Below are 54,385 nucleotides of genomic sequence, written 5' to 3' on the forward strand. Positions count from 1 at the left end.
AACGGGCGGGGGTGGCCGGCAGCCCTGCGGAGCCGGGCCGGTATCATCGATCGATGTAGGAGCGGGTTCACCCGCGAATACGGTGGTACCGGCGACGCACAGTGCCTGGCAGAAACTGGCCCGCAGGCCCGCCCCTTTCGCGGGTAAACCCGCTTCTACAATGGCCTTACAACGGGTATTTCTGCAGGTTGGCCATCATCTGCTGCAGTGCCTGCAAGCTGTCCTGCGGGTGCACTGCCCCTTCGAAATCACCAATGTGCCCCCACTGCTGCGCGACCTGCTCGGGGGTGAAGCCTTCGCGCGGGTCGAAACCCACCCCCAGGCTACGCTCCCAGCGCACCTTGCCGATCCAGCCCCCGCCCACCTCGAACAGCTCGCCGCTGCCCTGGCACTGCTCGCTGCCCAGGTACACCACCAAGGGGCTGACCAACTCCGGCTTGAGCCGTTCGAACACCTGCGGGGGAATCAGCCCTTCGGTCATGCGCGTACCGCCGGTTGGGGCAATGGCGTTGACCAGGATGCCGTGCTTGCGCCCTTCGATGGCCAAGGTACGGGTAAGCCCGTACAGGCCCAGTTTGGCCATGCCGTAATTGGCCTGGCCAAAATTACCGTAGATGCCAGAGGTGGATGCCGTGAATATCACCCGCCCCCAGTTCTGCTCACGCAGGTGTGGCCAGGCCGCGCGGGTAACTTTGTAGGCGCCTTCGACATGCACTTGGTAAACCTGCTCCCAGTCGCTGTCGTCCATCTTGTGGAAGGTCTTGTCACGCAGGATGCCGGCGTTGTTCACCACGACATCGACGCGCCCATAGCTATCCAGCGCCTGCTCGACAATGCGGGCCCCCTGGGTGACCGAGTCATGGTTGGCAACCGCGCTGCCCCCGGCGGCGCGAATCTCCTGCACCACCCGATCAGCAGCGCTGGCGCTGGCGCCCTCCCCGTGGGTGGAAACGCCGAGGTCGTTGACCACCACCTTGGCCCCGCGCGCGGCGAACAGCAGCGCGTGGGCACGGCCCAGGCCGCCACCGGCGCCGGTAACGATCACCACACGATCTTGCAGAAGAACAGGCTCGCTCATGCCAAGGGCTCCAGGCAGGTTCAGGTGAGCCGAGTGTCTGCCGCCGGCGGCAAGCAGACAATCAAGCTCACGCAGGCTGAATGCCTGGTAATAACGCCGGGCCATGAGGCCCGCTCAGGACCACGCCACTTTCGCCTTGCAAAAGCTCAGCGGTTGCTCACGAAAGGCCAGGTAATGCCGCAGCACCTGCACCGGCGCCTCGGTGTGCGGGTAGTGGCCTATACCCTGCAGTTGCACGGTGTCTGGCTGTGGCACCAGTTGCCGGTAACGCTCAAGCATGTGCGCGCCGGACAATGGGTCGACCATGCCGTTGATCAGCCGCAGGGGCACACCTGGGCACTGCATGGCCGTAACCCAGCGCTCACGGTGCAGGCGGCGCTCCAGCAGGTAGCCCACCAGTTTATGCAGCACGCGCGTACCGCGGTTGGCGGCGATCAGGCTCCAGAAATCGTCCAGGGCACTCTCGCTCGGGTGGGTGCAGGGGCCATAGACCTGGGTCATGTTGCGCACCAGGTCGTCACGCCCGAAGGAGCGGCCCACCAGCCAGCCGAAGCGGCTCAGTAGCAACTTCTGGATCAGCAGCAGGTGGCAGCTTTCGGCGAACAGGCCACTGTTGAGAAATACGCAGCTGGCTACCTCGGCGCGCTGCTCATGGTGCCGCGCCAGCAGTTCCTGAGCGACGCTGCCGCCATAGTCGTGAGCCAGCAGATGCACCGGTTGGTCCACCTGCAGGTGGGCGAGCAGCGCCTGCTGCAGGTCGGCTTGTTCGATCAGGCTGTAGGCGTGGTCGACCGGTTTGGCCGAATCGCCAAAGCCGAGCATGTCGCAGGCAATCACCCGAAAGCGCTGCGTCAAAGGCCCCCACAGGTAATGCCAGTCCCAACTGGCGGTGGGGAAGCCGTGTAAAAGAAGCAGGGGCTCTCCTTGCCCTGCGGTCCAGTAGCGGATGCTCTGGCCCCGGAATGTGAAGCTCTGACCCCGGGTACGCCAGACGCACAATGGAATTTCGGCCAAAGGCATCAGAGGTAACCCGGTTAAGTGATGTGGACTGGATAGGGCAAGGCTGCGGTCATTGCATGTCACCTCGGCACTTTCATGTGCTCTCTATGTCGAGGGTGAGTCTAGCCAGCCCTACCAGGGGTGGAACTTGCGTTGCCAGCCAGCTTGATGACTGAGCGAGTCAGTGGCATGAACGGTCAGAGCAACATGGCCAGCAGCGGTGCCGCGAACAGGTTCAGCAGCCCGGTCAGGACCATGACCAGGCCGGCCACCGAGCCTTCCTCGCGGCCCACTTCCTGGGCCCGGCTGACGCCGGCGCCGTGCGCGCCCACGCCGAACAATGCCCCCCGGGCCAACGGCGTGCGCAGCGGCAACCAACGCAGCAGCACGCCACCGAACATGGCACCAAGCACCCCGGTGAACATCACGAACACTGCCGTCAGCTCGGGCACACCGCCCAGGTCATGGGCCAACGGCATGGCAAAGGGCGTGGTGATGGAACGCGGCACCAGCGACAGGCTGGTCGCACTGTCCAGCGCCAGCAGGTGCGCCAACCCCCATGAACTGGCGATGGACGCACTGCTGCCCGCCAGCATGCCGACCAGCAACGCCGGCCAATGCCGAGCGAGCATGGCCCGCTGCTGCCAGATCGGCACCGCAAAGGCCACGGTCACCGGACCGAGCACGCCCATCAGCCAGTGGGTATTGCGCGCGTATTCGGCATAGGCGGTGTGCAGCGGCACAGCCACCGCCAGCAGCAACACCGGCACCAGAATCAGCGGCGACAGCAGGTAGCGCTTGCTGCGCCGGTACAGCCAGCGGCTGCCCAGGTAAGCCAGCAACGTCAGCGCCAGCCAGAACAACGGCATGGGTTCAAGGCTCATGGCGCATGCTCCAGCGGCACACAAGTTCGACGGTCAGGGCCGTCACCACCATCACCATCAGCGTGCTCACGGCGATCACCAGCAGGATGCGCCAGCCCTCGTCCCGGATCAGCGCGCCATAGTCCAGCAGGCTCATCAGTGCAGGAATGAAGAACAGCAGCATTTCGGCCATCAACCAACCGGCGCCCAATTGCAGCATGGCCGGCTTCAGTACCCCCGCGGCGAACAACAGCAGTAGCAGCGCCAGGCCCATGACCCCGCCGGGGATGGGCCAGCCCAGCCAAGTGGCCAGCTGGCCACCGAGTGCAAACAGGGCACACAGGGTCGCCAGCTCGGCAAGCAGGCGCAGCATTTTTTTCATTAACGCGGGTTTCATGGCGGTGTTCCTCGACAGGCCCTCATTTTAAGTTTTGGCTGCCTAGGCCAGAAGCGAATTGTTAGACTGGCTACCATTCCATAATGGAATTGGCACATGGAATTCAAACAGCTGCGCAGCTTTATCGAAGTGGTGCACCGGGGCGGCTTTACCCAAGCCGCACAGACCCTGCACATCAGTCAGTCGGCCGTCAGCAAGCAAGTGGCGCAGCTTGAGCAAGATGTGGGCCAGCCGCTGCTGGAACGCCAGGCATCCCACCTGCACCTGACCGCCGCCGGGCGCATCGTGCTTGAGCGCGGCGAGGCCCTGCTGCGCCAACGCCAGGCGCTGCTCAACGAATTGGACGATCTGAGCCAGATGGAGCGTGGCGAACTGCGCCTGGGCTTGCCGATGCTGGGCAGTGATGCGCTGTTCGCCGGTTTGTTCGCCGAATACCGGCGACGCCACCCGAACATCGCCATCCAGTTGGTTGAGGGTGGCAGCCGTAGCATCGAGCAGGCCGTCAGAAGTGGCGAGCTGGAGCTCGGTGGCAGCCTTACGCCCAGCGACGACGGGTTCGAATACCAGCCGTTCTGCAATGAGCCGCTGGATGCCCTGCTACCGGCGGAGCATGCGTTGGCAGGCCTGGGCGGGGTGCACCTGAAGCAATTGGCCGCAACGCCGTTCCTGCTCTACCAGCGCAGTTTCGTGCTCAATGACCGTTTGGTGAAAGCCTGCCAGCAGCAGGGCTTCACCCCGACGGAAGGCGGGCGCAGTGGCCAGGCGGATTTCCTGGCAGCGTTGGTCGCGGCAGGCCAGGGCGTTGTGCTGCTGCCCCGGGTGGTGGCAAAAGCCCTGGAACGCCCTGGTGTGGTGCGTATGCCCCTGCGCTCACCGGGGGACCTGCGCTGGGACATTGCCTTCATCTGGCGGCGTGGCGCGTATTTGTCGCGGGCCGCGCAAGCGTGGTTGGCGCTGCTGCGCGAATGGCCGGTACCCGACAGCGAGGCATGAATCGGGGCCTGGCTGGCAGGTCTGCCCGGGCACTCACCTGCAGCAGGCCCATACTTGCTGAACCTGACCGTCAGCCTTTCAAGGTATTAGCCAACTCGGCCAACCACGGCTCGGCATCCGTTTCCGGGGTCACCGTCTCGCTGGCATCCAGCTGCAGCATCGGCTGCACCTCGCGCACGCCTAGCTCGGCAAACAGCTCGCGCAGCTGTTCGCCGCCCCCGCAATAGGTATCGCCATAGCTGGAATCGCCCAGCGCAATCACTGCACCCGGCAGGCCATGGAAGGCCGCTGGCAGGCTGTCACGCAGGCTGCTGTACAAGGGCATGAGGTTGTCCGGCAGCTCACCCATACCGGTAGTCGATGTCACGGCCAACAGGGCCTGCGGGGCAAAACCTTCAAGGTCCTGCAAAGTGGCACGTGCGGCGTGCCAGGCTTGGTAACCAGCGGCCTTGAGCTTCGATTCTGCATGACGGGCGACTTCTTCGGCGGTGCCATAGACCGATCCGGAAATAATGGCGACTTTCATCGGGGAGAGGATTCCGAAACTGAGTGAAAACGTAGGATACTAGCATTCAGCGCTGGCAAAAGGCCGCCTCTGCCAAAGCCGCCTGCTACAGCACGTCCGATTTTTCTGCCTGCCGTATGGCCTGAACATGATCAACGCAAAACTGCTGCAATCGATGGTCGATGCATCCCATGACGGGATCGTGGTTGCCGAACAGGAAGGCGACGACACCATCCTCATCTATGTCAACGCCGCGTTCGAACGCCTGACCGGCTATAACCGGGACGAAATACTCTACCAGGATTGCCGCTTCCTGCAGGCTGACGACCGTGACCAACTCGCGCGTGCACGCATTCGCAAAGCCTTGGCCGAAGGCCGCCCTTGCCGGGAAGTGATGCGCAACTACCGCAAGGATGGCACTGCCTTCTGGAACGAACTGTCGATCACGGCGGTAAGGAACGACGCCGAGCGACGTACCTACTTCATCGGCATTCAGAAAGACGTTACCCGCCAGGTGGAAATGGAACGGGAGCTGGCCGAACTGCGCGCTCGTCTGAAAGCCGACGAACGCACCTGAACCAAGCCCCCCGGGCACGGTCAACTACGTTGAAGAAATCGCCACCACCGAGTTCGATCATGCAAGCCGACGCCCTTCTTACCCAGGACGAGCTGGATTTCATTCAGAACATGCAGCATTCGCCCACCCTGAACCTGGCCGACTCCATGTCGAGCCTGCAGGTCAATGGCGACCGCCGCATCCAGAGCTTGCTCACCCGCCTGGTGGCCCATGAACAAGTGACCTTGCAGGCGCAATTCAACAACCAGCAAATCAGCTTTCCGCTGCAACTGGTGGAAGACGAATTCCACGCCTTGCACCTGCAGGTGGGTTCGCCGGAAATCTACGAGGATGGCCCCATGCTGCGGCCATGGCGCCTGTCGCTGGAACAGCCCAGCGCCCTGCTCGATGGCCATGGCGCGCCTAGCGGGCTGTGGGTACGGGAAATTTCCTTCAAAGGCGTGCTGGTGGAGCTGCGTGGCCTGCCAAGCGCGCCGGCGCGTTTCGACCTGCGCTTCGCCCCCGGCAACCTCCAGCCGATCGAACTGCAGGGTGTGCTGGGCCGGCGTATTGGCCCAGACCTGGCAGCGTACGACCTTGGCCAAAGCCCAGCGGAAGAAATCGAGCGCCTGCGCGGCTACATCCTGCAGGCCCATTGCCGCGCCCACCCCGAACTGCACACTCAGGTGTCCAGCTGACCTGCCAGGCACTGGCGCAGACGCTGACGCATTACCGCGCCTTGTGCCCCCAGGCAGACCAGGGGGCTGCCCGCCAGGCCGCCGCTGGCCTGGTCGGTTGTCTCTCCCGCCAGCAATAACGTGCAGCCCAGCACCGACGCCAGCCGCTTCAGATAGCGGCTGACTTCTGCAGTGAGCGGCTGGTGGGAAAACAGCACGAGGGCGTCTGGTTTCATCCGTTCACAGACCAGCGCCAGCTCTTGCAGCGGCTGCCCACACACCAAAGGCGTCACGCCTATGTCGTCACTGCCCAGCAGCAGGCTGGTGACCAGCAGTTCAAGCTCATGGCACTGCCCCGGCAAGGGCACCAGCAGTACGCTGTGGCGACGCGGCGCAGGCGCCAGCTGCAAACGCGCGAACACCCGCCCGCGCAAAAACTGGTCAAAAAACAGCCACTCGCTGGTCTGGCCGTAGCCGCCATGGCGCACGGCCAGGTCGTGCCACACCGGCATGAAAACATCAGTGAAAACCTGATCGAGCGTGCTGGCGGCAAACACCTCCTCATAAAGGCGGCCCAGCCCGGCCAAGTCAAAGCGTTGCACTGCCAGGCGCACCTGCTGCTGCCAGCCTAGCGAACTGTCCACTGCGCGCGTGGCCTGCCCGGCAAGCGCCTGGCTGCGGGCAAGGATGCTGCCCACTTTGCTGACCGCCACCCCGCGCTCCAGCCAGCCGAGGATACTGCGGATATCGTCGATGTCGCCTTGGGAATACAGGCGGTGGCCGCTGTCGGTGCGGATGGGCTGGATCAGACCGTAACGGCGCTCCCAGGCGCGCAGGGTCACCGCATTGACGCCAGTCAGGCGGGAGACTTCACGGATCGGAAACAGCACTTGCTGCTCGAAACTCGCATCGACCCCCGGCTTGCGTCCCAATTCGCTCATCTGCACGGCATCCTGTGTGCTGCAATAGAGGGCTTAGTCTACTACGACAGCGCCGGGCACAGGATGCGACCATTTGCCGGCTGACAGTTGCCACACAGCACAACTGCGCGATAATCCGCGCCCGATTCTTGCATGTTCGCCTGCGTCGCCCACCACCCCGGGCTACGCAGCCAAGGGGCCGGCTACCCGCCAGCCCCGTTGCCAGGAGATACACAATGTCTACCCCACCCGTTACCCTGATGGTGTCGCGCCGCGCCGCGCATGGCCGCTACCAGGACCTGTTGGCCTGGCTGCATGAGGGCGAACAGCTGGCCACTGACTTCCCCGGCTACCTGGGCTCGGGCATTCTCGCCCCACCCCACGATGGCGACGAATTCCAGATCATTTTTCGCTTCAGCGATGAGCCCACCCTGCATGCCTGGGAACATTCCGCCTCGCGGCGGGCCTGGTTGCAGCGCGGCAATGGCCTGTTCGAGCGCCCCAAAGAGGCGCGCGTCAGTGGCATTGACGACTGGTTTGGCGCCAGTACGGTGCAGAAACCGCCGCGCTGGAAACAGGCCGTGGCCATCTGGCTGGCGTTTTTTCCGGTCTCGCTGGCGTTCAACATGGCGTTCGGCCATTGGCTGGCCGCACTCGACCTGGTACCGCGGGTGATGCTCAGCACCCTGGCCCTCACGCCGCTGATGGTGTACCTGTTCATCCCGTTGTCCACCCGCCTGCTGGCCGGTTGGCTACAGCCCTCTTCGGCCACCGCGGGCGCCCTGCGCAGCCGCTGAGGCCAGGCCGTACAACAGGCAAACAGTTCGGGTATGCTGGGCGGCAACCACAGGACAGACAAGTTGACCGCCCCCAACATGAACAGCCCAATTCTCGTTACCGGAGCCAGCCAGCGCGTCGGGCTGGCCCTGGCCCTTGAACTGGCACAGGCCGGCCATACGGTGGTCAGTGCCAGCCGTACCGTACAGCCACAGGCGGCCCACCCGAATATCGTGCAGTTCCAGGCAGACCTGTGCCGGGCCGACGACCGCCAGGCGCTGATCGACTACCTGGCCGGGCAGTACGACGGCCTGCGCGCCATCATCCATAACGCGTCGTTGTGGCTGGACGATGGCCTGGACAACCTGGAAACCATGTTCCGCCTGCATGTAGAGGCGCCCTACCACCTCAACCTGGCCTTGGGCGAGATGCTGGCCAAGCTGGACAAAGCCGACATCATTCACATCTGCGACGAAACCTCCTCGCGTGGCAGCAAGGGCCACATTGGCTATGCCGCCACCAAGGCTGCGCTGCAGAACATGGTGCTGTCGTTCGCTGAAAAATATGCGCCCAAGGTGCATGTGAACGGTATCCTTCCCGGGCTGCTGATCCTCAAGGAAGGGGGTGACGAAGCCTACCGCCAGCACACCTTGAAAAAGGCCCTGCTGGAATTCGAACCCGGCGCCGGGCCACTGATCGAGACGGTCAAGTACCTGCTCGCCAGCCAGTACAGCACCGGCAGCCAGGTGGTCATCAATGGTGGCCGCCACCTGAAGAACCGCATGACGTGAGAGCCCCCATGACCCCACAGCAACAGCTTGAACTCGAAGCCGCCGCGTTCCGGCGCCTGGTCGACCATTTGCAGAAACGCACCGACGTGCAGAACATCGACCTGATGAACCTGTCCGGCTTCTGCCGCAACTGCCTGTCCAAGTGGTACAAGGCTGCGGCTGACGAGCGTGAGCTCGACCTGAGCCTGGATGACGCCCGCGAAGCGGTGTACGGCATGCCTTATGCCCAGTGGAAAGCCCAATACCAGAAAGAAGCCAGCGCCGAGCAGCAAGCGGCGTTCGAAAAAGGAAAACCTCGTGACTGATCTAGATACCCTGCGCGCCAGCCTGGCCAGCGGCCAACATGCCTTTGCCGACACCCTGGCGTTCATTGCCGAGCACTACAGCTACCAGCCGCAGGCGTTCAACAATGGTGGTGTCGAGAATGCCGCCGGGCAGAACGAAGGTTCGTGCAAAACCTTGGGCCTGGCAGTGCTCGAGGGGCTGAGCGATCAGGAAGCGCTGCTGGCTTTCGGCGAGCACTATCGGGATGTGCTGGCCACGCCTGAGGGCAGTGACCATGGCAATATTCGTGCGTTGATCAAGCACGGCCTGGCGGGTGTGACGTTTGCTGCACCGCCACTGTCGCGCAAGGCTTGAAACTGCCGGGGCTGCTTTGCAGCCCATCGCCGGCGAGCCAGCTCCGACAACGGCCTTGAGGGCACCGCTGTCGAAATGGGAGCTGGCGTGCCAGCGATGAGGCCAGCACGCCGTGAGCTTACAGTTCGACGCAGTCGAACTTCACATCGGTAGCTACGTCTTCGTCGTAGTTGACGTCAGCGCGCTCAAAGCCGAACACGTTGAGGAACTGCTTCTTGTAACCGGCGTAGTCGGTCAGCTGGAACAGGTTCTCGGTGGTCACCTGCGGCCACATGGCCTTGCAGGCATCCTGCACGTCGTCGCGCAGTTCCCAGTCGTCCAGGCGCAGGCGGGCCTTCTCGTCCACTTCGGCCGGGGCGCCATCGGCACGGTACATGCGGTCGCGGAACATGCGGTCCAGTTGGTCCTGGGTACCCTCGTGCACACCCTTTTCCTGCATGATCTTGAAGACCATCGACAGGTACAGCGGCATCACCGGAATGGCCGAGCTGGCCTGGGTAACCACCGACTTGAGCACCGCCACGTTGGCGCCGCCCTTCACTTCAGCGGCCAGCTTCTTGTCCAGGCGCAGCGCGGTTTCATCCAGGTCCTGCTTGGCCTGGCCCAGGGCGCCGTGCCAGTAGATTGGCCAGGTGATCTCGGTGCCGATGTAGCTGAAGGCAACGGTACGGGCACCCTCGGCCAGTACGTCGGCGCCCGCCAGGGCGTCGATCCACAGTTGCCAGTCCTGGCCACCCATGACGGTAACGGTGTCGGCGATTTCCTGCTCGGTGGCCGGCTCGATGCTGGCCTCGATGATGGTGTCCTTGTTGGTGTCGATGGCAGTCGACTTGTACGGCTGGCCGATCGGCTTGAGTGCCGAGCGGATCACTTCACCGGTCTGCGGCAGCTTGCGCACCGGCGAGGCCAGCGAGTAGATGACCAGGTCGACCTTGCCACCCATTTCGTTCTTGATCAGCTCGATGACCTTGGCGCGGGCTTCGTCGGAGAAGGCGTCACCATTGATCGACTTGCTGAACAGGCCCTCGGCCTTGGCAAACTTGTCGAACGCCGCAGCGTTGTACCAGCCAGCGGTGCCGGCCTTGGTTTCGGTGCCTGGCTTTTCGAAGAATACGCCCAGGGTGTCGGCCTTGAAACCGAACGCTGCAGTAATGCGTGCTGCCAGGCCATAGCCACTGGAAGCACCAATGACCAGGACCTTCTTCGGACCATCCTCGCGCACGCCCAGCTTGCGGGTGGCTTCGATCTGGTCACGGACGTTGAGCTCGCAGCCCTTCGGGTGAGTCGTGGTGCAGATGAAACCGCGAACCTTAGGATGAATGATGGCCAATGTCTGTACCTCGTCAGGTTTATGCCGGGGAAGCGCCTCATGGGCGTTTCCTGTTGATCAGAGGGTGAGACTACCCCCGCAGGTTATCCGACACATATTACGGGGTGATCCGGGCGATGCAAAACCGGGGTGGCCCGCCGCGCGGCCACTCATTTGCTTTTCACATCAATCTCAAAGAAAAACAAACTTAACAAATAAGCCCAGGGCACCGATGCTTGAAGCCCTACGCCCACCGCACGGAGAACAACAACATGAACGACGTGGTCATCGTCGCTGCAACCCGTACCGCCATCGGCAGCTTCCAGGGTGCCCTGGCCAACGTGCCTGCGGTCGACCTCGGCGCCGCCGTGATCAAGCGCCTGCTGGAGCAGACCGGGCTGGCCCCGGCACAGGTCGACGAAGTCATCCTTGGCCAGGTGCTGACCGCCGGCGCCGGGCAGAACCCGGCACGCCAGGCCGCGATCAAGGCCGGCCTGCCCTTCAGCGTACCGGCGCTGACCCTGAACAAGGTCTGCGGCTCGGGCCTGAAAGCCCTGCACCTGGCGGCCCAGGCCATCCGCTGCGGTGACGCCGAGGTGGTGATTGCCGGTGGCCAGGAGAACATGAGCCTGGCCCCCTATGTGATGCCCTCGGCCCGCACCGGCCAGCGCATGGGCCATGGCCAGCTGATCGACAGCATGATCACCGATGGCCTGTGGGATGCCTTCAACGACTACCACATGGGCATCACTGCCGAAAATCTGGTGGACGAGTACGGCCTCAGCCGTGAACAGCAGGATGCCTTTGCCGCCGAGTCGCAACGCAAGGCACTCGCTGCCATCGAGGCCGGCCGCTTCGATGCGGAGATCACCCCTGTCGTGCTGCCGCAGAAGAAGGGCGAGCCGAAAGTGTTCGCCCGTGATGAGCAGCCGCGCGCGGACACCACTGCCGAATCGCTGGGCAAGCTGCGCGCGGCCTTCAAGAAAGACGGTAGCGTCACCGCTGGCAATGCCTCCAGCCTGAACGACGGCGCTGCCGCGGTGCTGCTGATGAGCGCCACCAAAGCCGAGGCCCTGGGCCTGCCGGTGCTGGCGAAGATCGCCGCTTATGCCAGTGCCGGGGTAGACCCGGCGATCATGGGCATCGGCCCGGTTGCGGCGACGCGGCGCTGCCTGGACAAGGCCGGCTGGCAGCTGAGCGAACTGGACCTCATTGAAGCCAACGAAGCCTTTGCTGCACAGGCACTGGCCGTGGGCAAGGCGCTGGAGTGGGATGCGGCCCGGGTCAATGTGAACGGCGGGGCGATTGCCCTGGGCCACCCGATTGGAGCGTCCGGCTGCCGGGTGTTGGTGACCTTGTTGCACGAGATGATCAAGCGCGATGCCCACAAAGGCCTGGCGACCTTGTGCATTGGCGGTGGCCAGGGCGTTGCACTGGCTATCGAACGTTGAGCGGCGTTTGAGTTAAGCAGGCCCGGCCTTTTCGCGGGCTCGCCCGCTCCCACAGGTACAGCGCAGGTTTCAAAACATGCGCTGTACCTGTGGGAGCGGGCGAGCCCGCGAAAAAGGCCGGCACAAGCAGCAGATGATCAAGCCGCGACTCGGTACTGCTCCAGCGAAGCGGCCAGCGCAGCCACTTCGCGGCACTTCTGCACAGCCACCTCTACCGTGCCATGCGCCAGCGAACAGGCCGGCGCCAGCCAAAGCCGCGCCCCCAGGCGTTCATGGGCGTCTTGCAACAGCCGCAGGGCATTGTCCGACTCGCAAGGCGCGCCATCGCGGCCATCAACCAGGCCCAGCGACAGCACTTTATAGGCCGGCAGGCGGTCAAGGATGGCTTGGTACTGTGCGGGTGCCTGCACCAGATCGATGTGCAGGCCATCGACTGGCAGGTTGGCGGCCAGGCCAAGGTTGCCATCCAGGCCACCGGCGTAGGTGGCAATCAACTTCCTCAGCGGTGCGCGCTGCAGGATGTTGTAGACGCGCTCGAAAGCGTTTTTCCAGTCCTGTGGCAGGTCTTGGGCGAGGATCGGTTCGTCGATCTGGACCCATTCGACGCCCAGCGCAGCCAAGCGGTTGAGGACCTGATCATACAGGGGCAGCAGGCGATCGAGCAGTTCCAGCTTGTCGAAGTCGGCGTTGCGGGCTTGGCCCTGCCACAGGTAGGTCAACGGGCCAATCACGACAGGCTTGATGGCATGGCCCAGCGCGTTGGCATGCTCCACCTCTTCGAACAAGGGTTCCCAATTGAGGGCAAACGGCTGGTCATCGGTGCCCGGCAGGTGGCCATATTGGCTGGTTTCGCCGACGGGCAGCAGTTCGATACCGGCGTCTTTCTGCACTTGCCAGTGGCGGGCCCGCAGTTCGCGGTCGCCGCCAATGTGTGGAAAGCCCAGGTTGTGTGCCAGTGCCATGTGTCGCCCCTCAGCATGCTCCAATTAATGAGGGGATTTTCCAGCGGATCGTAGGGTTGATACAAACTCATAAAATTTGAGATGAACCCAAGAAATTCTCATGATGCCGTGTGCGCAGAGGTCGCCCAGTGTCTTGTTCAGAGCACCAGCCTGCGCATGCGGACATGACCTCCTGCGCCTTCTGCCGCACAATGCCACCCTGACCATACCAGGTGCCCGGCCTCATGAGCCTGCTGAAAACCGCGCTGCGTGAACACCATTTCGTCTGTGTCATGGAGTTTGTGCCCAAAGCCTCTGCAGAACGCTTCGCCGCCATGCAAGCGATCATGGACCGTGCGCAGCTGTGCGGCTGGCCAATGACCGTGGCCATCGGCGACCGCGTCGGCAGCCCGCTGGACATGTCGCCGCTGGACGCCCTGGCCTCGTTCGACCGCCCGGTGCCGGCCCTGCCGCACTTCTCCGGCAAGGACCGCGAACGCCACCACTTGCTCGCGCAATTGCAGCGCATGGCGGCGGCCGGCCTCGACCAGTTGCTGCTGCTGACCGGTGACCGTTTGCCCGGGCATGAACCCGGCCAGCGCCCGGTGCGCTACCTGGAGTCGGTGGCCGCGCTGCAGATTGCCCGCCAGGCCTGCCCGCACTGGTTGCTGGGCGCGGCGCTGAACCCGTTCAAGTACCACGAGGAAGAAGGCGGCGCGCAGTACTTCAAGGCCGAGAAAAAACTGGCTGCGGGGGCCGATTTCCTCACCTTGCAACTGGGCTTCGACGCAGCCAAACACCAGGAAGCCATGCACTGGATGCGTCGCCAGGCCGCGCCCAAACCCATGCTGGCCTGCCTCATGAGCCTCACCCATGGCCGCGCAGCGATGCTCGACCACGTCGCCGGCGTGACCGTTACCCCCTCCATGCGCGAAATGCTCGAAGCGGAAATGGCGCAGTCCAAGGCTTTTGCCCAGGCGCGCAGCGTTGACCGCCTTGCCTTGCAGATCATCGGTACGAAGCTGATGGGGTACGCCGGCGTGCACCTGTCGGGCATCCACGACCTGAAGCAGCTGCTTGCCCTTGAAGCGCGACTGGCGTACTGGCAAACGCAAGTCCACACCCTGGAGCAATGGGCGCCCGCCTGGCAAGCCAGTTGGCAGATGCCGGGGCTGCCGGCAGTCACCTTCCATCCACCCCAGGCCAACTGGCGCCAGGGCGAATCAAGGGTCGCTGCCTCGTTCAAGGAAAAAGCCCGCTACCACCTGATGCATGGCATGCATGGGCTGCTGTTCAGCCGCCGCAACAGCCTGAGCAAGGCGTTTGGCTGGGCGGTGCGCCAGCCGCTGTGGACGACCCGCCTTGGCGCACAGGTGCTGCACACCCTGGAGCGCAGTGTTAAGCGCCCGCTGGTTGGCTGTGATACCTGCGGCCGCTGCCGCCTGGAAGACACCTTGTACACCTGCCCGGAAACCTGCCCCAAGGGCCTGGCCAACGGCCCCTGTGGGGGCACCGCGCTCAACCGCTGCGAGTTCGGCGACCGCGAGTGCATCCACAGCATCAAGTACCGCACTGCCAAGGCCGTGGGGCAAACCGCCGTGCTGAGCGAGCGGCTGATCCCCTGCATCGAGGTGCAAACGCGCCACCGCAGCTCGTGGCCGCAGTGGTTCGCGCCACCCTCGCCACGCCGGGTCAGCCCTCAGCCAGCGCCTCGAACCCAGCCCGAATCGTAGCCTCGGGCAGGTCATCGGCAATGAAGACCATCACGCTTTCGCGGGTTTCGCCTTCGGCCCACTCGGCGTCCCAGTCGAAGCCATACAGCTTGAGCACGCCCTGGAACACCAGCTTGCGGTCCTCGCCGGCAATGTTCAGCACGCCCTTGTAACGCAGCAGCTGTTTGCCATGGGTTTCCAGCAGGTCGTTCATGAAGCCGCTGAGGCGGTCGATATCCAGCGCGGCTTCGGTACGCAACACCAGGGTGCCGATGCGGTCGGGGGTGGCCGGCTTGAGCACCGGGCGCAGCGAGGGTTTCAGGTTTGCGCCCAGGTCGGGGTTGAGGTTGAAACCGCGCACATCCAGCAGCTCTGCCAGGTCGATGCGGCCGTGCTCGACCACACGGATCGCCGCCCGCCCGTTGATACGGGCCAGGCGATCGCGCAGGGCCTGGACCGCAGCCGGCTCGACGAGGTCGGTCTTGCTCAGCAACAGGCGATCGGCAAAGCCGACCTGGGCTTGGGCGATGGTCTGGGTCAGATGCAACTCGGCATGCTTGGCATCGACCAGGGTGATGATGCCGTCGAGGATGTAGCGCTCGCGCAGTTCCTCGTCGATGAAGAAGGTTTGCGCCACCGGCGCCGGGTCGGCCAGGCCGGTGCATTCTATCACCAGGCGGTCGAAGGCGATTTCGCCGGCATCCAGGCGCTCGAGCAGCAGGTACAAGGCGCGGGTCAGGTCGCCGTGGATGCTGCAGCACACACAGCCGTTGGCCAGGGTCATCACCTGCACCGGCTGGTCGCCCAGTAACTGGCTGTCGATGCCGGCTTCGCTGAACTCGTTTTCGATCACCGCCAGCTTCAGGCCGTGCTCGGCCTTGAGCATGTGTTTGAGCAAGGTGGTTTTACCGGCACCGAGGAAGCCGGTGAGGATGGTTACGGGAATGGGCGTCTGCACGCAGAACATCTCCTGTGCGGAAATAACACAGGCCCCATCGCCGGCAAGCCAGCTCCCACAGGTACCGCGCAAACCTTGACGCCTGGGCAGTACCTGAAAGAGCGCCCTAAAGGCACTGCACAAACCTTGAGGCCTGTGAAGTGCCCGTGGGAGCTGGCTTGCCAGCGATGAGGCCGGAACAGCTTAACGCTTGAGACTCAACAGCACTTTGGCCCGGACTTGCCGCCATAACGTGCTTCCTGACGTTCGCGGAAGAACTGCTCATACGTCATGACCGGCTTGTCCGGGTGTGTCTTGTGCATGTGCTCGACATAGTTGTCGTAGTCGGGCATGCCGACCATCAGGCGGGCGGCCTGCCCCAGGTACTTACCCAGTCGACCCAGGTCGTTGAACATGACAGTAGTCCTCTCAAGCGTCAGGCAGGGCCTGGAACGGGGTTTCCTTGTCGCTGCGCTCTTTGCGGCCGAGGGCGGCGTAACCGACCTTGATGGCAAAGAACAGCACACTGAACACCACCAGCAGGAACAGAATGGTCAGGCCGGCGTTGGTGTAGGCGTTGAAGATCACGTGTTGCATCTGCCCGATGTCCTTGGCCGGGGCCAGAACCTGGCCGGCGTCCAAGGCGGTGCTGTATTTCTTGGCCAGGGCCAGGAAACCTACCGCCGGGTTCGGGTCGAACAGCTTGATCAGGCCCGCCGCCGTGGTGCAGATCAGCAGCCAGGCTGCCGGCAGCAGGGTGACCCAGATGTAGCGCTCGCGCTTCATCTTGATCAGGACCACGGTGCCCAGCATCAGGGCGATACCCGCCAGCATCTGGTTGGAGATACCGAACAGCGGCCACAGGGTGTTGATGCCGCCCAGCGGGTCGATCACGCCCTGGTACAGCAGGTAACCCCACAACGCTACACAACCACCGGTGGCCAGCAGGTTGGCACCCCACGACTCGGTGCGTTTCAGGGCTGGCACGAAGCTGCCCAGCAGGTCTTGCAGCATGAAGCGCCCGGCACGGGTACCGGCGTCGACTGCGGTGAGGATGAACAACGCCTCGAACAGGATCGCGAAGTGGTACCAGAACGCCATGGTGTTTTCACCCGGCAGCACCTGGTGCAGGATTTGCGCGATACCTACCGCCAGCGTGGGTGCACCCCCGGCACGGGCCAGGATGGTGTGCTCGCCAATGTCGCGGGCCACCGCCTCCAGTTGCTCGGGCGTAATCAGGAAGCCCCAGCTGCTCACGGTCTGCGCGACCGACGCCACGTCGGCACCGACCACGGCTGCCGGGCTGTTCATGGCGAAGTACACGCCAGGTTCGATCACCGACGCAGCCACCATGGCCATGATGGCCACGAACGACTCCATCAGCATGCCGCCATAGCCGATGTAGCGGGCGTTGGTTTCGTTATCCAGCAGCTTGGGCGTAGTGCCCGAGGAGATCAGCGCGTGGAAGCCAGACACCGCACCACAGGCAATGGTGATGAACAGGAACGGGAACAGGGTGCCCTTCCATACCGGGCCGGTTCCATCGGTGAACTGGGTCAGCGCCGGCATTTTCAGCTCGGGCATGGTCACCAGGATGCCGATGGCCAGGGCGATGATGGTACCGATCTTGAGGAAGGTCGACAGGTAGTCGCGCGGCGCCAGCACCAGCCACACCGGCAGCACCGCCGCCACGAAACCGTAACCGACCAGCATCCAGGTGATCTGCACACCGGTGAAGGTGAACGCCGGGCCCCATACCGGGTCAACCGCAATCTGGCCCCCCAGCCAGATCGAGGCCAACAGCAGTACCACGCCGATGATCGAGATTTCACCAATGTGGCCCGGGCGGATGTAGCGCATGTAAATGCCCATGAACATCGCGATCGGGATGGTCGCCATTACCGTGAACATGCCCCATGGGCTTTCGGCCAGGGCCTTGACCACGATCAGCGCCAGCACCGCCAGGATGATGATCATGATCAGGAAGCAGCCGAACAGGGCGATGGTGCCCGGAATGCGGCCCATTTCCTCGCGCACCATGTCGCCCAGCGAGCGGCCGTTGCGGCGGGTGGACAGGAACAGGACCATGAAGTCCTGCACTGCACCGGCCAGCACCACGCCGGCAATCAGCCACAGCGTGCCGGGCAGGTAGCCCATTTGCGCGGCGAGCACCGGGCCCACCAGTGGGCCAGCGCCGGCGATGGCGGCGAAGTGATGGCCGAACAGAATGTGTTTGTTGGTCGGAACGTAGTCCAGGCCGTCGTTGTTGAGCACCGCCGGGGTGGCACGGCGCGGGTCGAGTTGCATCACTTTGGTGGCGATGAACAGGCTGTAGTAGCGATAGGCGACCAGGTAGATGGCCACTGCCGCGACCACGATCCACAAGGCATTGATCGCCTCACCGCGACGCAGGGCAACAACACCCAGCGCGCAGGCCCCTATGACTGCCAGCGCCAGCCACGGTATGTGGCGTAGCAGGCTATTATTGTTGTTCATGGTTAGCTTCCAGCTGTTGGATTGGAAAGACCGCCCACCGAGTCTAGGGCGAGTCAGGCGGCATTGCCACACTTGCTTTGGTCTAGAGCCTCTGCGGCCAGATTGCAGTACCTGATGCACAAACCCTTCATCACCTGATCAGGATGCCACCCGAGGGCCTTACCCATGAGCGATCACGACGAACGTAGGCGTTTCCAGCGAATCTGCTTCGACGCCCCTACCAAACTTCACCAAGGCTCCCGATGCTGGTCTTCCAAGCTGCTGGACATTTCGCTCAAGGGGCTGCTGGTGGAACGCCCGCAGCAATGGGATGCCGACCTGAGCCAGAACTTCGACGCAATCATTACGCTGGACGAGCAAACGCAGGTGACCATGCAGGTCGAACTACGCCACGAAGAGCAGACCCAGCTAGGTTTCATTTGCCTATACATCGATGTCGAATCGATGACCCATCTGCACCGTCTTGTGGAATTGAACCTGGGCGACGGCACCATAATGATGCGTGAGCTGCGGGAATTGATCGAAGAATGAAATCTCTTAGCTAGCTAAGGGCCTTCCCACTTTGTGTTTCCTGTCTACTCAGACAGCTTTAGGCCTGGGTAGCAGGACTTTGTACACACCCCTCTAGTACAGCTTTAAACAAGTTGGTACGGCTCATGCATTGGGTTTTAGCACACCCTGATGCGGCACTTGTGCGCGCTCCGATCAAAATATTGTATACAATTCTTGTGGCAATCGATCATGGGAAGTGTCTACAGTAGCGCCACAACAATAAACAGAGAGCCTGCTCCATGACTACGTCCCCTAGCACGTCTCCCGCTCAACGCCCCGAGGACGAAAACCTCGGGCTGGGCGCTAACCTGGCCTATGGTCTGCAACACGTGTTGACCATGTACGGGGGGATCGTCGCGGTGCCCCTGATCCTGGGGCAGGCCGCTGGCCTGAACGGTGGCGAAATCGGCATGCTGATCGCCGCCTCGCTGTTTGCCGGTGGCCTGGCCACCCTGCTGCAGACATTGGGTCTGCCGTTTTTCGGCTGCCAGCTACCGCTGGTGCAGGGCGTGTCGTTCGCGGGCGTGGCGACCATGGGCGCCATTCTCAGCAGCGAAGGTGGCGGTGGCTTGCCGGGGGTGCTCGGCGCGGTCATGGCGGCATCGCTGATCGGCTTTCTGATTACCCCGGTGTTCTCACGCATTACCAAGTTCTTCCCGCCCCTGGTGACCGGTATCGTCATCACCACCATCGGCCTGACCCTGATGCCGGTCGCCGCGCGCTGGGTAATGGGCGGCAACAGCGCTTCGCCCGAGTTCGGCAGCGTGGCCAATATCGGCCTGGCGGCGCTGACCTTTGCCATTGTGCTGCTGCTGAGCAAACTGGGTAGCGCGAGCATTTCGCGGCTGTCGATCCTGCTGGCCATGGTGGTCGGCACATTGATCGCCTGGGCGCTGGGCATGGCCGACTTCAGCAAGGTCACCGAAGGCCCGATGTTCGCCTTCCCCACGCCGTTCCATTTCGGCATGCCCGAGTTTCACATCGCCGCCATCCTGTCGATGTGCATCGTCATCATGGTGACCCTGGTGGAAACCTCGGCCGACATCCTTGCCGTGGGTGAGATCATCGACACCAAGGTCGACTCCAAGCGCCTGGGCAACGGCCTGCGTGCCGACATGGCGTCGAGCATTCTGGCGCCGATCTTCGGCTCGTTCACGCAAAGCGCATTCGCCCAGAACGTGGGCCTGGTGGCCGTTACCGGCGTCAAGAGCCGTTATGTGGTGGCTACCGGTGGCCTGATCCTGGTGGTCCTCGGCCTGCTGCCGATCATGGGCCGGGTCATTGCCGCTGTCCCTACCCCGGTACTGGGCGGTGCAGGGATCGTGCTGTTCGGCACCGTGGCAGCCAGTGGTATCCGCACTTTGTCCAAGGTCAGCTACAAGAACAACGTGAACCTGATCATCGTCGCGGCCTCGCTGGGCTTCGGCATGATCCCGATCGCCGCGCCGACCTTCTACCACCAATTCCCGAACTGGTTCGAGACCATTTTCCACTCGGGCATCAGCTCGGCGGCGATCATGGCCATCCTGCTGAACCTGATCTTCAACCACTTCACCACCGGCAACTCGGAAAACCAGTCGGTGTTCGCTGCGGCCTACGAGCGCACCATCCAGTATTCGGACATTTCTGCACTGCGCGATGGCGACTACTTCAAGGATGGCAAGTTGTTCGATGCCGAGGGTAACGAGGTACCGATGCTGGAGCTGGACGAGCATGGCAACGAAACGGTCAGACGCCCTGCGGCGGTGGCCGAGCATTGAGGGTTGCCTGAGCGGTGAGGTGGGGGGCCGATGCGCATCATCGGCCCCCTTTTTCGTTTGCCTGGGCTGACCCTATCGCCGGCAAGCCAGCTCCCACAGGGCTCGCATCAGGGCTCACAGCTGCTTGCCACAAGATGGGCAGAACCTGTGGGAGCTGGCTTGCCGGCGATAGGGCCAGAACAGGCTACAAATTATTCGAACAATGCATCCAGGGCCTGCTCCAGCCGGGTCACGGCAATGACCTGCAGCCCCGCTGGCGGCTCCTTCGGTGCATTGCCCTTGGGCACGATCGCCCGCTTGAAGCCGTGCTTGGCCGCTTCCTTCAAGCGCTCCTGCCCGCTTGGTACCGGGCGTACCTCGCCCGACAAGCCGATCTCGCCGAACACCAGCAGGCCATGGGCCAGTGGCCGATTGCGCAGGCTGGACATCACCGCCGCCAGCAGCGCCAGGTCCGAAGCGGTTTCCAGCACCTTGACCCCGCCCACCACATTGAGGAACACGTCCTGGTCGTGGGTGGGTATACCGCCGTGGCGGTGCAGTACCGCCAGCAGCATGGCCAGGCGGTTCTGGTCCAGGCCCAGGGTGACCCGGCGCGGGTTGGCCAGGTGGCTGTCGTCCACCAGCGCCTGCACCTCGACCAGCATGGGCCGGGTGCCTTCCCAGGTGGCCATCACCACGCTGCCCGGCACTTCTTCCTGGGTACGGTTGAGGAAGATCGCCGACGGGTTGGATACCTCCTTCAAGCCACGGTCGGTCATGCCGAACACGCCCAGCTCGTTGACGGCGCCAAAGCGGTTCTTCACCGCCCGCAGCAAGCGCAGGCGGCCGTCGGACTCGCCCTCGAAATACAACACGGTATCGACCATGTGCTCCAGCACCCGCGGGCCGGCCAGCGAGCCCTCCTTGGTGACGTGGCCGACCAGGAAGATGGCCGTGCCGCTTTGCTTGGCATAACGCACCAGCAACGCCGTGCTTTCACGCACCTGGGCAACACCACCAGGGGCTGACTGCAACTGCTCGGTGAAGATGGTCTGGATGGAGTCGATCACCATTACCCGCGGCTTTTCGACACGTGCTGTGGCAATGATCGTCTCGATGCAGGTTTCGGTCATGACCTTGAGCTTGTCCTGGGGCAGGCCCAGGCGGCGCGAGCGCATGGCCACCTGTTGCTGCGACTCCTCGCCAGTGACATACAGTGCCGGCATGCCCACGGCGATATTGCACAGGGTCTGCAACAGAATGGTCGACTTGCCGATGCCGGGGTCGCCACCAATCAGCACCACCGAGCCATCTACCAGGCCGCCACCCAACACACGGTCGAGCTCGGTGCTGCTGGTGGTAAAACGGGGGATCTCCTCGACGCTGACTTCTGCCAGGGTCTTTATCTGTGCCTGCTGCCCGGTCCAACCGGCGCGGCCACTGCTGGGCGCAGCGGCACCGCCGCTTTCGATCATGGTTTCGACCAGGGTGTTCCAGGCCCCGCACTCACCACACTGGCCGGCCCATTTGGGGAAGGTCGCGCCGCACTCGGTGCAGCCATACATGCGCTTGGCCTTGGCCATGGGTTGGGGTCTCCTGGAAAAATCGCCATGATAGCCGAGCCGCACGTGCCTCGAGCGCTTCGGGATGCGACAAAACTATTCGTTCTAACCGCAGTCAGTTGCCCTGAACACAACGCATGAAGCGTTCAAGTGGCTTACACTGCGTTTACCTCACCTTTTGTTACAAGGATCTAAACATGGGCATGCTCAATGAGTTCAAGGCCTTCGCGGTCAAAGGCAACGTCGTCGACATGGCGGTTGGTATCATCATCGGCGCAGCCTTCGGCAAGATCGTCTCGTCCTTCGTCGGCGACGTGATCATGCCTCCGCTGGGCCTGTTGATTGGTGGTGTGGATTTCAGCGATCTGGCCATTACCCTGAAAGCCGCTCAAGGTGATGTACCGGCGGTGGTGCTGGCCTATGGCAAGTTCATCCAGACCGTGATCGACTTCCTGATCGTGGCCTTCGCCATTTTCATGGGCGTGAAGGCCATCAACCGGCTCAAGCGTGAAGAGGCCGTGGCACCGACTGCCCCGCCCGTGCCTACCCCCCAGGAAACGCTGCTGACCGAGATTCGCGATTTGCTCAAGACGCAGAACCAGAACCGCCTGCCTTGAGTTTGCCGGGCAGTCCAAGTTGGATGTAGGAGCGGTTTTACCCGCGAATGCGGTGGCGGCTGCAATGGTGAATGGCCAGAAAATCTTGGTCACGGGCCGGGCCTCTTCGCGGGTGAACCCGCTCCTGCAACGGGCCGTGTCGATCCGCTGCTGGGGGCACATCACCGGCAGCGCCGGTGCCCAGGCCCAGCGCCTTACCAGTAATTCTCAACCGCCACCTGGCCAGGCCGCTTGCTCAGGCTCAGTTGCAGGTCGCGCGCCTTGAGCACCTTGCGTGTCTCGTCGATCATCTGCGGGTTGCCGCACAGCATCACCCGCGAATGCTCGGGGGACAGTGCCAACCCCGCCGCCCGCTCCAACTCACCGTTCTCGATCAGCGTGGTAATGCGCTGGTTCAGCGCACCTGGGTGCTGCTCGCGGGTGACCACCGGAATGAACTGCAACTTGCCGGCGAATTCGGCCAGATAATCGCGCTGTTCCAGGCCGGCAATTTCGACCACATAAGCCAGCTCCCTGGCCTCGCGCACCGAATACACCAGCTTGATGCTGTCGAACCGCTCCCAGGCCTCGAAGTCCTGCAGGATCGACATGAACGGCGCAATGCCGGTACCAGTAGCCAGCAGCCACAGGTCGCGGCCGCCGACGAACCGGTCGAGGGTGAGGAAGCCAAACGCCTGGCGGTCTATCAGCAAGGTATCGCCTGCCCCCAGGCGGCTCAGCTCACTGGTGAACTCACCGCCCGGCACCACGATGGAGAAGAAATCCAGGTGCTCGTCATGGGGCGCACTGACCATGGAATAGGCGCGCCATACCACGCTGCCATCGGCCTTGGTCACGCCCAGGCGGGCGAACTGGCCGGAACGGAATCTGAACCCGGCATCGCGCGTAACCCGCAGGCTGAAGAGGTTCGGCGTCAGCGGCTGAACATCGAGCAGGGTCTGGCGGGTGAACTTGTCGGCGCTAGCGGTCATATCGGGCTCCAGGGTTGGCGTATGCACAGTGTCGCCTAAAGTGCTCGGGATAAAAACCACCGCTTTGTAGGGCCTCACGCCAGATGACGGTCTGAAAGTCGCAGAGAATGCTATTGGCTATAGCAAAAAAACCCAACACGACAGTAGGTCTTTTCCTACACTAGTCCTGATTCTCAAACGGATTGGATCCTAGGCCGCCCCAGGAGTTTTTCAGATGCTTCAATGGAAACCTGAACATCTTGACGCGTTCGTCAGCGAGCGCAGCCCAAAGAAGCTGTTCAACATCGCAGTGCATCTGGCGCAGGACCTGGCGATGCAGTACCTGGGACTGAAAATCCGCATTCAGATCGCGACGCAGACGCCCAGGATCTACCTGTACAGCAATTATCCCGATGAATGGATCAGACGTTATCAGCACGACGACTTCTACAAGCAGGACTGCGCCGCCCACCTCAGCCACCAGTCGACCATGCCGGTGCTGTGGACTGACGACCTCTATCGTGAGGCCCCACACTTTCGCGAAGCGGCCTGCGAGCACGGCCTGCGTCACGGCTGGACGCAGTCGCTGCACGACCTGCAACACAACGAGAGCCAGATCAGCGTAGCCCGCCCGGCGGGCAGCATCGACATCAACGAACTCTACGACAAGGCAGGCAGTGTGCAGTGGCTGTGCCACACGCTGCATGCCGTGCTCGGCGAACACCACCTGAACGCGTTGTGCCCGCCACAACCGAAGATGAGCGCGCGTGAGCTGGAAGTGCTGAAATGGTCCGCCGCTGGCAAGACCGCTGCCGACGTTGCCTGCATTCTGTCGTTGTCGCAAAGCACGGTGAATTTTCATATTCGCAGCGTGATCACCAAGACCAACGCCGCCAACAAGGCTGGCGCCATTGCCATTGCCGCGCTGCGCGGCTGGATCTGACCTTCAAATCTGCGACCGGGGGCAAAGCCCTGTAGAATCCCCCGGCAAAGCCCGGGGCGAACCGCAACGGGCAGTTTCATACCCGAGCCAGACGCCATGCCCCTGTTGACCACCCCTTACGCCGAACTCGACCTGATCCGCCAGCCCGAACAGGCCAACGACCCTTTGCAGGCTTTCGATGCCGCCGACGAATACCTGCTCGCGCAGTTGCACGCGCAGGCACCTGACGCCAACTGCCGGGTGCTGGTGCTCAACGACAGCTTCGGCGCCCTGGCCGCCAGCCTGGCTGGCAAGGTGCAGGTGACCAGCAGCGGCGACTCCCACCTGGCGCACATGGCCCTGGAAAAGAACTTGGCGCGCAATGGCCTGCCGTTCGACAGCGTGCCGTTCGTGCCTGCCAGCGAGCACTGGCAGGGCCCGTTCGACCGGGTGCTGCTGCGCGTGCCTAAAACCCTGGCCCTGCTCGAAGAGCAACTGATCCGCCTGCAGGGGCAGCTGGCCCCCACTGCGCAGGTGATTGCCGGGGCAATGGTCAAGCACTTGCCACGCGCGGCCGGTGACCTGTTGGAGAAGTACATCGGCCCGGTGCAGGCTTCGCTGGCGCAAAAGAAGGCCCGCCTGCTCACCGCGACGCTGGCAGAGCGGCCCCTGGCCCGCTCGCCCTACCCTAGCCGTTACCACCTGGACACGCCGGCGCTGGAATTGCTCAACCATGCCAACGTGTTCTGCCGTGAAGGCCTGGATATCGGCACCCGGGCGTTCCTGCCCCACCTGCCACGCGACCTCGGCCAGGCGCGGGTAGCAGACCTGGGCTGTGGCAACGGGGTGCTGGCCATTGCCAGTGCCCTGGCCAACCCGGATGCCGAGTACACCTTGGTCGACGAGTCGTACATGGCGGTGCAATCGGCACGGGAGAACTGGCGCGCCGCCTTGGGCGAACGCCCGGTCACCTTCGAAGCGGCCGACGGCTTGGCCGGGGTCGAGAAACAGTCGCTGGATGTGGTGCTGTGCAACCCGCCGTTCCACCAGCAACAGGTGGTTGGCGATTTTCTTGCCTGGCGCATGTTCCAGCAGGCTCGCGAAGCGTTGGTGGTGGGCGGGGCCCTGTACATCGTGGGCAACCGCCACCTGGGCTATCACAGCAAGCTGGCGCGGTTGTTCCGTGGGGTGGAGCAGGTAGCGGCTACGCCCAAGTTTGTAATCCTCAAAGCGCGCAAGTAAGCCTGTACCGGCCCTATCGCCGGCAAGCCAGCTCCCACAGGTACTGCACAAGGCTCGAGGCAGATGCGACCCTGGGAGCTGGCTTGCCGGCGATAGGGCCAACGCAGGCTGACCTTAATGGGTGGTCAGGCCAGCAGCTCCCATGAACAAGCGCATCACCCAGGCCGCCACACCCAGTGCGGCCACGCTCAACGCCCAGATCAGCACCAGCCAACCCAGCCGCTGCCACAGCGGTTTCTTCTCTTCCAGGCCATGCTTGCCAGCCATCATGCGCGCCTCCTAGTGATAGCCGTCTTCATGGGTCACCTTGCCGCGGAACACGTAGTAGCTCCAGAAGGTATACCCAAGGATGAACGGCAGGATGAACAGTGTGCCAACCAGCATGAAGCCCTGACTTTGTGCTGGCGCTGCGGCATCCCAGATCGAGATCGACGGCGGGATGATGTTCGGCCACAGGCTGATGCCCAAGCCGCTATAGCCAAGGAATATCAGCACCAGCGTGAGCAGGAACGGCGTGTAGTGCGCGTTGCGGGCCACGGCCTTGAGCAAGCCATAGAACGTCACCAGCACCAGCAACGGCACGGGCATGAACCACAGCAGGTTAGGCATGCTGAACCAGCGGTCGGCGATCTGCGGGTAGGCAATCGGCGTCCACAGGCTGACGATTCCGATCACCACCAGGAGCACCAGCGCCAAGGGCCGGGCGATTTCGTGCATTTTCTGCTGCAGCGGCCCTTCGGTCTTCATGATCAACCAGGTGCAACCCAGCAGCGTGTAGGCCACGATCAGCCCCGCCCCGCAGAACAGGCTGAATGGGGTCAACCAGTCGAGGGTGCCCCCGGCAAAATGCCGGTCGACCACTTTGAACCCTTCCAGGAACGCGCCCAGGGCCACACCTTGGAAGAAGGTGGCGATCAGCGAACCCCAGATGAATGCCTTGTCCCAGATGTGCCGCTTGCGGGCGGTGGCCTTGAAGCGGAATTCAAAGGCCACCCCCCGGAAGATCAAGCCGATGAGCATCAGGATCAACGGCAAGTACAACGCTTCTAGCACCACCGAGTAGGCCATCGGGAAGGCCCCGAACAGCCCGGCCCCCCCGAGCACCAGCCAGGTTTCGTTGCCGTCCCACACCGGGGCGACGGTGTTCATCATCACATCACGGTCATGCTCGCCCTTCACGAACGGGAAGAGCATGCCGATGCCCAGGTCGAAACCATCCATCACTACGTACATCATCACGCCGAAGATGATGATCACCGCCCAGATCAGCGGAAGGTCGATACCCATGGCTCAGTTCCCCTTGTTCAGGCTGGCGGTGTTGGCCTCGTGGCCATCATCGGCGGCGGACAGCGGCCGCGCCGGGGTGCGTTTGGTGCCGGGGCCACCCGGGTTGATTTCATCACCCTCACCGGTCTGCGGGCCCTTGCGCACCAGGCGCAGCATGTAGCCAAGGCCGGTGCCGAACAGGGCGAAATACACCACCACGAACGCCACCAGGGTAAAGCCAAGCTGCGCATAGCTGTGGTTGGACACCCCGTCTGCGGTGCGCAACAGGCCGTACACCACCCAGGGCTGGCGGCCAATTTCAGTGGTGAACCAGCCGGCCAGCAGCGCTACCAGGCCGGAGGGCCCCATCCACAATGCCATGTGCAGGAACGGCCGCGAGGTGTACAGCGTGCCGCGCTTGCGTAGCCAGAGGCTCCACAAGCCAACGAAGATCATCAGCAGACCCAGGCCGACCATGATGCGGAACGACCAGAACACGATGGTCGAGTTGGGCCGGTCTTCGGGCGGGAAGTCCTTCATCGCCGGCACCTGCTTGTCCAGGCTGTGGGTCAGGATCAGGCTGCCAAGCGCCGGGATCTCAAGCTTGAAGCGGGTGGTTTCGGCCTGCATGTCAGGAATGCCGAAAAGGATCAGCGGCGTCGGCTCACCGGGCACGTTCTCCCAGTGGCCTTCGATCGCGGCGATCTTCACCGGTTGGTGCTTGAGCGTGTTGAGGCCGTGGAAGTCGCCGATCACCGCCTGGATCGGGGCGACGATCAGTGCCATCCACATGGCCATCGACAGCATCTTGCGCACCGCCGGGTTGTCCCGCCCGCGCAGCAGGTGCCAGGCCGCCGAGGCGCCGACGAAGAACGCGGTAGACACGAACGCAGCCGTGGCCATGTGCATCAGGCGGTACGGGAACGAGGGGTTGAACACCACGGCCAGCCAGTCTACCGGCACTACCCGGCCATCGATGATTTCGTGGCCTTGCGGGGTTTGCATCCAGCTGTTGGAGGCCAGGATCCAGAAGGTGGACACCAGCGTACCCAGTGCCACCATCAGCGTGGAGAAGAAGTGCAGCCCTCGGCCGACACGATTCCAGCCGAACAGCATGACCCCGAGGAAACCGGCTTCGAGGAAGAAGGCGGTGAGCACCTCGTAGGTGAGCAGTGGGCCGGTTACCGCGCCGGCGAAGTCGGAGAAGCGGCTCCAGTTGGTACCGAACTGGTAAGCCATGACCAACCCCGAGACCACCCCCATGCCGAAGTTCACCGCGAAGATCTTCGACCAGAAATGGTAGAGGTCGCGGTAAACCTGATTGTGGGTGCGCAACCACAGGCCTTCGAGCACCGCCAGGTAGCTGGCCAGGCCAATGGTGATGGCCGGGAACAGGATGTGGAACGACACGGTAAAGGCGAACTGCATTCGGGCGAGCTCGAGGGCTTCTATTCCGAACATGGTGCTTCCTCTTCAGATAATCCGGCGTACGGGCTCGTGGCACCGTCGCCCACTGCCCCCACTGGGTCGAGTACGGCGCGTTGGAATTGTTCTGTTCGATCGCAGGGATTCCGGCCCACTGGGCCCATTCGTTAGTTCTGGAACGATTGATCCAGATCAACGACTGATTGGAAGCATAGTCCTGAATGCACGGTTGGGCCGTGCGGTGGATTGCCGCGTGACCGGTTGCCCCACCCGCTTTCATGGCGCGCGAAAAAGTGCCGACCCGGGCAAACAGTAACTGTTTGTTACAAACAGATGATACGCTGCGCGCCCCTCCACTGCGCCGAGGCCCCAGGGTTCCGATGTCCGATTCCGCACCGCAGTTGTTGCGCCAGCACCGCCCGTTTCTAGCCTTCTGGCTGGCCCGGGTGTTTACCGCCAGTGGCTTTCAGATGCTCACCGTGGCCATTGGCTGGCACCTCTACCAATTGACCGGCAATGTCCTGGACCTGGGCCTGGTAGGCCTGGTCGAGTTCGCCCCCAGAGTACTGTTCATGCTGCACACCGGGCATGTCGCCGACCGCTATGACAGGCGCAAGGTCGCAGCGCTGTGCCAGAGCTTGCAGGGGCTGATTGCCCTGGCATTGGCCGTGGGCAGCGCCACCGACAACGTTACCCGGGAACTGATCTTTGCCCTGGCCTTCCTGCTGGGCGCCACGCGCTCATTCGAAATGCCAGCCACCCAGGCGCTGCTACCCAACGTGGTACCGCCAGGGCTGTTCCCACGGGCGGTGGCCGCTTCAGCCTCGGCCACCCAGTCGGCGACCATCGTCGCCCCGGCGGTGGGCGGCTTTCTGTACGCCTTTGGCAGCATCTGGGTGTATGGCCCCACGGTGGCCCTGTACGCCATCGCCTGCATCCTGACCCTGAGCCTGCAGGCACGCGGCCAGGTTACCCAGCGTGGGCGTGCGAGCATCGAGTCGCTGCTGGCAGGGATCCGCTTCATTCGTAGCCGCCCGGACATTCTTGGGGCCATTTCGCTGGACCTGTTCGCTGTGCTGCTGGGCGGTGCCACGGCGCTGCTGCCGGTGTTCGCCAAGGACATCCTGCTCACAGGCCCACTGGGCCTGGGCCTGTTGCGCTCGGCGCCAGCGGTGGGGGCGTTGCTGATGTCGCTGTGGCTCGCGCGTTTTCCATTCGAGCGCAATGTCGGGCGGACCATGTTCACCGCAGTGGGTATTTTTGGCGTGGCTACCATTGCCTTCGGCCTGTCCACCTCGTTCTGGTTTTCGCTGGCGGTGCTGGTGGTACTGGGCGCGGCAGACATGATCAGCATGGTCATCCGCAGTTCGTTCGTGCAACTGGAAACCCCCGATGAGATGCGCGGGCGGGTGAGCGCGGTGAACGGGCTGTTCATAGGTGCCTCAAATCAGCTCGGCGAGTTCGAGTCGGGGGTGACCGCGCACTGGTTTGGCACAGTGCCGGCAGTGGTGATGGGTGGGGTGGGCACGTTGCTGGTGACCGGGGTATGGATAAAACTGTTCCCTACACTGGCCAAGCGGGATCGGTTGCACAGCGGTTGATGGGTTGCCGGCCACAGGGCCAATACAGGCTACAGCGAACCCATTCCCCAACGGCCATAGGCCACCGCCGAGCATGCTGGTATGATGCGCGGCTTTTTTCCGCCCCACACAAAACCACGGCAAGCGGTACGGTCTGTGCTTTGCTGTTGGGGTCGATACATTCGTGGCGCCGGGCGCCTTGGGAGCGGGAATGCTGGAAAGGCTGTTTCAACTAAAAGCACACAACACCAACGTGCGCACCGAGATTCTTGCGGGCGTCACCACCTTCCTGGCCATGGCCTACATCCTGTTCGTCAACCCGAGCATCCTCGGCGAGACCGGCATGGACAAGGGGGCGATCTTTGTCGCCACCTGCCTGGCAGCCGCCATCGGCTCCACCACCATGGGCCTGATCGCCAACTACCCGATCGCCCTGGCCCCGGGCATGGGCCTGAACGCGTTCTTCACCTATACCGTGGTGCTGCACATGGGCCACACCTGGCAAGTGGCGCTGGGTGCGGTGTTCCTGTCGGCGGTGATGTTCTTCCTGCTGTCGATCTTCCGTATCCGTGAGTGGATCGTGAACAGCATTCCGCTGCCGCTGCGCTCGGCGATTGCCGCCGGCATCGGCCTGTTCCTGGCGCTTATCGCCCTGCATAATGCCGGCATCGTCGTCGATAACCCGGCAACCCTGGTGGGCTTGGGTGACCTCAAGCAGCCGGCCCCGATTCTCGCCACGCTGGGCTTCTTCCTGATTGTCGGCCTGGAAGCACTGAAAGTGCGCGGCGCCGTACTGATCGGCATCCTGGCGGTGACCGTCGCGGCGATCGTGATGGGCGTGACGCCGTTCGGCGGCATCGTCTCCATGCCGCCATCGCTGGCCCCGACCTTCCTGCAGCTGGATATCGCCGGCGCGCTGGATGTGGGCCTGGTAAGCGTGATCTTCGCCTTCCTGTTCGTCGATCTGTTCGACAACTCCGGCACCCTGATCGGCGTGGCCAAGCGCGCCGGGCTGATGGGCAAGGACGGCCACATGCCGAAAATGGGCCGTGCACTGATCGCTGACAGCACCGCGGCCATGGCCGGTTCGCTGCTGGGCACCTCGACCACCACCAGCTACATCGAATCCGCTGCCGGCGTCAGCGCCGGTGGCCGTACAGGCCTGACGGCCATCGTGGTCGCCGTACTGTTCCTGTTGGCGCTGTTCTTCGCACCGTTGGCCGGCAGCGTGCCGGCCTTCGCCACGGCCCCGGCGCTGTTGTTCGTCGCGGTGCTGATGGCCTCGGGCCTGGCGGAGATAAACTGGGACGACGTTACCGAAGCCGCACCGGTGGTGGTGACGGCCCTGGCCATGCCGCTGACCTACTCGATTGCCAACGGTATTGCCTTCGGCTTCATCGCCTGGACTGCAGTCAAGCTGATTTCCGGCCGCTATCGCGACCTGAACCCAGCGCTGGTGATCCTTTCCATCCTGTTCGTCATCAAGCTGGGCTGGTTCAACGCATGAGTGCTGCTTTCGACCCCTCCTCCTACGCCACCCAGCTGGACGCCAAGGTCGCCCGGCTGCGCGAGCTGCTGGCACCGTTCGGCGCACCAGAGCCGGCTGTTTTCGACTCGCCACGCGAGCACTATCGCCTGCGCGCCGAGTTTCGCCTGTGGCGCGAGGATGGCCAGCGCCACTACGCCATGTTCGCCCCGGGCGAGAAGCACAAGGCGATCCTGATCGACGACTTCCCGATTGCCAGCCTGCGCATCAACGAACTGATGCCGCGCCTGAAGGCAGCCTGGCAGGCCAGCGAAGCGCTGGGCAACCGCCTGTTCCAAGTGGAGTTCCTTACCACCCTGGCTGGCGACGCCATGATTACCCTGTGCTACCACCGCCCGCTGGATGAGGCCTGGGAAGTGGCTGCACGGCAGCTGTCCGAGGCGCTGGGCGTGAGCGTGATTGGCCGCTCCAAAGGCAAGCGCCTGGTGATCGGCCGCGACTACGCGGTGGAAAAACTCGACGTGGCTGGCCGTGTGTTCAGCTACCGCCAGCCAGAAGGCGCGTTCACCCAGCCTAACGGTGCCGTGAACCAGAAGATGCTGAGCTGGGCGTTCGAGGCAATGGGCGAGCGTGAGGACGACCTGCTGGAGCTGTATTGCGGCAACGGCAATTTCACCCTGCCACTGGCCACCCGTGTGCGCCAGGTGCTGGCCACCGAGATCAGCAAGACGTCGGTCAATGCCGCGTTGAGCAACCTCGACGAAAACGCTGTGGATAACGTGCGGCTGGTGCGCTTGTCGGCTGAAGAGCTGACCCAGGCGCTGAACGAGGTGCGGCCGTTCCGCCGGCTGGAAGGCATTGACCTGAAAGCCTATGACTTCGGTACGGTGTTCGTCGACCCGCCGCGTGCGGGTATGGACCCGGATACCTGCGAGTTGACCCGGCGTTTCGAGCGGATCCTGTACATCTCGTGCAACCCGGAAACGCTGGCGCAGAACATCGCTCAGCTGCAAGATACCCACCGTATCGAACGCTGCGCGCTGTTCGATCAATTCCCGTACACGCACCATATGGAAAGCGGCGTGCTGCTGGTCCGGCGCTGATCCGCGCTGCACTGGGGCCTGGCTGGCCCCAGCGCAGCTTGCCAGGAGAGTGATGCCGATGGACCAGTTCAGTGCCATGCAGTCTTTCCGCCGGGTGGTCGATCTCGGCAGTTTCAGCGCCGCTGCCAGTCAGGCGGGGGTCTCGCATACCGTCCTGTCACGCCAGGTAAAGCAGCTTGAACGCCACCTCGGCGCGCAATTGCTCACCCGAACCACGCGCCGCTTGCACCTCACCGAAGCCGGCGCATTGTTCTATCGCCATTGCGTGCAGATTCTCGAACAGATGCAGGCGATGAGCCTGGAATTGTCGGAGCATCAGCAACAGCCCACTGGCACCTTGCGCCTGGGCGTGGCCACAGCCTTTGGTGAACTGGAGCTGGGTCGCTGGCTACCGGATTTCGTCGAGCGCCATCCCCTGTTGCAGATCGAGCTGCACTGCAGCGACCGCTTCGTCGACCTTCTCGAGGCGGAAATTGATGTCTGCTTGCGGGTCACCGACCAGTTACCGAACTCCAGCCTGGTGGCGCGCCGGCTGACGGGCAGCGAGGTGTTGCTGGTAGCAGCCCCGGGTTATCTGCAGCGACACGGCACACCGGCTACGCCCGACGAACTCACTGGCCACCCCCTGCTCGGCTATAGCCAGCTACCGCACCCACAGCGCCTGCAACTGACCAACAACCAAGGCGAACAGCGCGACATACTCATGCCCCGACGCCTGAGTGCGAATTCGCCGATGGCCCTGCGCGCTGCCGCCATAGGCGCCCTCGGAATCGCCAGCTTCGACCGCTTCATCGTCCACGATGCCCTGCAGAACGGGCGGCTGGTACCGGTGCTGGAAGGCTGGAAACTGCCAGCACGCACGCTTTACGCGGTTTATCCACAGAGCCGCTACCTGCCGCCCAAGGTGCGAGCATTGCTGGATTACGTACAGGCGTACTATTCACAAGCGAAGTGGGAATATTGATTTGTGCGTAATTGACACAAGTCATGGCTAGTTCTGCCCGTATTTGTGCCCTCAACCGTGAGTTAGCCTCTTGTTGATCATCACTCAACAAAGGTACTCCAGCATGAAAGCAGTGCAGGCATTCATCGCAGCGTTGGCACTCGGCACCCTGGCAGTTGGCGCCAACGCGGCACAACCAATCGTTTCAGTCACCGACCACACGGCCTTGAACTGGCAGGACGTGCCCAATACCAATGGCGCTGTCAGCTTCGCCAACGTTGAGGGCGATATCTTCGGCAAGGGGCCCTACTCGGCCTATGTGAAATTCAGCAAAGGGACCGACAACGGCCTGCACCAGCACAGCCAGGCACTGCCGACGGTCGTGCTGAAGGGGACCTTCTATGCGGTGATCGACGGCAAGCGCATCGAGTACCCGGCAGGCGCCTATTACAACCTGCCGGCCGGGTTGATACATGAAAGTGGCTGCACGGCGGCTGCCGATTGCCTGCTGTTTCAACATCAGGCCGGTGCGTTCGACCTCAAACCCGTTGCAGGCTGAGGCATCGGGGCCGCTTGGCGGCCCCGACGTTTACATCAAAAGTCGAAGAACACCGTCTCGCCTTCCCCCTGAATACGGATATCAAAGCGATACGCCGTTTTCCCGTCCACTTCACAACGCTTGGCAATCAGCGTCTCGCGGCGCTGCGGCTGCTCAATCAGGTTGAGCACCGGGCACTTGGCATTGAGCGGCGCTTCATCATCGAAATACAGGCGCGTGTGCAGGTGGATGTTGATGCCACGGGCAAACAGGCTGATGTTGATGTGCGGCGCCATTGGTACGCCAGCGGCATTGTTCACCACGCCGGGCTTGACCGTGTACAGCGTCCACTCACCGGCGTCGAAGGTGGTGGCGGTTCGGCCGAAGCTGTTGAACGCGTTTTCCAGGTTGTAGGCATCCTGGTACTCGCCGTTGGCGTCGGCTTGCCACACTTCCAGGAACGAGTCGCGCACCAGGTGGCCGTTGCCGTCGTAGACATGGCCGATCAGCTGAATGTGCTCACCCGGGGCGTCGGGCTTGGCCAGGCGGTTCCAGATTTCCTGGTCACGGGTAGGGTTGCCGGCCGCTTCCAGGGCCAGGCCGATGTGCACGTAGGGGCCGGCAGTCTGCGAAGGGGTTTCCGGCAGCAGTTCGATTGGCATGGCGGGGTCCTCAGCAGTTTTCGAAGTGGGTCTTGCGCTGGCCGCGCAGCACGATGTCGAAGCGGTAGGCCAGGCAGTCCATCGGGTTGGCGTTGCTCATGTCGAGCTTGGCAATCAACTGCTGCACGGCTTGCGGGTTGGCGATCGACTTGACGATCGGGCACATCGGGATCAGCGGGTCGCCTTCGAAATACAGCTGGGTGATCAGCTTGGTGGCGATCGACGGGCCGCTGATGGCGAAGTGGATGTGCGCTGGGCGCCAGTCGTTCGGGCCGTTGCGCCACGGGTACGGGCCCGGCTTGATGGTGCGGAAGCTGTAGTAGCCGTCACGGTCGGTCAGGCAGCGGCCGACACCGCCGAAGTTGGGGTCCAGCGGTGCCAGGTAGCGGTCGTTCTTGTGGCGATAGCGGCCACCGGCGTTGGCTTGCCACATTTCCACCAGGGTATTGGGCACAGGCTTGCCGTACTGGTCGACAACGCGGCCGGCAACGATGATGCGCTCACCGATCGGCAGGCCACCGTTGTTGAAATTCAGCAGCAGGTCGTGGTCGTGGGCACCGAAGCCCAGGTGGGAAAAATCCGGGCCGGTGGTTTCGCTGATCGACTGCGGAATGCTGACCAGCGCCTGGCGCGGCGAGCGCGCAACGGAGGTCTTGTAGTCGGGGGTGAGGGCTTTGGGGTGCCAGTTGCGATCACGGATCACGAAGCGGCTGTTGTCCTGGGCGGGCATGCCGGTTTCCTCTCTTGGAATTATGGAGATGCGCAGGCGGGCTTATTGAACCCTTCGCGGGCAAGCCCGCTCCTACATACAGTTTCCGGCATGTCGCGCGCGGTGAATATTGAAATGAGGCACTTAAAACATATCCATTTGGTTATGCATGAGCACCTGCACCTGACACCAACCGCGGTCGTGAACTAATCTTTTACTTCTTGTTTCACGCTCGGGAGAGCACTCATGGAATGGCGAAAAGGCCGACGCAGCGACAACGTGGTCGATGCCCGGGGCGAAGGTGGCGGTGGGGGCGGCATGCGCTTTGGCGGCGGCAAAGGCCTGGGCCTGGGGGCGATCCTGCTGATCGTCGGCATCGGCTGGTTGACCGGGCAGGACCCGTTGCAGATCCTCGGCCAGCTGGCCGGCCAGGTGGAGCAGCAGCAGACCCAGACGGCGCCAAGCGGTGCCGGCGCCAAGGCGCCACCGGCCAACGATGAGCAGGCCCAGTTCGTGGCCTCGATCCTGGGCGATACCGAGGACACCTGGAAGGCGTTGTTCGCCGAAGCAGGCAAACAGTACCGCGACCCCAAGCTGGTGCTGTTCAGTGGCCAGGTGAATTCGGCCTGCGGCGCTGCCTCTGCGGCCGTGGGGCCGTTCTATTGCCCGGCCGACCAGCGTGTGTACCTGGACATGTCGTTCTTCCGCGAAATGGAAACCCGTTTCGCCGCGGCCGGCGACTTTGCCCAGGCCTACGTCATCGCCCACGAAATTGGCCACCACGTACAGACCTTGCTGGGGGTTTCGGCCAAGGTCGACGCCGCCCGCCGCAGTGGTCAGCGCATGGAGGGCGACAACGGGTTGCTGGTACGCCAGGAACTGCAGGCGGACTGCCTGGCGGGTGTCTGGGCCTACCAGGCACAGAAGCGCCTGAACTGGCTGGAGCCGGGCGATGTAGAGGAGGCGCTGAACGCTGCCAACGCCATTGGCGATGACCGCCTGCAACAGCAAGGGCGCGGCCGTGTGGTGCCGGACTCGTTTACCCATGGCACCTCGGCCCAGCGCGTGCGCTGGTTCAAGACCGGGTTTGCCGAAGGTGAAGTGGACCGCTGCGACACCTTCAGTGCCCGTAGCCTCTGATACCTCGCCAACAGACTGCTGCGTCACCGCTGGAACCCTGGGGCCGCTTCGCGGCCCTTTCCGACCGGTCCGGCGCACCGGCAACGCCGCGCCTACCAAAATGCGCACGTTGTTATTGCTGAAAAAGCGTTTCAGCTTCCCGCAGCATTGCCGATAACCCCTGCATGAATCAGCGGGCATCCAGAACAATAACGCCTGGCGATCGAACATCAAAAGAGCGAAAACTATTTCTGGAGTGCGTGCATGAACAGCTGGTTTGCCAACATCAGCGTCAACCTCAAACTCGGCCTGGGCTTCGGCCTGGTGCTTGTCCTCACCGGCCTGCTGGCCCTGACTGGCTGGACCAGCCTGGGCAGCCTGATCGACCGTAGCAACTGGATGAGCGACATCGGCCAGTTGAACAAAGACCTGACCGACCTGCGCGTGGCCCGCCTGCAGTACATGATCGCCAATGGCGACGATGCCGCGGCCGCCAACACCCAGGCCAAGCTGAACGCCTTCAGCAAGCAGCAGGCCTACTTGGCCAGTACGTTCAAAAGCCCCGAGAACGTCAAGCTGCTGGGTGAGCTGGGGGAAACCATCAGCGCCTACAAGCTGTCGCTGAACAAGATGCGCCAAGGCTACGACGCCACGCGCGCAGCGCGTAGCACCATGGACAGCTCGGCCGCCGGCGCCGACCAGGCCATGGACCTGTTGAGCCAGGAAGTCATGGCCCGCCCGGAAGCCGACAGCGTACGCCTGGCCCAGTACCAACTGATCAGCCAGGCGCGCCAGCAGTTGCTGCAAGTGCGCATCGACGTGCGCGGCTACATTGCCGACAACAGTGCCAGCAACGAGCAGGCCGCCCTGCGCCAGCTGGATGCGGCACTGGCCAATGTGGGCAACCTCAAACGCCAGATGCCGGGTGAAGGCACACGCCTGCAGCAACTGGAAAGCGCGGTACTGGCCTACCGTGATGCCGTACGCCAGTTCCGCGATGCAGTCGCCAGCATCACCACCGCGCGTGCGGAAATGACCGTACAGGGTGCCGATATCGTCAAGCGCAGCGATGCGCTGTACCAGATCCAGCTGCAGCGTCGCGACATCGAAAGCAGCCAGGCCCGCAGCCTGCAGGCCATCGCCACGCTGCTGGCGTTGCTGGTCGGCGTGCTGGGCGCGGTGTTGATCACCCAGCAGATCACCCGCCCGTTGCGCGAGACGCTGCTGGCGGTGGAAAAAATCGCCAGTGGCGACCTGACCCAGCAATTGCGCGTCACCCGCCGCGACGAATTGGGCGTGCTGCAGCAAGGCATCGCGCGCATGGGCACCACCTTGCGCGAGCTGATCAGCGGCATCCGCGACGGCGTGACCCAAATCGCCAGCGCTGCCGAAGAACTGTCGGCAGTGACCGAACAGACCAGTGCCGGGGCCAATAGCCAGAAGGTCGAAACCGACCAGGTGGCCACCGCCATGCACGAAATGGCCGCCACCGTGCAAGAAGTGGCGCGCAATGCCGAACAGGCTTCGCACGCCGCCACCGGTGCCGACGAACAGGCCCGCGCCGGCGACCGCGTGGTCGGTGAAGCGATCGGCCAGATCGAGCGCCTGGCCCAGGACATGCATCGCTCCACTGAAGCCATGAGCCTGCTGCAACAGGAAAGCCAGAAGATCGGCAGCGTGATGGACGTGATCAAGTCGGTGGCAGAACAGACCAACCTGCTGGCGCTGAACGCGGCGATCGAGGCGGCGCGGGCGGGTGAAGCCGGGCGCGGCTTCGCCGTGGTGGCCGATGAAGTACGCGGCCTGGCGCAGCGCACGCAAAAGTCCACCGAAGAGATCGAAGAGCTGATTGCCGGCCTGCAGCAGGGTACCCAGCAAGTGGCCAGCGCCATGCAAGGCAGCCGTACCCTGACCGACAGCAGCGTGGAACTGGCGCGCAAGGCCGGGGCCTCGCTGGAAAGCATTACCAGCACGGTGTCGGGCATTCAGTCGATGAACCAGCAGATTGCCGCGGCCGCAGAGCAGCAGAGTGCGGTGGCCGAGGAGATCAGCCGCAGCATCCTCAATGTGCGCGATGTGTCTGAGCAGACGGCGGCGGCCAGCAATGAAACGGCAGCGTCCAGCGTCGAACTGGCGCGCCTGGGTGGGCAGTTGCAGACGCTGGTCAGCCAGTTCCGCGTCTGACTGCAAGCCCCGGGGCCGCTGAGCTGCCCAGCGCCGGTAAGCCAGGCTGCCACAGTAACGGTCCAGGATCAGAAACAGCGCCGTACCTGTGGGAGCTGGCTTGCTGGCGATGAGGCCAGCACAGGCGACAGCTTATTTGACGATCATGCCCACTCCACGCCCCCGTGGATCAGAGGCAGTCTCCAGCTTTGCCCCGTCCACCCGGATCGCCTGGATATCACCCATCTCCCAGCCCTGGTCTTCCAGCACATACCCCATCTTCTTCAGGCCGTCAGCCACAGGCCCGGTCAACGGTGCATAGCTGTCGAAGTAGATGGTGTCCTTGGGCAGCAACTGATGGTGCACACGCTGCGCCGCCACCGCCTTGTCCAATGGCATGCCGTAGTCATACAGATTGTTCATCACCTGGAAGATCGAGGTAAAGATCCGCGAACCACCCGGGGTGCCGATCACCAGCTCGACCTTGCCGTCACGGGTCATCAGGCTGGGGCTCATCGATGACAGCATGCGCTTGCCCGGCTCGATCGCGTTGGCATCACCGCCGACTACGCCAAAGGCATTGGCAGCCCCCGGCTTGGCGCTGAAGTCGTCCATCTCGTCGTTCAGCAGGAAGCCCGCCCCTTTCACCACCACGCCACTGCCATAGTCGAGGTTGAGGGTGTAGGTGTTACTGACCGCGTTGCCGTGCTTGTCGACGATGGAAAAGTGCGTGGTCTGGTGCGGCTCCAGCCCGGGCTTGACCTTGTCAGTGTCGGAAATGGCTTTCGGGTTGACCTGCGCAGCGCGCTTGGCCAGGTAGTCCTTGGCCACCAGTTTATCCACCGGCACTTGGGTAAAGGCCGGGTCACCGAGATAGTCGGCGCGGTCGGCGAACACGCGTTTCTCGATCTCGGCCAGCAGGTGGATGTATTGCGCCGAGTTGTGCGCCACCCCCTTGAAGTCCGCCGCGCGGTCTTCCTTGATGCCCAGCAGCTGGGCCAGCGCTACCCCGCCGGAGCTGGGTGGTGGCGCGGTATACACCACGTTGCCACGCCAACTGACGGCCATCGGCTCACGCCATACGGCCTTGTAGTCCTGCAGGTCTTGTTTGGTGATCAGGCCCTTGTCGGCCTGCATCTGCGCCACCAGCAAATCGGCAGTCTTGCCCTGGTAGAACTCGCTGACGCCTTTGTCGGCGATGCGCTCCAGGGTCTGGGCCAGTTCGGGCTGCCTGAACAGCTCGCCAACCTTCATGTTGCCGAAGTAGTCGTTGAAGTTGGTCGCAGTCTTGAACATGCCCTGTGCATCGTTGCGGTACTGGTACTGCTTTTCCGCGACCTTGAAGCCATTTTTCGCATAGCCGATGGCCGGGGTCAGCAGCTCGCTCCAGGGCAGCTTGCCAAACTTGCGATGCGCCTCCCACAACCCCATTACCGTGCCGGGTACGCCAGCGGCGCGCACCCCGACCAGGCTGAGGTTCTCGATGACCTCGCCCTTGTCGTCCAGGTACATGTTGCGCGTGGCGGCCTTGGGCGCCACTTCGCGGTAGTCGAGGAAATACGGCTTGCCGTCGACGAACAGGGTCATGAAACCGCCGCCGCCGATATTGCCGGCCTCGGGATAGGTCACCGCCAGGGTGAAGGCCGTGGCCACGGCGGCATCGACTGCGTTGCCGCCCTTTTTCAGGATATCGGCGGCAACCTGTGCACCATATTGATCGGGGGCAGCCACTGCACCGCCTTCCAGATCAGCAGCGTAAACCGAGGAACAGCTCAGGATCGCGGCTGCGAGAGCCAGGTACTGAAACGGGACAATACGCATGACACTTCCTTGGTGTTGTTTTTGTCGAGCAGTCAGTAAGGCCGATGCGCCTCGACTGTGCAATCGACCGCCGGGCGTTTCGCCGCCCGTGGGCAGAATTTGTCGCGTTCAGGCAACTCAGCAGGCGTACATGGCCAGCTTGCGCTGGATGAAATCCAGAAAGCACTGAATACGCAGGGCCAGCTGCGTGTTGCGGTAGTACACCGCGTGAATCGGTTGCCGGTAACCGTTGTTGGCTTCACCCAACAGCACCTGCAAGCGCCCGCTGCGAATGTCTTCGTGGGTCATGAAATGCGACAGGCTGACGATGCCCTCCCCGGCCAGCGCCAGCTGGCGCAGGGTCTCGCCGCTGGAAGCGAGCAACGCGGGGCGGATGCCGAAGCGGTCACCCTGGGCATGGCGCAGCGGCCACTGGTTGAGCGAGTCGGGTTGGCTGAAGCCAAGCAGGCAGTGGTTGGCCAGGTCCTCGACACGCTGGGGTGTACCATGCTGCGCCAGGTAGGCGGGGCTTGCCAGCACCTGTACCGGGCTGCAGCCGAGGTTGCGTGCATGCAGGCTGGAGTCGGCCAGTTCGCCGATGCGAATCGCCACATCGGTGCTGTGCTCCAGCAGGTCGATGATCAGGTCGTCGGTATTCAGCTCCAGCTCTATGCCCGGGTACTGGCGGCGGAACTCGCCGATCCACGGCACGATGGCATGCAGCATGAAAGGGGCGGCAGCGTTGATGCGCAGGCGCCCGGTAGGGGTCTGGCGGTTCATCGACAGGCGCTCTTCCATGTCGTCCATCTGCTGCAGGATCAACCGCGCGCGGTCGAGGAAAAAACGCCCTTCCTCGGTGAGGTCCATACGGCGGGTGGTACGATTGACCAGGGTGGTGCCGAGCTTGCCCTCCAGGCGTGACAAGGTCCGGCTGACGGCGGACGGGGTCTGGCCCATCTGCTCGGCAGCGGCGGAGATCGAGCCGCAATCGATGACGGCGACGAATACCTGGAGTTCTTCGGATCGGGTTTTCACATTCGGGCCTGTGATGGGTCTGTGCAAGGATCAGATAATCGCATGTACAGGCCAAGTGCGGCTGCTCCCACCTCACCTGTGGGAGCGAGCCAGCCCGAGAAGAGGCCAGTACAGGTAACCCATCACGCTGCCTTGCCGAACACCTTGTCCAGATGGGCCTCATAGGCTGCCAACGCCGCCGGCACATCCGGGCGCTTCATCACATCCGTTGCCAGGAAAGTCGGCAGGCCGGCCATGCCAAGGAACTGGTTGGCCTTGTGGAACGGGAAGTACACCGCATCCACGCCTTTGCCTTCAAAGAAATCGCTCGAGTCATCGAAGGCCTGCTGCGGCGCGTTCCAGGTCAGCGAAAGCATGTACTGCTTGCCGTGCACCAAGCCACCGCTGCCGTACTTCTGCGTGTGATCCGAGCGGGTGCGGCCATCGTTGGCGTACAGGCTGCCATGGCCTGCGGTGAACACTTCATCGATGTACTTCTTCACCGTCCACGGCGCGCCCATCCACCAGCCCGGCATCTGGTAGATGATCACATCGGCCCAGAGAAACTTCTCGACCTCGGCCTGCACGTCGTAGCCACCGTCGATGAACGTCTGCTGTACATCGAAACCGGCGCGGTCCAGGTGGGCGATGGCCGCTTCGTGCAAGGTCGTGTTGAGGCGGCCATCAGAGTGAGCGAACTGTTTACCACCATTGAGCAGAAGAATCTTTTTCATGCTGGCCTCCCCGGCCGAGTCAAAATTTGATGTCGGCAGGTTAGAGGTTCGCTGGGGCGGGATACAGAAGTCACCGGGCAAAATACAATTGACCAGAAGTCACGAATCAGCATCAAATTATTGCCGTAGAATCGGTTCACCGTCCCTCACCGAGTAGCGCCCCATGACTGAGCAGATCGCCTTCATTCTCAAAGCCAAGACCCGCCCGGAAATGGCTGATGCGTTCGAAAACCTGTTCCGCCCTTATGTCGAGCCAAGCCGCCAGGAGCCAGGTTGCATCGAGTACCACATGCTGCGCGACCAGCAGGACCCCAGCCTGTTCGTGTTTTTCGAAGTGTGGGCCGACCAGGCCGCGCTGGATGTGCACTCGGCCCTGCCGCACATGGCCGCCTTCTTCGAAAAACGCATGGACTACCTGGAGCGTGATTTCGATATCCAGCGGGTCAACATGCTCAGCGCATCCAGCGCTAACCGTTGATCAGCAAGTGGCCGCCCAGTGCGGCCAGGCCGATGAAGAAACAACGCTTGAACAGCAACGCGCTGATGCGCTGACGCAACCACTGCCCGGCCAGCATGCCGAGCAAGGCTGGCGCCAGCATCAGCAATGAAGCACCCAAGGCCTGGCCACCGAGGGCATCCTGCCCGGCCAGGCCAATAGCCAGTGCCAGGGTCGATACCGTGAACGACAGGCCCAGCGCCTGGATCATCTGCTCGCGGCTCAGGCCCAGGCTCTGCAAGTAGGGCACCGCAGGTATCACGAATACCCCGGTTGCCGCCGTGATTACCCCCGTCACCAGCCCGCACGCAGGCCCCAGCCAACGCTCGTGCGCCGCTGCCAAGTGCAAGCCCGGCCCAACCAGCCCGTACACCGCGTACGCCAGCAAGGCCGCACCCAACGCATGCGCGGCCCATGGCCCGCTGTCGATTCCCAGCCAGGCACTGCCCAGCAAGGTGCCAATGAAGATCAGCGCCAGCATCGGGCCCAGCCGCACCAGCAACGCTCGCAGGTACCCGCCGCTGGCCAACTGCCAAAGGTTGGTAAGGGTCGACGGCACGATCAGCAGCGCTGCAGCCTGCGCCGGAGGCATAGCCAGGCCCAGCAGGCCCATTGCGATGGTGGGCAGCCCCAGGCCGATCACGCCTTTCACTGCGCCGGCCAGCAGGAACGTCAGCACCACCAGCAGCGACAGAGCAGGGCCCATGTTGTGGTAGAAAGCGAGCAAGGTATTCATGGGCCGATAATGGCCCGTGGCGGGCAGGCTGAAAATCTGCCATACCCTTACCCAGACTCTTGCTAAGGCAGAGGCACATGCATTTCGACCTGATCGACCTCAAGCTGTTCCAGCACACCCTGGAGTGCGGCAACATCACCGCCGGTGCCAGCCGCAGCCATCTTTCGCTGCCGGCAGCCAGTGCGCGCATCCGGGCCATGGAAGCGTCGCTGGGCATCCCTTTACTACAGCGTAACCGCCGCGGTGTTCAGCCGACCCCGGCCGGCCAGGCGCTGTTGCTGCATGCCCGCCTGATTGCCCAGCAGGTCGAACGCTTGCAGTTCGACCTGGGCCAGTACGCTCAGGGGCAGCACGGTCAAGTGCGCCTGCTGTGCAACACCGCAGCACTTACGGAGTACCTGCCAGAACTCGTGGCCGGTTATTTGGCTGAAAACCCCGGCATCAGCGTGGACATACAGGAACTGCCGAGCCTGCGCATCGTGCAGGCGATTACGCAAGGCATGGCAGACCTTGGCATTGTTTCATCAGCCGCGCCCTTCGGGCACCTGCAAACCCGGCCGTTTCGTGACGACCCACTGGTGCTGGTAGCGCCGCCTGGCCATCCGCTGGCCAGCGAGGCTGCCCCCAGCTTCATCGACAGCCTGGTGCATGGTCATGTCGGGCTTGGAGCAGGCAGTGCATTGGCGTTGTACCTGGAGGAACAGGCATTGCGGGAAGGGCGGCGCATGCAGGTGATAGTGCGGGCCGAAGGGTTTGATGGCGTGATCCGCATGGTTGCAGGCGGGGCTGGGGTCGGGGTGGTGCCTCTGGCGGCGGTGAAGCGTTGGCAAGGGCTGTTGCCGCTGCACTGGGTGGCCCTGGCGGAACCCTGGGCCAACCGCCGGTTGCTGGTGTGCGCGCGGGACTTTGCGGCGTTGCCAGGGTATGCGTCGGGGTTGGTTGACCGGCTGGTGGGAGCAACTGTCATGCTCAATTACTAAAAGCTGGCGCGATCCCTGTAGGAGCGGGCGCGCCCGCGAACACCGGCGCAGCCGGTGCCATGCACTGCGTTGGATTCTTCGCGGGTAAACCCGCTCCCACAGTGCCCAGCATCAGTGCTATGCACGACAGCGCAGCCTGAAGGGCTGGGAGACTTGCGAGTTGACGCTATACCTGTGGGAGCGGGTTTACCCGCGAAGAAGGCTCACACACAATGGCGCCATGACGCCCCACTAAAAAGGATTTTCCAGTGGCCTCGATCTACCAGCTCAAACCACGCTTCCAGGCCTTGTTGCGCCCGGCCGTGCAACGCCTTTACGACCGAGGCGTCACCGCCAACCAGGTCACTGTCACCGCTGCCGTGGTATCGCTCCTGGTGGGCCTGCTGCTGGCCGCCCTGCCGCACATCACCTGGCTGTTCATCCTGGTACCGATCTGGATGCTGCTGCGCATGGCGCTGAATGCGGTCGACGGCATGCTGGCCCGGGAGTTCGTCCAGCAATCCACCCTCGGTGCTTACCTCAACGAACTCTGTGACGTGATTGCCGATGCAGCGCTGTACCTGCCCTTCGCCTTGTTGGCCGGGGTGTCGCCTACGCTGGTGGTACTGGTGGTGCTGTGCGCCACCTTCAGCGAGTACGCCGGTGTCATGGGCCCGCTGGCAGGCGCCTCGCGGCGCTACGACGGGCCTATGGGCAAGAGCGACAGGGCCTTCGCCTTCGGGGTGCTGGGCACCGGCGTCGCCTTTGGCCTGCTCGATGGCGCCTGGATCGACGGCCTGTTGCTGGTCATCCTCGCGCTCTCGCTCTATACCCTCTACAACCGGGTTCGCCAGGGCCTGGCCGAAACCCGCTGAGCCTATCGTCGTCGCAAAAGGACGTTGACCATGCGCCAAGCGCAAGCGCTGCACTTCCCCACCCATGACGGTGTCGAGCTGCATTACCGTCATTGGCCTGCCACCCGCAACGAACACCAGCCACGCCGCGCCGTGGTGATGTTCCACCGGGGCCATGAGCACGGCGGGCGCATGGCCCACCTGGCCGATGAGCTGGATATGCCGGGCTACGACTTCTTCGCCTGGGATGCCCGCGGCCACGGCCGCTCGCCAGGCGCGCGTGGCGACAGCCCGGGGTTCGCTACCAGTGTGCGCGACGTGCAAACCTTCATCGAACACATCCAGGCCCACCACGGCATCGCCGAACAGGACCTGGTGGTACTGGCACAGAGCGTCGGCGCCGTGCTGATCGCCACCTGGGCCCACGACTACGCGCCCAAAGTGCGCTGCCTGGTGTTGGCCTCGCCAGCGTTCAAGGTCAAGCTGTACGTGCCGTTTGCCCGCCCAGGCCTGAAGCTGCTGAAGGCCTTGCGCGGCAATTTCTTCGTCAACAGCTACGTCAAGCCGCGCCTGCTCACCCACGACCCTGAGCGGGTGATGTCGTACGTGGCCGACCCGCTGATCAGCCGGCCCATTTCGGTAACCATGCTGCTGGGCCTGTACGAGGCCGCCGACCGCGTGGTGGCGGACGCCCAGGCCATCCAGGTGCCGACCCAGTTGCTGGTGTCCGGGGCTGATTTCGTGGTCGAGCGCCAACCGCAAGAACGGTTTTTCGACCGGCTTGGCAGCACACGAAAGGAAATGCACATACTGCCCGGGTTCTTCCACGACACCTTGGGGGAACGTGATCGGGCCCATGCCCTGAGGCGCATCGAACGGTTTGTCGACCATTGCTTTGCCAGCCCCGCCGCGTTGCCCTCACTGCTGGATGCCGACAAGACCGGGGCCAGTTGCGCCGAGGCAGAAAGCCTGGCTGCGCCGCTGCCGCGCAACTCGCCACGCGACCTTTACTGGCGCGCCACCCGCGCCGGCTTGAGCCTGGGCAAGGGGCTGTCTGCGGGGGTGAAGCTCGGGTTTGACACCGGCTTCGATTCTGGCAGCACCCTCGACTACGTGTACCGCAACCAGCCGACCGGCAAGGGCAAACTGGGGCGCCTGATGGACCAGAACTACCTCGACGCCATCGGCTGGCGTGGCATACGCCAACGCAAACTGCACGTCGAGCAATTGCTACGCCTGGCCATCGCCCACCTGCGTGAACAGCAACGGCCCGTGCACATTGTCGATATCGCGGCCGGCCATGGCCGCTATATCCTCGAAGCCCTTCAAGGCCTTGAGCAGTTGCCAGATTCGATCCTGCTGCGCGACTACAGCGAACTGAACGTTCAGCAAGGCAGCGCGCTGATCCGCGAGAAGGGCCTGGCCGACATCGCCCGCTTCGTCCAGGGCGACGCCTTCGATCGCCAGAGCCTGGCCACACTTGAACAGCCCCCAACGCTGGCCGTGGTTTCGGGGCTATACGAGCTCTTCCCCAGTAACCAACTGGTGGGCAATTCCCTGGCCGGGCTGGCCGACGCCGTAGAAGATGGCGGCTACCTGGTCTACACCGGCCAGCCATGGCACCCGCAACTGGAGATGATTGCCCGCGCCCTCACCAGCCACCGCGGTGGCGAGGCTTGGGTAATGCGCCGGCGCAGCCAGGCCGAGATGGACCAGCTGGTTGAGGCCGCGGGCTTCCGCAAGCTGGCCCAGCGTATCGATGAATGGGGCATTTTCAGCGTCAGCCTGGCACAGCGGGTGCGCTGAGTGAGCCCGCCACGCGAGCACGGGCTGATTCGCCGGGGCGTGTTCTGGCTTCTGCTGCTGGGGCCGTTGTTCTTCCTCAGCTATGGGCTGGCGAACAATTACACGGCTGGGCGCAGTGATGTCGGCAGCCTGGTGTTCGGCTGGGAGCACGGCATGCCGCTGTGGCCCTGGACGATCATCCCGTACTGGTCGATCGACCTGCTGTACGGGTTGTCCTTCCTGCTGCCGCGCACACGCCAGGAAATGGACCGCCACGCGCTGGCGCTACTCAGCGCACAGGTGATCAGCGTCTGCTGTTTCCTGCTGTGGCCGCTGCGGTTCACCTTCGAGCGGCCGGGCCTGGACGGGCTGTTCGGCTGGCTGTTCGATGTGTTGATGGGCTTCGACAAGCCATTCAACCAGGCGCCTTCGCTGCACATCGCTTTGCTGGTGATCATCTGGGCGATGTTTGCCCGGCATGTGCAACGCCAGCCCTGGCGTTGGCTGATGCATGGCTGGATGGCGCTGATCGGGGTGTCGGTGCTGACCACCTGGCAGCACCATTTCATCGATGTGCCCACGGGGGCGCTGGCGGGGTTTGCCTGCCTGTGGCTGTGGCCGCAGCAAGGGCGCCTGCCCTTTCAGGCGGCCCGTCTTGCTCAGGATGCCAAGCGCTGGAAGGTTGCCGCTTGTTATGCCTTGGGCGCGCTGCTGTGTGTACTCCCTGCCGCTGCGATGGGCGGGGCTTGGCTGTGGTTGAGTTGGCCGGCGGTGTCGTTGGGGCTGGTGGCGCTGAACTACACCGTGTTCGGGGCGGGTGGTTTTCAGAAGGGTAATGACGGGCGCTTGTCGCCTGCAAGCCGGTGGCTGCTGGCACCCTACCTGGCGGGCGCGTGGCTCAATTCGCGGCTGTGGACCCGGCGCCATCCACAGGCCGACGAGGTGTGTGATGGTGTGTACCTGGGGAGAATCCCAGGGCGCGACACGCAGTTCGCTGCAATTGTAGATTTATGCGCCGAGCTACCATACATCGACCGTTGTGGGAGCGCCCTTTCGCGACGCAAGGCCGCTCCTACGACGGGCGCGTCAGCTGTTGCCTATGAGTGTTTCCCGACCCTGGATCTGTTAACGCCAGACGTTGCGCTGTTACAACAAGCCGCCAGCGCTATCGAGCACCTGCGCGCTCAGGGTCCCGTGCTGGTGTGCTGCGCTTTGGGTTATTCACGCAGCGCCAGCGCCGTGGCGGCCTGGCTGGTGGTGACCGGCCGGTGCGTTGACGCCCAGCAGGCAGAATCCCTTATCCGCAAAGCCCGCCCCGGCATCGTATTGCACAGTGCCCACCGCCATGTGCTCCAGCAACTTGGAGCACAGCCATGAACCTGTGCGTGGCCGCCAGCCTGCTGGGCCGAGGCAAACAGCTGGAGCGCCTGTCCGACGGCCTCACCTTGCTGGCCCTGGCCTACGGCCTTGCACCTCTGCTCAACGCCCCGCTGCATCCGCTGGCGAGCCTGCTGTGCAGCGTGCTGCTGGTGCTCGGCGTGCTCCACAAATATTGGGCCATCCGCGTGGCAATCGATGCCGAACTATTTGCCCACCTGGCCAATAGCGCAGACCTGCCGGCCGACACTCAGGCCCTAGACCGCGCCCTGTTCGAACTGAAACTCAAACCACAGGCCACCGACGGCCGCGCCTGGCCTGCCCGCAGCCAGGCCGCACTAGGCCTGTTGCGCCGTCAGGCCGTATGCCTGGGCCTGCAGCTGTCGCTAGCCTTGGCTACCCTGCTGACACTGCCTTTCAAGGGATGACCACCTGCCTATGCTCGCCAACCTGACTGCTTACGTCATCACCTCGGCCGCCCGCCTGATTACCGGTGCCCGCGCCCTTTGGCTGGGTTGCTCGGCGCTGCCGGTGCAGCGCCTGTATTTCGCCAACCACAGCAGCCACGGCGACTTCGTGCTGCTGTGGGCCTCGCTGCCGCAAGGGCTGCGTCAGCGCACGCGCCCGGTGGCCGGCGCAGACTACTGGGCCAGGCCGGGCATCCGCGACTTTCTTATCCGCAAGGTCTTCAACGGGGTACTGATCGAGCGCCAGCGCAGCGAAGGGCAAGGCAACCCTTTGCAGCCGGTGCTCGACGCGGTGGCCCAGGGCGACTCGCTGATCTTCTTCCCGGAGGGCACGCGCAACCTTGGCGACGCACCGCTACTGCCCTTCAGAAGCGGGTTGTATCACCTGGCAGCAGCCCACCCGCAGGTCGAACTGGTACCGGTATGGATCGCCAACCTCAACCGGGTGATGCCCAAAGGGCGCGCCCTGCCATTGCCGTTGCTGTGCACCCTGAGCTTTGGCGAACCGCTGCACCTGCACGCCGATGAAAGCAAGCAGGCGTTTCTCGAGCGGGCCAGCCAGGCCCTGCTGAACCTGGCCCCCAAGGATGCCTGACATGGACAACAATACCCTTTCCCTGTTTGCCGGCATCGGCGCCCTGCTGCTGCTGGCCAGCGTGATCGGCCGCCTGCTCAAATGGCGCGCCGGCCCGGCGCCGCACGCCGTGATCGACAACCTCAACGCCCGCATCAATGCCTGGTGGGTGATGGTGGTGGTGATCGGCATTGCCTTCGTGTTCGGCAAGTACGGTGTGATCGTGCTGTTCTACGGTGTGTCGTTCTATGCCCTGCGCGAATTCATGACCCTCACCCCTACCCGGCGCAGCGACTACCCGGCACTGGTGGCAGCCTTCTACGTGGCACTTCCGGTGCAGTACGTGCTGATCGCCATGGACTGGTACGGCCTGTTCAGCATTTTCATTCCGGTGTACCTGTTCTTGCTGCTGCCGATCCTCGCCAGCCTGGGCGGTGACACCACACGTTTCCTCGAGCGTGCGTCAAAAGTGCAATGGGGCTTGATGATCGCCGTGTACTGCGTGTCTTCAGTGCCGGCCCTGATGACCCTGGACATCCCCGGCTACGAGGGCCGCAACCTGCTGCTGATCGCCTGGCTGATTCTGGTGGTGCAACTCAGCGACGTGTTGCAGTACGTGTGCGGCAAGCTGTTTGGCAAACACAAGGTGGCGCCCAACCTGTCACCCTCCAAGACCGTCGAAGGCCTGGCCGGCGGCGTAGCGCTGGCCACTTTGATCGGCGCCCTGTTGTGCTGGATCACGCCCTTCAGCTTCTGGCAGGCCGCGCTCATGGCCTTGGCCGTGAACGCCATGGGCTTCTTCGGCGGGCTGGTGATGTCGGCCATCAAGCGTGACCGTGGGGTGAAAGACTGGGGCCACATGATCGAAGGCCACGGCGGCATGCTCGACCGCATGGATTCGGTGTGCTTTGCGGCGCCAGTGTTCTTCCACTTTGTGCGGTATTGGTGGGCATAGCGCGACCAGACAGCTGGACGTCGAGCCCAGGCAACTGCGGCTCGGCCGATGGCCCTATGGTGACCAGTCATTCAGCCAGTCACCAGGAGTTGTGCCATGTCCGATTTCATCACCGTCCTGCGCGAAACCTGCCCCACGCCGGTCGTGGACGCCACCAAGTGGAAGCGCATCGGCGGCGATCCGCACACCGTGAACCTCAACGCCTACCTGTCGGCAGACGGCAGCAAGATCATGGGCACCTGGATCTGCACCCCGGGCAAGTTCGAGGTCAATTACGACAAGTGGGAGTTCTGCCACTTCCTCGATGGCTACTGCATCATCACCCCGGAAGGCGAAGAGCCGAAGCACCTGAAGGCCGGTGACGTGTTCGTGATCGAACCGGGGATGAAAGGCACCTGGGAAGTGGTCGAGACCGTGCGCAAGTATTTCGTCTTTGCCTGATCCGACACTCTACAACTAACTCTGTGGGAGCGGGCGCGCCCGCGAAACAGGCAGTGTGGTGGATGGCACCGGCTTTGCCGGTGTTCGCGGGCATGCCCGCTCCCACAGGGTTATGTGGCGCCTGCAGAATCGGGGCAAAAAAATCGCGGGGCAGGTGCCCTTCCCTCTGGTGCGCAGTTACAGAGGGAAGGCCACCTGGCCCGCGATGAAGCCCACCTCTTGCGTCAATCTTTCTTGCGATACCCCTCGACGATAGCCGAGAAATCCTTACCCCCCTCGCCACGCAAGCTCATGGCCTGATACAACTGCTGGGCCACAGCCCCCAGGATCACCGGCTGGTGTGCCTGGCGTGCCGCTTCGGTCGCCAGCCCAAGGTCCTTGAGCATCAGCTCGGCACCAAACCCACCGGTATAGCCCCGCGAGGCCGGCGCCGTGTCGATAATGCCGGGCCATGGGTTGTAGGTATCCGAGCTCCAGCAACGCCCGGTCGAACTGTTGATGATGCCGGCCAGCACCTGGGTATCGATGCCCAGCGCATTACCCAGCGCCATGGCCTCGGACACGCCGATCATCGAGATACCCAACAGCAGGTTGTTGCAGATCTTGGCGATTTGCCCGGTGCCCACCTCGCCGCAGTGGACGATGTTGCGGCCCATCTGCTCCAGCACCGGCTTGAGGCTGGCGAACAGCTCGGCGCTGGCACCGACCATGAACGTCAGCGTGCCGGCTGCCGCACCGCCGGTGCCACCGGACACCGGCGCATCGCCCATGTCCACGCCTTTGGCCGCCGCGGCCTTGGACACCTCGCGCGCGGTCTGCGGGTCGATGGTGCTGCAGTCCACGGTCGGTGTGCCGGGGCGTATGCCCGCCAGCACACCGTCGTCGTTCAGGTAAACACTGCGCACATGGGCCGCGGCCGGCAGCATGGTGATTACCAAGTCGCTGCTGGCGGCCGCGGCCTTGGGCGAAGGGCTGATCTGCCCGCCCAGTTCGGCCAACTCGGCAAGCACGGCTTTGTTCAGGTCGAACAGGCTCAGTGTGTGCCCGGCCTTGATCAGGTTGCGGGCCATGGGCGCGCCCATGTTGCCCAGGCCAATGAATGCGATACGCATGAGGAACTCCTTAGCGCAGGCTGATGGTGGTGTTCACGCCGTCGTTGACGCTGTCGTCGTCGAACCAGCGGGCAGTGACGGTCTTGGTCTGCGTGTAGAACTGCACCACTTGCTTGCCGTATGGCCCAAGGTCGCCGAGTTTGGACCCACGCGAGCCGGTGAAACTGAAGAACGAGACCGGCACCGGGATCGGGATGTTGATACCCACCTGGCCCACGTCGATCTCGCTCTGGAACTTGCGCGCGGCCGCGCCGCTTTGGGTGAACAGGCCGGTGCCGTTACCGAACGGGTTGGCGTTGACCAGGGCGATGGCTTCGTCGAGGGTATCGACCTCCAGGGTGACCAGCACCGGGCCAAAGATTTCCTGGGTGTACACCTGCATGTCGGTCTTCACGCCTGAGAACAGGGTCGGGCCGACAAAGTTGCCCTGCTCGTAGCCCGGGACCTGAACGTCGCGGCCATCGAGCTCCAGCTTGGCGCCCTCCCTGATGCCGCTTTCGATCAGGCCCAACACGCGCTCCTTGGCCCGCCTGGAAACCACCGGCCCGACATCGGTGCCGGGCTCGCAACCGGCGTTGACCTTGAGCTTGCTGGCGGCCTCCTTGATGTCTGGCAACCACTCACGGGCCTTGCCCACCAGTACCGCGACGGAGGTCGCCATGCAGCGCTGGCCGGCCGCCCCGAATGCGGCACCCACCAGTGCATTGATGGTTTGTGTACGGTTGGCATCGGGGAGCACCACGGCGTGGTTCTTGGCGCCCATCATCGACTGCACGCGCTTGCCGTGCTGGCTGGCCAGGTTGTACACATGGGTGCCCACTTCGGTGGAGCCGACGAAGGAAATCGCCTTGATGTCCTGGTGAGTGCAAATGGCATCCACCACCTGCTTGCCACCGTGCACCACATTCAGCACCCCGGCCGGTACGCCAGCTTCCAGCGCCAGCTCGACCAGCAGCATGGTCGACAGCGGGTCTTGCTCGGATGGTTTGAGCACGAAGGTGTTGCCGCAGACGATGGCCATGGGGAACATCCACAGCGGGATCATCGCCGGGAAATTGAACGGCGTGATGCCAGCGCATACACCGATAGGCTGGCGCAGGGTGTAGGTATCGACGCCGCCGGCGACGTTTTCGGCGAATTCACCCATCTGCAGGGTGCCGATAGAAGCAGCGTGTTCCACCACTTCCAGGCCGCGGAAGATATCACCCTCGGCGTCAGCCAGGGTTTTGCCCTGCTCGGCGCTGAGCACCTGGGCAATGCGCTTGGTGTGTTCGCGAATAAGCGCCTGCAGCTTGAGCATGATGCGCATGCGCGCGCCAATCGGGGTGTCTCGCCAGGTCTTGAAAGCACGGTGGGCAGCGGCTACCGCTGCATCGACTTCATCTACCGTGGCGAACGGTACCCGCGCCAGCACCTCTTGGGTGGCCGGGTTGACGATGTCGCGCCATTCGGTGGTCACAGACTCGACCCACTGGCCGTCGATCAGCAGCTTCACCTGCTCGACCTTGGTCGGGTTCGGGGATTGCGGTGCGTTCATCTGCGTTCTCCTTGGAATTATTGTCGGGACGAGATCGCCAGCGCCAAGCAAACGCGAGGTGGCGTCCTGAGGCTTGTTTCGAGTATAGATGTGCAAACATCCAACAAGAACGCACAAAAAAACCGGATCATCATGCAAAAAGATCTCACATCCCTGAGCGCGCTCAACTGGGACGACTTGAAGTTCTTCCTCGAAGTGGCCCGCACCCGCAAGGCCAGTAGCGCGGCAAAACGCCTGAGTGTGGACTACACCACGGTGTCGCGCCGCATCAGCTCGCTGGAGGGTGCGCTGGGTACCTTGCTGTTCGAAAAGTCGCGCACCAACGGCTTTGTTCTCACTGCCGAGGGCCAGCGTCTACTGGGCTATGCCGAGTCGATCGAAAGTACGCTGCACATGGCGTGCGAGCAGGTATCCGGGTCGAGCGTGGCGTTGTCGGGGCATGTGCGAATGGGGTGCACAGAAGGCTTCGGCAGTTTCTTCATTACCCCGCAGTTGAGCCACTTCGTCGACGCCTACCCGGCCATTTCGGTGGATATCCTGCCGCTGCCGCACTTCATCAGCCTGTCCAAGCGCGAAGCGGATATCGTCATCGCCCTGGAGCGGCCGGAGCACGGGCCTTATGTGTGCTGCAAACTGTGCGACTACAGCTTGCGGCTGTATGCGACGCAGGACTACCTGGCCAGCCATGCACCGATACACCAGGTGGCTGATCTGGCCAGGCACCCGTTCATCAGTTACGTGGACGACCTGGCGTTCAGCTCGGAGTTGCTGTACCTGGCCAACCTGATTCCCGGCGCCAGCGCGCACTTGCGCAGTACCAGTGTGATTGCCCAGTACACGGCGGCGCTGCAGGGGCGCGGGCTGGCGATCCTGCCGTGTTTCCTGGCTGCACAGGATCCACGGCTGGTCAGGGTGTTGCCAGAGG

General features: G+C 63.3%; 55 protein-coding genes (1 of these 55 cut by a window edge). 31 read left to right on the top strand and 24 right to left on the bottom strand.

Annotated features, from left to right (window positions below):
• Window positions 1–166 precede the first annotated feature (166 nt).
• From ACF8SD_RS00565 to ACF8SD_RS00580, 4 genes are all read right to left on the bottom strand, one after another.
• Window positions 167–1,078: an SDR family oxidoreductase gene (locus tag ACF8SD_RS00565; protein ID WP_173891039.1), complete on the bottom strand. Its 912-nt coding sequence runs from the start codon at window positions 1,076–1,078 to the stop codon at window positions 167–169.
• Between the two features lie 114 nt (window positions 1,079–1,192).
• Window positions 1,193–2,098 carry an alpha/beta fold hydrolase gene (locus ACF8SD_RS00570; protein WP_173891040.1) on the bottom strand — a complete coding sequence of 302 codons (906 nt, stop codon included), beginning with the start codon at window positions 2,096–2,098 and terminating at the stop codon, window positions 1,193–1,195.
• Window positions 2,099–2,274: 176 nt separating this feature from the next.
• Window positions 2,275–2,961: an LrgB family protein gene (locus ACF8SD_RS00575; protein WP_054906051.1), complete on the bottom strand. Its 687-nt coding sequence runs from the start codon at window positions 2,959–2,961 to the stop codon at window positions 2,275–2,277.
• Complete coding sequence (locus ACF8SD_RS00580) at window positions 2,951–3,337, bottom strand: CidA/LrgA family protein (RefSeq protein ID WP_173891041.1); 387 nt, start codon at window positions 3,335–3,337, stop codon at window positions 2,951–2,953. Before ACF8SD_RS00580 ends, ACF8SD_RS00575 begins: the two co-directional genes overlap by 11 nt.
• 96 nt (window positions 3,338–3,433) lie before the next feature.
• Here ACF8SD_RS00580 and ACF8SD_RS00585 point away from each other — a divergent pair, with 96 nt between their 5' ends.
• Window positions 3,434–4,330, top strand: a complete 897-nt coding sequence (locus ACF8SD_RS00585; RefSeq protein ID WP_173891042.1) for a LysR family transcriptional regulator — start codon at window positions 3,434–3,436, stop codon at window positions 4,328–4,330.
• A 70-nt stretch (window positions 4,331–4,400) separates the two neighbouring features.
• On the opposite strand, the gene ACF8SD_RS00590 is transcribed toward ACF8SD_RS00585, so the two are convergent.
• On the bottom strand, window positions 4,401–4,856 hold the full coding sequence (locus tag ACF8SD_RS00590) for a flavodoxin (protein WP_173891043.1): 456 nt from the start codon (window positions 4,854–4,856) through the stop codon (window positions 4,401–4,403).
• Window positions 4,857–4,983: 127 nt separating this feature from the next.
• Here ACF8SD_RS00590 and ACF8SD_RS00595 point away from each other — a divergent pair, with 127 nt between their 5' ends.
• Both ACF8SD_RS00595 and ACF8SD_RS00600 read left to right on the top strand, forming a co-directional pair.
• On the top strand, window positions 4,984–5,412 hold the full coding sequence (locus ACF8SD_RS00595) for a PAS domain S-box protein (RefSeq protein ID WP_173891044.1): 429 nt from the start codon (window positions 4,984–4,986) through the stop codon (window positions 5,410–5,412).
• Between the two features lie 59 nt (window positions 5,413–5,471).
• Window positions 5,472–6,089 (top strand): hypothetical protein, encoded by a 618-nt coding sequence (locus tag ACF8SD_RS00600; protein ID WP_173891045.1) that lies wholly within the window; start codon window positions 5,472–5,474, stop codon window positions 6,087–6,089.
• Here ACF8SD_RS00600 and ACF8SD_RS00605 read toward each other — a convergent pair.
• Window positions 6,074–7,009, bottom strand: coding sequence for a MerR family transcriptional regulator (locus tag ACF8SD_RS00605; protein WP_392483617.1), 936 nt, complete (start codon window positions 7,007–7,009; stop codon window positions 6,074–6,076). The genes ACF8SD_RS00600 and ACF8SD_RS00605 overlap by 16 nt on opposite strands.
• 215 nt (window positions 7,010–7,224) lie before the next feature.
• On the opposite strand from ACF8SD_RS00605, the gene ACF8SD_RS00610 reads away from it, so the two are divergent.
• From ACF8SD_RS00610 to ACF8SD_RS00625, 4 genes are read left to right on the top strand one after another with little or no spacing between them, the layout of a single operon-like run.
• Window positions 7,225–7,785, top strand: coding sequence for an antibiotic biosynthesis monooxygenase (locus ACF8SD_RS00610; protein WP_173891047.1), 561 nt, complete (start codon window positions 7,225–7,227; stop codon window positions 7,783–7,785).
• Window positions 7,786–7,818: 33 nt separating this feature from the next.
• Window positions 7,819–8,556, top strand: coding sequence for a dihydromonapterin reductase (gene folM, locus ACF8SD_RS00615; RefSeq protein ID WP_173891048.1), 738 nt, complete (start codon window positions 7,819–7,821; stop codon window positions 8,554–8,556).
• An 8-nt stretch (window positions 8,557–8,564) separates the two neighbouring features.
• Window positions 8,565–8,861 carry a DUF1244 domain-containing protein gene (locus tag ACF8SD_RS00620; RefSeq protein ID WP_009682662.1) on the top strand — a complete coding sequence of 99 codons (297 nt, stop codon included), beginning with the start codon at window positions 8,565–8,567 and terminating at the stop codon, window positions 8,859–8,861.
• Window positions 8,854–9,195, top strand: a complete 342-nt coding sequence (locus ACF8SD_RS00625) for a HopJ type III effector protein (RefSeq protein ID WP_009682661.1) — start codon at window positions 8,854–8,856, stop codon at window positions 9,193–9,195. The genes ACF8SD_RS00620 and ACF8SD_RS00625 overlap by 8 nt, the downstream gene beginning before the upstream one ends.
• 118 nt (window positions 9,196–9,313) lie before the next feature.
• On the opposite strand, the gene fabV is transcribed toward ACF8SD_RS00625, so the two are convergent.
• On the bottom strand, window positions 9,314–10,525 hold the full coding sequence (fabV, locus tag ACF8SD_RS00630; protein ID WP_392483616.1) for an enoyl-ACP reductase FabV: 1,212 nt from the start codon (window positions 10,523–10,525) through the stop codon (window positions 9,314–9,316).
• Window positions 10,526–10,776: 251 nt separating this feature from the next.
• Here fabV and ACF8SD_RS00635 point away from each other — a divergent pair, with 251 nt between their 5' ends.
• Window positions 10,777–11,955: an acetyl-CoA C-acetyltransferase gene (locus ACF8SD_RS00635; protein WP_173891050.1), complete on the top strand. Its 1,179-nt coding sequence runs from the start codon at window positions 10,777–10,779 to the stop codon at window positions 11,953–11,955.
• Between the two features lie 137 nt (window positions 11,956–12,092).
• Here the strand turns inward: ACF8SD_RS00635 and ACF8SD_RS00640 are convergent, their stop codons facing one another.
• Entirely contained in the window at window positions 12,093–12,917 is an 825-nt protein-coding gene (locus ACF8SD_RS00640; RefSeq protein WP_392483615.1) for a 5-methyltetrahydropteroyltriglutamate--homocysteine methyltransferase, read from the bottom strand.
• Window positions 12,918–13,141: 224 nt separating this feature from the next.
• Here ACF8SD_RS00640 and ACF8SD_RS00645 point away from each other — a divergent pair, with 224 nt between their 5' ends.
• Window positions 13,142–14,629, top strand: a complete 1,488-nt coding sequence (locus ACF8SD_RS00645; RefSeq protein ID WP_392483614.1) for a methylenetetrahydrofolate reductase C-terminal domain-containing protein — start codon at window positions 13,142–13,144, stop codon at window positions 14,627–14,629.
• Here the strand turns inward: ACF8SD_RS00645 and yjiA are convergent.
• From yjiA to ACF8SD_RS00660, 3 genes are all read right to left on the bottom strand, one after another.
• On the bottom strand, window positions 14,589–15,566 hold the full coding sequence (yjiA, locus tag ACF8SD_RS00650) for a GTPase (protein ID WP_173891053.1): 978 nt from the start codon (window positions 15,564–15,566) through the stop codon (window positions 14,589–14,591). The genes ACF8SD_RS00645 and yjiA overlap by 41 nt on opposite strands.
• A 197-nt stretch (window positions 15,567–15,763) precedes the next feature.
• A complete protein-coding gene (locus tag ACF8SD_RS00655; protein WP_009682654.1) occupies window positions 15,764–15,961 on the bottom strand; it encodes a YbdD/YjiX family protein in 198 nt (65 codons plus the stop codon).
• Window positions 15,962–15,974: 13 nt separating this feature from the next.
• A complete protein-coding gene (locus ACF8SD_RS00660) occupies window positions 15,975–18,041 on the bottom strand; it encodes a carbon starvation CstA family protein (RefSeq protein WP_392483613.1) in 2,067 nt (688 codons plus the stop codon).
• Between the two features lie 165 nt (window positions 18,042–18,206).
• Here ACF8SD_RS00660 and ACF8SD_RS00665 point away from each other — a divergent pair, with 165 nt between their 5' ends.
• Together ACF8SD_RS00665 and ACF8SD_RS00670 are read left to right on the top strand one after the other, a co-directional pair.
• Entirely contained in the window at window positions 18,207–18,572 is a 366-nt protein-coding gene (locus ACF8SD_RS00665) for a PilZ domain-containing protein (protein WP_173891054.1), read from the top strand.
• A 260-nt stretch (window positions 18,573–18,832) separates the two neighbouring features.
• The gene (locus ACF8SD_RS00670) at window positions 18,833–20,353 is read left to right on the top strand and encodes a nucleobase:cation symporter-2 family protein (RefSeq protein WP_029886890.1); all 1,521 of its coding nucleotides are present in this window, start codon (window positions 18,833–18,835) and stop codon (window positions 20,351–20,353) included.
• Window positions 20,354–20,544: 191 nt separating this feature from the next.
• Here the strand turns inward: ACF8SD_RS00670 and radA are convergent, their stop codons facing one another.
• The gene (gene radA, locus ACF8SD_RS00675; protein ID WP_009681282.1) at window positions 20,545–21,915 is read right to left on the bottom strand and encodes a DNA repair protein RadA; all 1,371 of its coding nucleotides are present in this window, start codon (window positions 21,913–21,915) and stop codon (window positions 20,545–20,547) included.
• 176 nt (window positions 21,916–22,091) lie between these two features.
• Here radA and mscL point away from each other — a divergent pair, with 176 nt between their 5' ends.
• The gene (gene mscL / locus ACF8SD_RS00680; protein WP_029888025.1) at window positions 22,092–22,511 is read left to right on the top strand and encodes a large-conductance mechanosensitive channel protein MscL; all 420 of its coding nucleotides are present in this window, start codon (window positions 22,092–22,094) and stop codon (window positions 22,509–22,511) included.
• Between the two features lie 194 nt (window positions 22,512–22,705).
• Here mscL and ACF8SD_RS00685 read toward each other — a convergent pair whose 3' ends face one another.
• Window positions 22,706–23,482 carry a ferredoxin--NADP reductase gene (locus ACF8SD_RS00685; RefSeq protein WP_392483612.1) on the bottom strand — a complete coding sequence of 259 codons (777 nt, stop codon included), beginning with the start codon at window positions 23,480–23,482 and terminating at the stop codon, window positions 22,706–22,708.
• Window positions 23,483–23,696: 214 nt separating this feature from the next.
• Here ACF8SD_RS00685 and ACF8SD_RS00690 point away from each other — a divergent pair, with 214 nt between their 5' ends.
• Complete coding sequence (locus ACF8SD_RS00690; protein WP_392483611.1) at window positions 23,697–24,404, top strand: autoinducer binding domain-containing protein; 708 nt, start codon at window positions 23,697–23,699, stop codon at window positions 24,402–24,404.
• Between the two features lie 96 nt (window positions 24,405–24,500).
• Window positions 24,501–25,625, top strand: coding sequence for a methyltransferase (locus ACF8SD_RS00695; protein ID WP_392483610.1), 1,125 nt, complete (start codon window positions 24,501–24,503; stop codon window positions 25,623–25,625).
• 114 nt (window positions 25,626–25,739) lie between these two features.
• On the opposite strand, the gene ACF8SD_RS00700 is transcribed toward ACF8SD_RS00695, so the two are convergent.
• From ACF8SD_RS00700 to ACF8SD_RS00710, 3 genes are read right to left on the bottom strand one after another with little or no spacing between them, the layout of a single operon-like run.
• Window positions 25,740–25,895, bottom strand: a complete 156-nt coding sequence (locus ACF8SD_RS00700; RefSeq protein WP_054912344.1) for a DUF2474 domain-containing protein — start codon at window positions 25,893–25,895, stop codon at window positions 25,740–25,742.
• Between the two features lie 9 nt (window positions 25,896–25,904).
• Entirely contained in the window at window positions 25,905–26,912 is a 1,008-nt protein-coding gene (cydB, locus tag ACF8SD_RS00705) for a cytochrome d ubiquinol oxidase subunit II (protein WP_392483609.1), read from the bottom strand.
• A 3-nt stretch (window positions 26,913–26,915) separates the two neighbouring features.
• Window positions 26,916–28,352 carry a cytochrome ubiquinol oxidase subunit I gene (locus ACF8SD_RS00710; RefSeq protein WP_173891060.1) on the bottom strand — a complete coding sequence of 479 codons (1,437 nt, stop codon included), beginning with the start codon at window positions 28,350–28,352 and terminating at the stop codon, window positions 26,916–26,918.
• A 344-nt stretch (window positions 28,353–28,696) separates the two neighbouring features.
• Here ACF8SD_RS00710 and ACF8SD_RS00715 point away from each other — a divergent pair, with 344 nt between their 5' ends.
• The 5 genes from ACF8SD_RS00715 (at window position 28,697) to ACF8SD_RS00735 (ending at window position 33,987) form a co-directional block, all read left to right on the top strand.
• Window positions 28,697–29,917, top strand: a complete 1,221-nt coding sequence (locus ACF8SD_RS00715) for an MFS transporter (protein ID WP_054912342.1) — start codon at window positions 28,697–28,699, stop codon at window positions 29,915–29,917.
• A 190-nt stretch (window positions 29,918–30,107) separates the two neighbouring features.
• Window positions 30,108–31,403 (top strand): NCS2 family permease, encoded by a 1,296-nt coding sequence (locus tag ACF8SD_RS00720; RefSeq protein WP_009682260.1) that lies wholly within the window; start codon window positions 30,108–30,110, stop codon window positions 31,401–31,403.
• On the top strand, window positions 31,400–32,485 hold the full coding sequence (gene trmA / locus ACF8SD_RS00725) for a tRNA (uridine(54)-C5)-methyltransferase TrmA (protein WP_054912341.1): 1,086 nt from the start codon (window positions 31,400–31,402) through the stop codon (window positions 32,483–32,485). Before ACF8SD_RS00720 ends, trmA begins: the two co-directional genes overlap by 4 nt.
• A gap of 58 nt (window positions 32,486–32,543) precedes the next feature.
• A complete protein-coding gene (locus tag ACF8SD_RS00730) occupies window positions 32,544–33,449 on the top strand; it encodes a LysR family transcriptional regulator (RefSeq protein ID WP_392483608.1) in 906 nt (301 codons plus the stop codon).
• A 103-nt stretch (window positions 33,450–33,552) separates the two neighbouring features.
• A complete protein-coding gene (locus ACF8SD_RS00735) occupies window positions 33,553–33,987 on the top strand; it encodes a cupin domain-containing protein (RefSeq protein WP_173891062.1) in 435 nt (144 codons plus the stop codon).
• A gap of 35 nt (window positions 33,988–34,022) precedes the next feature.
• Here ACF8SD_RS00735 and pcaG read toward each other — a convergent pair whose 3' ends face one another.
• Window positions 34,023–34,628: a protocatechuate 3,4-dioxygenase subunit alpha gene (gene pcaG / locus ACF8SD_RS00740; protein WP_009682256.1), complete on the bottom strand. Its 606-nt coding sequence runs from the start codon at window positions 34,626–34,628 to the stop codon at window positions 34,023–34,025.
• Window positions 34,629–34,638: 10 nt separating this feature from the next.
• Window positions 34,639–35,358 carry a protocatechuate 3,4-dioxygenase subunit beta gene (gene pcaH / locus ACF8SD_RS00745; protein WP_009682255.1) on the bottom strand — a complete coding sequence of 240 codons (720 nt, stop codon included), beginning with the start codon at window positions 35,356–35,358 and terminating at the stop codon, window positions 34,639–34,641.
• Window positions 35,359–35,583: 225 nt separating this feature from the next.
• Between pcaH and ACF8SD_RS00750 the strand changes: the two genes are divergently transcribed.
• Window positions 35,584–36,477 (top strand): neutral zinc metallopeptidase, encoded by an 894-nt coding sequence (locus ACF8SD_RS00750; protein ID WP_009682254.1) that lies wholly within the window; start codon window positions 35,584–35,586, stop codon window positions 36,475–36,477.
• Between the two features lie 243 nt (window positions 36,478–36,720).
• Window positions 36,721–38,640: a methyl-accepting chemotaxis protein gene (locus tag ACF8SD_RS00755; protein WP_392483606.1), complete on the top strand. Its 1,920-nt coding sequence runs from the start codon at window positions 36,721–36,723 to the stop codon at window positions 38,638–38,640.
• A 132-nt stretch (window positions 38,641–38,772) separates the two neighbouring features.
• Here the strand turns inward: ACF8SD_RS00755 and ggt are convergent, their stop codons facing one another.
• The 3 genes from ggt to ACF8SD_RS00770 all read right to left on the bottom strand — a co-directional run bounded on the left by ggt (window position 38,773) and on the right by ACF8SD_RS00770 (window position 42,167).
• Window positions 38,773–40,440 carry a gamma-glutamyltransferase gene (gene ggt, locus ACF8SD_RS00760; RefSeq protein ID WP_173891064.1) on the bottom strand — a complete coding sequence of 556 codons (1,668 nt, stop codon included), beginning with the start codon at window positions 40,438–40,440 and terminating at the stop codon, window positions 38,773–38,775.
• Window positions 40,441–40,557: 117 nt separating this feature from the next.
• Complete coding sequence (locus ACF8SD_RS00765; RefSeq protein WP_029887177.1) at window positions 40,558–41,454, bottom strand: LysR family transcriptional regulator; 897 nt, start codon at window positions 41,452–41,454, stop codon at window positions 40,558–40,560.
• A gap of 122 nt (window positions 41,455–41,576) precedes the next feature.
• Window positions 41,577–42,167 carry an NAD(P)H-dependent oxidoreductase gene (locus ACF8SD_RS00770; RefSeq protein WP_173891066.1) on the bottom strand — a complete coding sequence of 197 codons (591 nt, stop codon included), beginning with the start codon at window positions 42,165–42,167 and terminating at the stop codon, window positions 41,577–41,579.
• Window positions 42,168–42,330: 163 nt separating this feature from the next.
• On the opposite strand from ACF8SD_RS00770, the gene ACF8SD_RS00775 reads away from it, so the two are divergent.
• On the top strand, window positions 42,331–42,645 hold the full coding sequence (locus ACF8SD_RS00775) for a putative quinol monooxygenase (protein ID WP_054905836.1): 315 nt from the start codon (window positions 42,331–42,333) through the stop codon (window positions 42,643–42,645).
• Here the strand turns inward: ACF8SD_RS00775 and ACF8SD_RS00780 are convergent.
• On the bottom strand, window positions 42,635–43,399 hold the full coding sequence (locus tag ACF8SD_RS00780) for a sulfite exporter TauE/SafE family protein (protein ID WP_173891067.1): 765 nt from the start codon (window positions 43,397–43,399) through the stop codon (window positions 42,635–42,637). The genes ACF8SD_RS00775 and ACF8SD_RS00780 overlap by 11 nt on opposite strands.
• Before the next feature lie 77 nt (window positions 43,400–43,476).
• On the opposite strand from ACF8SD_RS00780, the gene ACF8SD_RS00785 reads away from it, so the two are divergent.
• The 8 genes from ACF8SD_RS00785 (at window position 43,477) to ACF8SD_RS00820 (ending at window position 50,811) form a co-directional block, all read left to right on the top strand.
• The gene (locus ACF8SD_RS00785; protein WP_392483605.1) at window positions 43,477–44,379 is read left to right on the top strand and encodes a LysR family transcriptional regulator; all 903 of its coding nucleotides are present in this window, start codon (window positions 43,477–43,479) and stop codon (window positions 44,377–44,379) included.
• Between the two features lie 248 nt (window positions 44,380–44,627).
• On the top strand, window positions 44,628–45,233 hold the full coding sequence (locus ACF8SD_RS00790; protein WP_392483604.1) for a CDP-alcohol phosphatidyltransferase family protein: 606 nt from the start codon (window positions 44,628–44,630) through the stop codon (window positions 45,231–45,233).
• Between the two features lie 30 nt (window positions 45,234–45,263).
• On the top strand, window positions 45,264–47,018 hold the full coding sequence (locus ACF8SD_RS00795; protein WP_392483603.1) for a bifunctional alpha/beta hydrolase/class I SAM-dependent methyltransferase: 1,755 nt from the start codon (window positions 45,264–45,266) through the stop codon (window positions 47,016–47,018).
• Window positions 47,019–48,374 (top strand): phosphatase PAP2/dual specificity phosphatase family protein, encoded by a 1,356-nt coding sequence (locus ACF8SD_RS00800; protein WP_392483602.1) that lies wholly within the window; start codon window positions 47,019–47,021, stop codon window positions 48,372–48,374.
• The gene (locus ACF8SD_RS00805) at window positions 48,371–48,802 is read left to right on the top strand and encodes a hypothetical protein (RefSeq protein WP_392483601.1); all 432 of its coding nucleotides are present in this window, start codon (window positions 48,371–48,373) and stop codon (window positions 48,800–48,802) included. The genes ACF8SD_RS00800 and ACF8SD_RS00805 overlap by 4 nt, the downstream gene beginning before the upstream one ends.
• A gap of 10 nt (window positions 48,803–48,812) precedes the next feature.
• Window positions 48,813–49,436, top strand: a complete 624-nt coding sequence (locus tag ACF8SD_RS00810; RefSeq protein ID WP_173891073.1) for a lysophospholipid acyltransferase family protein — start codon at window positions 48,813–48,815, stop codon at window positions 49,434–49,436.
• Between the two features lies 1 nt (window position 49,437).
• Window positions 49,438–50,370: a phosphatidate cytidylyltransferase gene (locus ACF8SD_RS00815; protein ID WP_173891074.1), complete on the top strand. Its 933-nt coding sequence runs from the start codon at window positions 49,438–49,440 to the stop codon at window positions 50,368–50,370.
• 96 nt (window positions 50,371–50,466) lie between these two features.
• Complete coding sequence (locus ACF8SD_RS00820) at window positions 50,467–50,811, top strand: cupin domain-containing protein (RefSeq protein WP_003251579.1); 345 nt, start codon at window positions 50,467–50,469, stop codon at window positions 50,809–50,811.
• Between the two features lie 224 nt (window positions 50,812–51,035).
• Here ACF8SD_RS00820 and mmsB read toward each other — a convergent pair whose 3' ends face one another.
• Complete coding sequence (gene mmsB, locus ACF8SD_RS00825) at window positions 51,036–51,923, bottom strand: 3-hydroxyisobutyrate dehydrogenase (protein ID WP_392483600.1); 888 nt, start codon at window positions 51,921–51,923, stop codon at window positions 51,036–51,038.
• 10 nt (window positions 51,924–51,933) lie between these two features.
• Window positions 51,934–53,460 carry a CoA-acylating methylmalonate-semialdehyde dehydrogenase gene (locus ACF8SD_RS00830; protein ID WP_392483599.1) on the bottom strand — a complete coding sequence of 509 codons (1,527 nt, stop codon included), beginning with the start codon at window positions 53,458–53,460 and terminating at the stop codon, window positions 51,934–51,936.
• 132 nt (window positions 53,461–53,592) lie between these two features.
• Between ACF8SD_RS00830 and ACF8SD_RS00835 the strand changes: the two genes are divergently transcribed.
• Window positions 53,593–54,385, top strand: the 5' portion of a protein-coding gene (locus tag ACF8SD_RS00835; RefSeq protein WP_392483598.1) for a LysR family transcriptional regulator. 158 nt of this gene lie beyond the right edge of the window; 793 of the gene's 951 nt are visible here — the first part of the coding sequence; it begins with the start codon at window positions 53,593–53,595; its stop codon lies off the right edge, out of view.

The sequence above is a fragment of the Pseudomonas sp. CJQ_9 genome, assembly GCF_043106615.1.
Lineage (GTDB): Bacteria > Pseudomonadota > Gammaproteobacteria > Pseudomonadales > Pseudomonadaceae > Aquipseudomonas > Aquipseudomonas juntendi.

What these genes read in the sequence shown, in the direction of transcription:
- ACF8SD_RS00605 (WP_392483617.1), bottom strand. Translation starts at nt 7,009, where the DNA reads ATGAGCGAATTGGGACGCAAGCCGGGGGTCGATGCGAGTTTCGAGCAG.
- ACF8SD_RS00755 (WP_392483606.1), top strand. Translation starts at nt 36,721, where the DNA reads ATGAACAGCTGGTTTGCCAACATCAGCGTCAACCTCAAACTCGGCCTG.
- ACF8SD_RS00805 (WP_392483601.1), top strand. Translation starts at nt 48,371, where the DNA reads ATGAACCTGTGCGTGGCCGCCAGCCTGCTGGGCCGAGGCAAACAGCTG.
- ACF8SD_RS00665 (WP_173891054.1), top strand. Translation starts at nt 18,207, where the DNA reads ATGAGCGATCACGACGAACGTAGGCGTTTCCAGCGAATCTGCTTCGAC.
- ACF8SD_RS00595 (WP_173891044.1), top strand. Translation starts at nt 4,984, where the DNA reads ATGATCAACGCAAAACTGCTGCAATCGATGGTCGATGCATCCCATGAC.
- ggt (WP_173891064.1), bottom strand. Translation starts at nt 40,440, where the DNA reads ATGCGTATTGTCCCGTTTCAGTACCTGGCTCTCGCAGCCGCGATCCTG.
- ACF8SD_RS00640 (WP_392483615.1), bottom strand. Translation starts at nt 12,917, where the DNA reads ATGGCACTGGCACACAACCTGGGCTTTCCACACATTGGCGGCGACCGC.
- ACF8SD_RS00645 (WP_392483614.1), top strand. Translation starts at nt 13,142, where the DNA reads ATGAGCCTGCTGAAAACCGCGCTGCGTGAACACCATTTCGTCTGTGTC.
- radA (WP_009681282.1), bottom strand. Translation starts at nt 21,915, where the DNA reads ATGGCCAAGGCCAAGCGCATGTATGGCTGCACCGAGTGCGGCGCGACC.
- ACF8SD_RS00710 (WP_173891060.1), bottom strand. Translation starts at nt 28,352, where the DNA reads ATGTTCGGAATAGAAGCCCTCGAGCTCGCCCGAATGCAGTTCGCCTTT.
- ACF8SD_RS00695 (WP_392483610.1), top strand. Translation starts at nt 24,501, where the DNA reads ATGCCCCTGTTGACCACCCCTTACGCCGAACTCGACCTGATCCGCCAG.
- ACF8SD_RS00660 (WP_392483613.1), bottom strand. Translation starts at nt 18,041, where the DNA reads ATGAACAACAATAATAGCCTGCTACGCCACATACCGTGGCTGGCGCTG.
- ACF8SD_RS00575 (WP_054906051.1), bottom strand. Translation starts at nt 2,961, where the DNA reads ATGAGCCTTGAACCCATGCCGTTGTTCTGGCTGGCGCTGACGTTGCTG.
- ACF8SD_RS00620 (WP_009682662.1), top strand. Translation starts at nt 8,565, where the DNA reads ATGACCCCACAGCAACAGCTTGAACTCGAAGCCGCCGCGTTCCGGCGC.
- ACF8SD_RS00810 (WP_173891073.1), top strand. Translation starts at nt 48,813, where the DNA reads ATGCTCGCCAACCTGACTGCTTACGTCATCACCTCGGCCGCCCGCCTG.
- ACF8SD_RS00770 (WP_173891066.1), bottom strand. Translation starts at nt 42,167, where the DNA reads ATGAAAAAGATTCTTCTGCTCAATGGTGGTAAACAGTTCGCTCACTCT.
- ACF8SD_RS00600 (WP_173891045.1), top strand. Translation starts at nt 5,472, where the DNA reads ATGCAAGCCGACGCCCTTCTTACCCAGGACGAGCTGGATTTCATTCAG.
- ACF8SD_RS00700 (WP_054912344.1), bottom strand. Translation starts at nt 25,895, where the DNA reads ATGATGGCTGGCAAGCATGGCCTGGAAGAGAAGAAACCGCTGTGGCAG.
- mscL (WP_029888025.1), top strand. Translation starts at nt 22,092, where the DNA reads ATGGGCATGCTCAATGAGTTCAAGGCCTTCGCGGTCAAAGGCAACGTC.
- ACF8SD_RS00830 (WP_392483599.1), bottom strand. Translation starts at nt 53,460, where the DNA reads ATGAACGCACCGCAATCCCCGAACCCGACCAAGGTCGAGCAGGTGAAG.
- ACF8SD_RS00565 (WP_173891039.1), bottom strand. Translation starts at nt 1,078, where the DNA reads ATGAGCGAGCCTGTTCTTCTGCAAGATCGTGTGGTGATCGTTACCGGC.
- ACF8SD_RS00720 (WP_009682260.1), top strand. Translation starts at nt 30,108, where the DNA reads ATGCTGGAAAGGCTGTTTCAACTAAAAGCACACAACACCAACGTGCGC.
- ACF8SD_RS00785 (WP_392483605.1), top strand. Translation starts at nt 43,477, where the DNA reads ATGCATTTCGACCTGATCGACCTCAAGCTGTTCCAGCACACCCTGGAG.
- pcaH (WP_009682255.1), bottom strand. Translation starts at nt 35,358, where the DNA reads ATGCCCGCCCAGGACAACAGCCGCTTCGTGATCCGTGATCGCAACTGG.
- mmsB (WP_392483600.1), bottom strand. Translation starts at nt 51,923, where the DNA reads ATGCGTATCGCATTCATTGGCCTGGGCAACATGGGCGCGCCCATGGCC.
- ACF8SD_RS00570 (WP_173891040.1), bottom strand. Translation starts at nt 2,098, where the DNA reads ATGCCTTTGGCCGAAATTCCATTGTGCGTCTGGCGTACCCGGGGTCAG.
- ACF8SD_RS00670 (WP_029886890.1), top strand. Translation starts at nt 18,833, where the DNA reads ATGACTACGTCCCCTAGCACGTCTCCCGCTCAACGCCCCGAGGACGAA.
- ACF8SD_RS00750 (WP_009682254.1), top strand. Translation starts at nt 35,584, where the DNA reads ATGGAATGGCGAAAAGGCCGACGCAGCGACAACGTGGTCGATGCCCGG.
- ACF8SD_RS00590 (WP_173891043.1), bottom strand. Translation starts at nt 4,856, where the DNA reads ATGAAAGTCGCCATTATTTCCGGATCGGTCTATGGCACCGCCGAAGAA.
- trmA (WP_054912341.1), top strand. Translation starts at nt 31,400, where the DNA reads ATGAGTGCTGCTTTCGACCCCTCCTCCTACGCCACCCAGCTGGACGCC.
- pcaG (WP_009682256.1), bottom strand. Translation starts at nt 34,628, where the DNA reads ATGCCAATCGAACTGCTGCCGGAAACCCCTTCGCAGACTGCCGGCCCC.
- ACF8SD_RS00610 (WP_173891047.1), top strand. Translation starts at nt 7,225, where the DNA reads ATGTCTACCCCACCCGTTACCCTGATGGTGTCGCGCCGCGCCGCGCAT.
- ACF8SD_RS00780 (WP_173891067.1), bottom strand. Translation starts at nt 43,399, where the DNA reads ATGAATACCTTGCTCGCTTTCTACCACAACATGGGCCCTGCTCTGTCG.
- ACF8SD_RS00795 (WP_392483603.1), top strand. Translation starts at nt 45,264, where the DNA reads ATGCGCCAAGCGCAAGCGCTGCACTTCCCCACCCATGACGGTGTCGAG.
- ACF8SD_RS00715 (WP_054912342.1), top strand. Translation starts at nt 28,697, where the DNA reads ATGTCCGATTCCGCACCGCAGTTGTTGCGCCAGCACCGCCCGTTTCTA.
- ACF8SD_RS00730 (WP_392483608.1), top strand. Translation starts at nt 32,544, where the DNA reads ATGGACCAGTTCAGTGCCATGCAGTCTTTCCGCCGGGTGGTCGATCTC.
- ACF8SD_RS00820 (WP_003251579.1), top strand. Translation starts at nt 50,467, where the DNA reads ATGTCCGATTTCATCACCGTCCTGCGCGAAACCTGCCCCACGCCGGTC.
- ACF8SD_RS00685 (WP_392483612.1), bottom strand. Translation starts at nt 23,482, where the DNA reads ATGACCGCTAGCGCCGACAAGTTCACCCGCCAGACCCTGCTCGATGTT.
- ACF8SD_RS00580 (WP_173891041.1), bottom strand. Translation starts at nt 3,337, where the DNA reads ATGAAACCCGCGTTAATGAAAAAAATGCTGCGCCTGCTTGCCGAGCTG.
- ACF8SD_RS00635 (WP_173891050.1), top strand. Translation starts at nt 10,777, where the DNA reads ATGAACGACGTGGTCATCGTCGCTGCAACCCGTACCGCCATCGGCAGC.
- ACF8SD_RS00690 (WP_392483611.1), top strand. Translation starts at nt 23,697, where the DNA reads ATGCTTCAATGGAAACCTGAACATCTTGACGCGTTCGTCAGCGAGCGC.
- ACF8SD_RS00735 (WP_173891062.1), top strand. Translation starts at nt 33,553, where the DNA reads ATGAAAGCAGTGCAGGCATTCATCGCAGCGTTGGCACTCGGCACCCTG.
- ACF8SD_RS00585 (WP_173891042.1), top strand. Translation starts at nt 3,434, where the DNA reads ATGGAATTCAAACAGCTGCGCAGCTTTATCGAAGTGGTGCACCGGGGC.
- ACF8SD_RS00815 (WP_173891074.1), top strand. Translation starts at nt 49,438, where the DNA reads ATGGACAACAATACCCTTTCCCTGTTTGCCGGCATCGGCGCCCTGCTG.
- ACF8SD_RS00655 (WP_009682654.1), bottom strand. Translation starts at nt 15,961, where the DNA reads ATGTTCAACGACCTGGGTCGACTGGGTAAGTACCTGGGGCAGGCCGCC.
- ACF8SD_RS00775 (WP_054905836.1), top strand. Translation starts at nt 42,331, where the DNA reads ATGACTGAGCAGATCGCCTTCATTCTCAAAGCCAAGACCCGCCCGGAA.
- folM (WP_173891048.1), top strand. Translation starts at nt 7,819, where the DNA reads ATGCTGGGCGGCAACCACAGGACAGACAAGTTGACCGCCCCCAACATG.
- cydB (WP_392483609.1), bottom strand. Translation starts at nt 26,912, where the DNA reads ATGGGTATCGACCTTCCGCTGATCTGGGCGGTGATCATCATCTTCGGC.